This is a genomic window from Fictibacillus macauensis ZFHKF-1, from assembly GCF_000269865.1.
Taxonomy (GTDB): domain Bacteria; phylum Bacillota; class Bacilli; order Bacillales; family Fictibacillaceae; genus Fictibacillus_C; species Fictibacillus_C macauensis.
Genome location: NZ_AKKV01000025.1, coordinates 1 through 57671, shown reverse-complemented (window position 1 = coordinate 57671; position 57671 = coordinate 1). Strand labels below are relative to the sequence as shown.

At 41.4% G+C, this 57671-nt stretch carries 55 protein-coding genes (1 of these 55 running past the window's edge); 44 read left to right on the top strand and 11 right to left on the bottom strand.

Annotated features, from left to right (window positions below; genetic code table 11):
- A protein-coding gene (gene hisJ / locus A374_RS09560) for a histidinol-phosphatase HisJ (RefSeq protein WP_007201998.1) crosses the window boundary here: on the bottom strand, positions 1 to 417 show its start. The gene continues 420 nt to the left of window position 1, outside the view; only the first 417 of its 837 coding nucleotides appear in the window; it begins with the start codon at positions 415 to 417; its stop codon lies beyond the left edge, outside the window.
- Positions 418 to 663: 246 nt separating this feature from the next.
- Here hisJ and ezrA point away from each other — a divergent pair, with 246 nt between their 5' ends.
- The 6 genes from ezrA (at position 664) to A374_RS09530 (ending at position 8513) form a co-directional block, all read left to right on the top strand.
- A complete protein-coding gene (gene ezrA / locus A374_RS09555) occupies positions 664 to 2364 on the top strand; it encodes a septation ring formation regulator EzrA (RefSeq protein ID WP_007201997.1) in 1701 nt (566 codons plus the stop codon).
- Positions 2365 to 2502: 138 nt separating this feature from the next.
- Positions 2503 to 3645 carry a cysteine desulfurase family protein gene (locus tag A374_RS09550; protein WP_007201996.1) on the top strand — a complete coding sequence of 381 codons (1143 nt, stop codon included), beginning with the start codon at positions 2503 to 2505 and terminating at the stop codon, positions 3643 to 3645.
- 4 nt (positions 3646 to 3649) lie between these two features.
- On the top strand, positions 3650 to 4858 hold the full coding sequence (gene thiI / locus A374_RS09545; protein ID WP_007201995.1) for a tRNA uracil 4-sulfurtransferase ThiI: 1209 nt from the start codon (positions 3650 to 3652) through the stop codon (positions 4856 to 4858).
- 108 nt (positions 4859 to 4966) lie between these two features.
- Positions 4967 to 5161 carry an alpha/beta-type small acid-soluble spore protein gene (locus A374_RS09540; protein ID WP_007201994.1) on the top strand — a complete coding sequence of 65 codons (195 nt, stop codon included), beginning with the start codon at positions 4967 to 4969 and terminating at the stop codon, positions 5159 to 5161.
- Between the two features lie 107 nt (positions 5162 to 5268).
- Positions 5269 to 6852 (top strand): acyl-CoA synthetase MbcS, encoded by a 1584-nt coding sequence (gene mbcS, locus A374_RS09535; RefSeq protein WP_007201993.1) that lies wholly within the window; start codon positions 5269 to 5271, stop codon positions 6850 to 6852.
- Between the two features lie 59 nt (positions 6853 to 6911).
- On the top strand, positions 6912 to 8513 hold the full coding sequence (locus A374_RS09530) for an amidohydrolase (protein ID WP_007201992.1): 1602 nt from the start codon (positions 6912 to 6914) through the stop codon (positions 8511 to 8513).
- 563 nt (positions 8514 to 9076) lie between these two features.
- Here A374_RS09530 and A374_RS09520 read toward each other — a convergent pair.
- The gene (locus A374_RS09520; RefSeq protein WP_007201990.1) at positions 9077 to 9880 is read right to left on the bottom strand and encodes an NAD kinase; all 804 of its coding nucleotides are present in this window, start codon (positions 9878 to 9880) and stop codon (positions 9077 to 9079) included.
- A 153-nt stretch (positions 9881 to 10033) separates the two neighbouring features.
- Between A374_RS09520 and A374_RS09515 the strand changes: the two genes are divergently transcribed.
- Together A374_RS09515 and ytfJ are read left to right on the top strand one after the other, a co-directional pair.
- Positions 10034 to 10729 (top strand): DUF2953 domain-containing protein, encoded by a 696-nt coding sequence (locus A374_RS09515; protein WP_007201989.1) that lies wholly within the window; start codon positions 10034 to 10036, stop codon positions 10727 to 10729.
- On the top strand, positions 10710 to 11168 hold the full coding sequence (gene ytfJ / locus A374_RS09510) for a GerW family sporulation protein (RefSeq protein ID WP_007201988.1): 459 nt from the start codon (positions 10710 to 10712) through the stop codon (positions 11166 to 11168). Before A374_RS09515 ends, ytfJ begins: the two co-directional genes overlap by 20 nt.
- Before the next feature lie 55 nt (positions 11169 to 11223).
- Here the strand turns inward: ytfJ and helD are convergent, their stop codons facing one another.
- Entirely contained in the window at positions 11224 to 13551 is a 2328-nt protein-coding gene (gene helD, locus A374_RS09505) for an RNA polymerase recycling motor HelD (RefSeq protein ID WP_007201987.1), read from the bottom strand.
- A 310-nt stretch (positions 13552 to 13861) separates the two neighbouring features.
- On the opposite strand from helD, the gene tpx reads away from it, so the two are divergent.
- The 4 genes from tpx (at position 13862) to A374_RS09485 (ending at position 17917) form a co-directional block, all read left to right on the top strand.
- On the top strand, positions 13862 to 14359 hold the full coding sequence (gene tpx, locus A374_RS09500) for a thiol peroxidase (protein ID WP_007201986.1): 498 nt from the start codon (positions 13862 to 13864) through the stop codon (positions 14357 to 14359).
- A 112-nt stretch (positions 14360 to 14471) separates the two neighbouring features.
- The gene (locus A374_RS09495; RefSeq protein WP_007201985.1) at positions 14472 to 15467 is read left to right on the top strand and encodes a class I SAM-dependent methyltransferase; all 996 of its coding nucleotides are present in this window, start codon (positions 14472 to 14474) and stop codon (positions 15465 to 15467) included.
- A gap of 191 nt (positions 15468 to 15658) precedes the next feature.
- Entirely contained in the window at positions 15659 to 16846 is a 1188-nt protein-coding gene (locus tag A374_RS09490) for an acetate kinase (protein ID WP_007201984.1), read from the top strand.
- 237 nt (positions 16847 to 17083) lie between these two features.
- The gene (locus tag A374_RS09485; RefSeq protein ID WP_040340496.1) at positions 17084 to 17917 is read left to right on the top strand and encodes an EcsC family protein; all 834 of its coding nucleotides are present in this window, start codon (positions 17084 to 17086) and stop codon (positions 17915 to 17917) included.
- A 32-nt stretch (positions 17918 to 17949) separates the two neighbouring features.
- Here A374_RS09485 and A374_RS09480 read toward each other — a convergent pair whose 3' ends face one another.
- Entirely contained in the window at positions 17950 to 18261 is a 312-nt protein-coding gene (locus A374_RS09480; RefSeq protein ID WP_007201982.1) for a hypothetical protein, read from the bottom strand.
- A 156-nt stretch (positions 18262 to 18417) separates the two neighbouring features.
- On the opposite strand from A374_RS09480, the gene A374_RS20595 reads away from it, so the two are divergent.
- Positions 18418 to 18570, top strand: coding sequence for a hypothetical protein (locus A374_RS20595; RefSeq protein WP_156793190.1), 153 nt, complete (start codon positions 18418 to 18420; stop codon positions 18568 to 18570).
- A gap of 119 nt (positions 18571 to 18689) precedes the next feature.
- Positions 18690 to 19451, top strand: coding sequence for an SDR family oxidoreductase (locus A374_RS09475; RefSeq protein WP_007201981.1), 762 nt, complete (start codon positions 18690 to 18692; stop codon positions 19449 to 19451).
- 294 nt (positions 19452 to 19745) lie between these two features.
- On the opposite strand, the gene A374_RS09470 is transcribed toward A374_RS09475, so the two are convergent.
- On the bottom strand, positions 19746 to 20843 hold the full coding sequence (locus A374_RS09470) for a M24 family metallopeptidase (protein ID WP_007201980.1): 1098 nt from the start codon (positions 20841 to 20843) through the stop codon (positions 19746 to 19748).
- 193 nt (positions 20844 to 21036) lie between these two features.
- On the opposite strand from A374_RS09470, the gene A374_RS09465 reads away from it, so the two are divergent.
- From A374_RS09465 to A374_RS09455, 3 genes are all read left to right on the top strand, one after another.
- Positions 21037 to 21714: a metal-dependent hydrolase gene (locus A374_RS09465; protein WP_007201979.1), complete on the top strand. Its 678-nt coding sequence runs from the start codon at positions 21037 to 21039 to the stop codon at positions 21712 to 21714.
- Between the two features lie 55 nt (positions 21715 to 21769).
- Positions 21770 to 22024, top strand: coding sequence for a hypothetical protein (locus tag A374_RS09460; RefSeq protein WP_007201978.1), 255 nt, complete (start codon positions 21770 to 21772; stop codon positions 22022 to 22024).
- An 86-nt stretch (positions 22025 to 22110) separates the two neighbouring features.
- Positions 22111 to 23424, top strand: a complete 1314-nt coding sequence (locus A374_RS09455) for a CBS domain-containing protein (RefSeq protein ID WP_007201977.1) — start codon at positions 22111 to 22113, stop codon at positions 23422 to 23424.
- Between the two features lie 33 nt (positions 23425 to 23457).
- On the opposite strand, the gene A374_RS09450 is transcribed toward A374_RS09455, so the two are convergent.
- Positions 23458 to 23772, bottom strand: coding sequence for a YtpI family protein (locus tag A374_RS09450; protein WP_007201976.1), 315 nt, complete (start codon positions 23770 to 23772; stop codon positions 23458 to 23460).
- 92 nt (positions 23773 to 23864) lie between these two features.
- Here A374_RS09450 and A374_RS09445 point away from each other — a divergent pair, with 92 nt between their 5' ends.
- Positions 23865 to 24821: a DHH family phosphoesterase gene (locus tag A374_RS09445; RefSeq protein WP_007201975.1), complete on the top strand. Its 957-nt coding sequence runs from the start codon at positions 23865 to 23867 to the stop codon at positions 24819 to 24821.
- An 84-nt stretch (positions 24822 to 24905) separates the two neighbouring features.
- On the opposite strand, the gene A374_RS09440 is transcribed toward A374_RS09445, so the two are convergent.
- The 3 genes from A374_RS09440 to A374_RS09430 form a co-directional block, all read right to left on the bottom strand.
- On the bottom strand, positions 24906 to 25088 hold the full coding sequence (locus A374_RS09440) for a YtzJ family protein (RefSeq protein ID WP_007201974.1): 183 nt from the start codon (positions 25086 to 25088) through the stop codon (positions 24906 to 24908).
- A gap of 123 nt (positions 25089 to 25211) precedes the next feature.
- Positions 25212 to 25715, bottom strand: coding sequence for a sporulation membrane protein YtrI (gene ytrI, locus A374_RS09435; protein ID WP_007201973.1), 504 nt, complete (start codon positions 25713 to 25715; stop codon positions 25212 to 25214).
- A 1-nt stretch (position 25716) separates the two neighbouring features.
- Entirely contained in the window at positions 25717 to 26046 is a 330-nt protein-coding gene (locus tag A374_RS09430; RefSeq protein ID WP_007201972.1) for a YtrH family sporulation protein, read from the bottom strand.
- A gap of 131 nt (positions 26047 to 26177) precedes the next feature.
- Here A374_RS09430 and A374_RS09425 point away from each other — a divergent pair, with 131 nt between their 5' ends.
- The 8 genes from A374_RS09425 (at position 26178) to A374_RS09390 (ending at position 36855) form a co-directional block, all read left to right on the top strand.
- On the top strand, positions 26178 to 29564 hold the full coding sequence (locus tag A374_RS09425; RefSeq protein WP_007201971.1) for a DNA polymerase III subunit alpha: 3387 nt from the start codon (positions 26178 to 26180) through the stop codon (positions 29562 to 29564).
- A gap of 214 nt (positions 29565 to 29778) precedes the next feature.
- Positions 29779 to 31017 carry an NADP-dependent malic enzyme gene (ystJ, locus tag A374_RS09420; RefSeq protein WP_007201970.1) on the top strand — a complete coding sequence of 413 codons (1239 nt, stop codon included), beginning with the start codon at positions 29779 to 29781 and terminating at the stop codon, positions 31015 to 31017.
- Between the two features lie 23 nt (positions 31018 to 31040).
- Positions 31041 to 31667 (top strand): FadR/GntR family transcriptional regulator, encoded by a 627-nt coding sequence (locus A374_RS09415; protein ID WP_007201969.1) that lies wholly within the window; start codon positions 31041 to 31043, stop codon positions 31665 to 31667.
- A gap of 33 nt (positions 31668 to 31700) precedes the next feature.
- A complete protein-coding gene (accD, locus tag A374_RS09410) occupies positions 31701 to 32555 on the top strand; it encodes an acetyl-CoA carboxylase, carboxyltransferase subunit beta (RefSeq protein WP_007201968.1) in 855 nt (284 codons plus the stop codon).
- A 2-nt stretch (positions 32556 to 32557) separates the two neighbouring features.
- Entirely contained in the window at positions 32558 to 33535 is a 978-nt protein-coding gene (gene accA / locus A374_RS09405) for an acetyl-CoA carboxylase carboxyl transferase subunit alpha (RefSeq protein WP_007201967.1), read from the top strand.
- Positions 33536 to 33652: 117 nt separating this feature from the next.
- The gene (pfkA, locus tag A374_RS09400) at positions 33653 to 34612 is read left to right on the top strand and encodes a 6-phosphofructokinase (RefSeq protein WP_007201966.1); all 960 of its coding nucleotides are present in this window, start codon (positions 33653 to 33655) and stop codon (positions 34610 to 34612) included.
- Positions 34613 to 34643: 31 nt separating this feature from the next.
- Complete coding sequence (gene pyk / locus A374_RS09395) at positions 34644 to 36395, top strand: pyruvate kinase (RefSeq protein ID WP_007201965.1); 1752 nt, start codon at positions 34644 to 34646, stop codon at positions 36393 to 36395.
- Between the two features lie 64 nt (positions 36396 to 36459).
- Entirely contained in the window at positions 36460 to 36855 is a 396-nt protein-coding gene (locus tag A374_RS09390) for an FxsA family protein (protein ID WP_007201964.1), read from the top strand.
- Between the two features lie 59 nt (positions 36856 to 36914).
- Here the strand turns inward: A374_RS09390 and ytvI are convergent, their stop codons facing one another.
- Complete coding sequence (ytvI, locus tag A374_RS09385; protein WP_007201963.1) at positions 36915 to 38009, bottom strand: sporulation integral membrane protein YtvI; 1095 nt, start codon at positions 38007 to 38009, stop codon at positions 36915 to 36917.
- A gap of 48 nt (positions 38010 to 38057) precedes the next feature.
- Between ytvI and A374_RS09380 the strand changes: the two genes are divergently transcribed.
- The 5 genes from A374_RS09380 to A374_RS09360 all read left to right on the top strand — a co-directional run bounded on the left by A374_RS09380 (position 38058) and on the right by A374_RS09360 (position 42789).
- Positions 38058 to 38516 carry a DUF441 domain-containing protein gene (locus A374_RS09380; RefSeq protein WP_007201962.1) on the top strand — a complete coding sequence of 153 codons (459 nt, stop codon included), beginning with the start codon at positions 38058 to 38060 and terminating at the stop codon, positions 38514 to 38516.
- Between the two features lie 188 nt (positions 38517 to 38704).
- Entirely contained in the window at positions 38705 to 39820 is a 1116-nt protein-coding gene (gene citZ, locus A374_RS09375) for a citrate synthase (RefSeq protein ID WP_007201961.1), read from the top strand.
- Between the two features lie 102 nt (positions 39821 to 39922).
- Positions 39923 to 41191, top strand: coding sequence for an NADP-dependent isocitrate dehydrogenase (icd, locus tag A374_RS09370; protein ID WP_007201960.1), 1269 nt, complete (start codon positions 39923 to 39925; stop codon positions 41189 to 41191).
- Between the two features lie 86 nt (positions 41192 to 41277).
- Complete coding sequence (mdh, locus tag A374_RS09365; RefSeq protein ID WP_007201959.1) at positions 41278 to 42213, top strand: malate dehydrogenase; 936 nt, start codon at positions 41278 to 41280, stop codon at positions 42211 to 42213.
- A 102-nt stretch (positions 42214 to 42315) separates the two neighbouring features.
- Positions 42316 to 42789, top strand: coding sequence for a MaoC/PaaZ C-terminal domain-containing protein (locus tag A374_RS09360; protein ID WP_040340505.1), 474 nt, complete (start codon positions 42316 to 42318; stop codon positions 42787 to 42789).
- A gap of 32 nt (positions 42790 to 42821) precedes the next feature.
- On the opposite strand, the gene A374_RS09355 is transcribed toward A374_RS09360, so the two are convergent.
- Entirely contained in the window at positions 42822 to 43022 is a 201-nt protein-coding gene (locus A374_RS09355; protein WP_007201957.1) for a DUF5316 family protein, read from the bottom strand.
- 192 nt (positions 43023 to 43214) lie between these two features.
- Between A374_RS09355 and A374_RS09350 the strand changes: the two genes are divergently transcribed.
- From A374_RS09350 to A374_RS09290, 13 genes are all read left to right on the top strand, one after another.
- Positions 43215 to 43922, top strand: coding sequence for a response regulator transcription factor (locus A374_RS09350; RefSeq protein WP_007201956.1), 708 nt, complete (start codon positions 43215 to 43217; stop codon positions 43920 to 43922).
- On the top strand, positions 43922 to 45649 hold the full coding sequence (pnpS, locus tag A374_RS09345) for a two-component system histidine kinase PnpS (protein WP_007201955.1): 1728 nt from the start codon (positions 43922 to 43924) through the stop codon (positions 45647 to 45649). Before A374_RS09350 ends, pnpS begins: the two co-directional genes overlap by 1 nt.
- 195 nt (positions 45650 to 45844) lie before the next feature.
- The gene (gene polA / locus A374_RS09340) at positions 45845 to 48478 is read left to right on the top strand and encodes a DNA polymerase I (RefSeq protein ID WP_007201954.1); all 2634 of its coding nucleotides are present in this window, start codon (positions 45845 to 45847) and stop codon (positions 48476 to 48478) included.
- A gap of 25 nt (positions 48479 to 48503) precedes the next feature.
- Entirely contained in the window at positions 48504 to 49322 is an 819-nt protein-coding gene (gene mutM, locus A374_RS09335) for a DNA-formamidopyrimidine glycosylase (RefSeq protein WP_007201953.1), read from the top strand.
- 64 nt (positions 49323 to 49386) lie between these two features.
- A complete protein-coding gene (gene ytaF, locus A374_RS09330; RefSeq protein WP_007201952.1) occupies positions 49387 to 50019 on the top strand; it encodes a sporulation membrane protein YtaF in 633 nt (210 codons plus the stop codon).
- Between the two features lie 10 nt (positions 50020 to 50029).
- Complete coding sequence (gene coaE / locus A374_RS09325; protein ID WP_040340494.1) at positions 50030 to 50629, top strand: dephospho-CoA kinase; 600 nt, start codon at positions 50030 to 50032, stop codon at positions 50627 to 50629.
- Between the two features lie 129 nt (positions 50630 to 50758).
- Complete coding sequence (locus A374_RS09320; RefSeq protein WP_007201950.1) at positions 50759 to 51793, top strand: glyceraldehyde-3-phosphate dehydrogenase; 1035 nt, start codon at positions 50759 to 50761, stop codon at positions 51791 to 51793.
- A 292-nt stretch (positions 51794 to 52085) separates the two neighbouring features.
- Positions 52086 to 52472 (top strand): adenosylmethionine decarboxylase, encoded by a 387-nt coding sequence (gene speD, locus A374_RS09315; protein WP_007201949.1) that lies wholly within the window; start codon positions 52086 to 52088, stop codon positions 52470 to 52472.
- A gap of 222 nt (positions 52473 to 52694) precedes the next feature.
- The gene (nrdR, locus tag A374_RS09310; RefSeq protein ID WP_007201948.1) at positions 52695 to 53156 is read left to right on the top strand and encodes a transcriptional regulator NrdR; all 462 of its coding nucleotides are present in this window, start codon (positions 52695 to 52697) and stop codon (positions 53154 to 53156) included.
- Between the two features lie 76 nt (positions 53157 to 53232).
- A complete protein-coding gene (locus tag A374_RS09305; RefSeq protein WP_007201947.1) occupies positions 53233 to 54621 on the top strand; it encodes a replication initiation and membrane attachment family protein in 1389 nt (462 codons plus the stop codon).
- A 20-nt stretch (positions 54622 to 54641) separates the two neighbouring features.
- The gene (gene dnaI, locus A374_RS09300; protein ID WP_007201946.1) at positions 54642 to 55580 is read left to right on the top strand and encodes a primosomal protein DnaI; all 939 of its coding nucleotides are present in this window, start codon (positions 54642 to 54644) and stop codon (positions 55578 to 55580) included.
- Between the two features lie 121 nt (positions 55581 to 55701).
- Complete coding sequence (locus A374_RS09295; RefSeq protein ID WP_007201945.1) at positions 55702 to 56556, top strand: GRP family sugar transporter; 855 nt, start codon at positions 55702 to 55704, stop codon at positions 56554 to 56556.
- A 20-nt stretch (positions 56557 to 56576) separates the two neighbouring features.
- Entirely contained in the window at positions 56577 to 57365 is a 789-nt protein-coding gene (locus A374_RS09290; protein ID WP_007201944.1) for a glucose-1-dehydrogenase, read from the top strand.
- Positions 57366 to 57671 lie beyond the last annotated feature (306 nt).

The window sequence follows — 57671 nt, the reverse complement described above, 5'->3', positions numbered from 1 at the left end:
CTGAAATTCTTCAGCACTATAATCGAGGCAATAGTAGGCTTGGTGTAGCGCAAGGAAATGTACGGATAAGATGGAATCGTCGAGTTTAGGACCGACCTCATTTAAGAACGCAGTCGTTTCAGACTCCCATCCATCGATATAATCTACTTCTAAGCCAATGGAAATTTGCAGAGCAGATTGATAATAGGTTTTCACTTTGGCAACCTCCTCTAAGTAAAGAGGAAGGAATTCTCTTTTCATAGCAGAATCTTGACTAGGAGCAGGATCGACAAAACCTTCAGGAAGGGGGGCGTGCTCTGTAAAGGAAATACCAGTATAGCCAAGCTTCAAAGCTCGTTCTACATAATCCACAAGGCGATCCGTTGAACCGTGTGGGCAAAAGGCAGTATGGACGTGACCGTCATAAGTAGGTTTCATGATCTTCCTCCTTTATATGGAATGGTGCACATTGATAAATTTGGAAAATAAATTGCGCTTTTTTCATTTTTTTTAGTCAAAAATCTTGTTTACATGTTATCATTAAAACAGTAAATGTCGATAGTAATACGGACGCTAAAAAGGTTGTTTTTACGGAGAAAAATGTAGGTTAAAGGCAAACAGACAAGCTTTTGTAAAACATAGAAAAAAATGCGATATAGCAGAAAGGAAGAAAGGGTGCTTCCTATGATATACATAATGATTGCCGCAGTGGCTGTTATAATGATTGCAGTAGTGATGGGCTCACTATCTCGAAAGAAAATTTATAAGCAGATTGATCGGATGGAATCGTGGAAAAATGAAATTATGAATCGCCCGCTTACAGAGGAAATCTCAAAAGTAAAAGGGCTCACGATGATGGGAGAAACAGAAGAGAAGTTTGAATCATGGCGAAACGATTGGGATGACATCGTAACAAGCAAACTTCCTGATATCGAAGAGGCGCTATATGATGCTGAAGAATGCGCTGATAAGTATAAGTTCAAGAAAGCATCTAAAATGTTAGGACACATCGAAAAGCGTATGCAAGGCATTGAAGAGCAAATCAAAGCTATTTCCTCTGAGATTGATGAACTTATTACGAGTGAAGAATTAAATAGAGAAGATATTATTGAAGCAAAAGAACAGTTTGCCGAAGCGAAGAAATATTTCCTTTCTCATTCACGCTCGCTCGGTAAAACGGCGAGTATTTTTCAAGAAACGTTTGATGCAATTAGTGAAAGCTTTTCAACGTTTGACGAAATGACCTCACATGGCAATCACCTCGAAGCCCGTTCGATTCTCGTAGAAGGCATTAACCAACTAAAAGTGGCTCGAGCAAAAATGGAAGCTGTACCAGAGCTTCTCGTCACATTATTATCTGACATTCCACAAAGCGTCAAAGATGTTCATGATGGTTTTCTAGATATGGAAACACAAGGTTATGTTCTCGATCATATCGGCATTGAACAAGAAGTAGAGCAAATGGAAGAAGCGATTGCTTATTTAATGGATCAGCTGTACAAGCTTGAGACAGAAGACGTCCAAAAAGGCGTAGAAGAACTAACTGCCGGCATTGATCAGCTCTATGATTTGTTAGAAAACGAAGTCGTTTCGAAGCAATATGTGTTAAAAGAACGAGAAGAGATTTTTAGAGCGCTTGCCTCTCTACAACTTGATATGGAAGAGATGAAAGCCGAAGCTTCAAAAATTTCACAAAGCTATCAGCTCGATCATACGGATATAGAAGTATATAAAAAGCTTGAAAAAGTGTTTGCAAAGCTTCAATCTCGCTACTCGCTCATTGATCAATCCATTGAGGAAAAGAAAGAATCGTACTCGGTGATTCGAGAAATGATGGAGGAAATGGGTGTTCAAGTAGAAGATATGAAGAAGTCGAACACTAACTATAAAGAAAAATTAGTTAGCATGCGCAAGGATGAGTTACAAACGATTGAGAAGCTTAAGGGACTGCGCAAACAATTACTAGAAGCGCGAAGAATGGTTCAAAAAAGTAACTTACCAGGCTTGCCGGAGCATTATTTAACAACCATTGAACGTGCAGAAGCCGCCATTATCGACGTATCGAAACGATTGGATGAAAAACCGTTAGAAATGTCAAAAGTACTTGCTTCATTAGAAGGTGCGGTTGCGGTCGTAGATGAAAGTTATCATGAAACGATTCATATTATTGAAACGTCCACGTTAGCTGAAAAAGTCATTCAATTTGGTAATCGTTTTAGACGTTCAAGTGAAGATATTTCCGTTCGTCTCATTGAGGCGGAAGTTGCGTTTCGAAATTATCAATACGAAGAAGCGTTAACGATCGCAGGGGAAGCTATTGAGCAAGTGCAACCAGGCGCTTTGAAAGAAATGGAAATGGAAGTAAAACAAAATGTTTTAAGTTAAACGAACGGTCCTGTTGCTGGGGCCGTTTATTTTTTTACTCTATAAAATGGCTTCCTACAAAATCCCTTTTTCTCTATTGCGCAATTATGGTATTATAAACTGATGTGTAGAAGGTACACCATGAGGTGGGGGACATAGATGATTTATTTTGATAATAGTGCAACGACCAAACCATATAAAGACGTACTCGATGCGTTCGTAACAGTCTCACAAGCGTACTTTGCGAACCCTTCATCGATTCATTCTAAAGGTGGAGAATCAGAACGTTTGTTGCAACAAGCACGCAAGACGGTTAGTCAGTTATTACACGTTAAGCCACAAGAAATTATCTTTACTTCCGGTGGAACAGAGGGGAACAATACCGCAATTAAGGGTGTTGCTATGCAATATGCCACGCGCGGTAAGCATCTTATTACAAGTGCTGTCGAACATGCCTCTTCATTTGAAACATTTCACGCACTTGAGACACTAGGATTTGATGTTACCTATTTACCTGTTGATGAAGAAGGACGCATTTCTGTTGATGAACTGAAAGCTGCGATTAGAGAAGATACGATTCTCGTTTCCCTTATTTCTGTAAATAATGAAACGGGTACGATTGGGCCAATTGAAGAAGTTGGAAAGCTATTACAAGAATACAAAAAGATTTATTTTCATGTTGATCACGTTCAAGGAATTGGTAAAGTGCCGCTTTCCTTTACGAAAGCAGGCGTCGATCTTTGTACGATTTCTGGCCATAAGGTGCATGGATTAAAAGGAACGGGTATCCTATATAAGCGAGAAAGTGTTTTGTTATCGCCCCTTTTAACGGGTGGAGAGCAAGAAGGAAGTGTACGCGCTGGCACGGAGAATGTGGCTGGAATTGTATCACTTGCTAAGGCACTGCGCATGACATTTGAGTATATGGATGCTGGTGTTCGTAATATGGAAAAAATTACAAGTTACATGCGTGATGAGTTAGAAAAGTTGCCTAGTGTTGTCATTAACACACCAAAGACACAATGTGCACCACACATCTTAAATTTTTCAGTTGAAGATGTGAAGCCTGAAGTGCTTATACATGCATTAGATCAAAAAGAGATTTACGTTTCAACGCGTTCAGCTTGTGCATCGAAGCAAACGGGTGCCAGCCGCGTTCTTCTGGCAATGGGCATGAAAGAAAAACGAGCAAGTTCCGCTATTCGCCTTTCGCTTTCGTATGAAAATACGATGGAAGAAGCAGAGATTGTGCTTCGAGAATTAAAAAAAGCAGTGACAGAGCTGCAAGAAATCATGAGGTAATCATATGCAATATAATCATATCGTTATTCGTTTTGGTGAATTATCACTGAAAGGTAAAAACAGAAGACATTTTGAAAGCCAGCTTCGCGAAACGGTCCGCAAAAAATTAGCGCCTTTTAAACAAGCAGTTGTTGTCAAATCGTATGATCGCATTCTTGTTGAAATCAATGGGGAAGATCATATGCTAATGATTCAAAAACTGCAAGAAGTATTTGGGATTCACGCCATTAGTTTAGCGATCCATACCGAAAATGATCTTTCCGCTATATTAGAAGGTGCGCTAGCAGCTTTTACAGAAGCACGCGGTACAGCAAAGACCTTTAAAGTTGCAGCGAAGCGAAGTAATAAGAGCTTCCCTGTCGGTACGATGGAGCTCAATCGCGAAGTCGGAGGTCATATTTTACGCGCAACAGAAGACATCACGGTTGATGTGCATAAACCAGATGTAGAAGTAAAAGTAGAAGTAAAAGACAACGGTACATTCATTAGCTGTTCAACGTTCCCAGGAGCAGGCGGCTTACCGATCGGTGTTGGTGGAAAAGCCATTCTCATGCTTTCCGGTGGCATTGATAGCCCGGTTGCTGGTTATTTAACGATGAAGCGCGGTGTTCGTCTTGAGGCTGTTCATTTTCATAGCCCGCCGTTTACGAGTGAACGTGCTCGTCAAAAAGCAGAAGATTTAATGCAAGAGCTGACACGCTTTGGCGGAAAATTAAAGCTGCATATCGTTTCTTTTACGAAAATTCAACAGATTATTAAAGAAAAAATACCTGCTAGCTATAGCATGACGATTATGCGTCGTATGATGTTGCGCATTACGGAACGCATTGCTGAAGAACGCAATGCTATGGCAATCGCGAACGGTGAAAACTTAGGTCAAGTAGCAAGCCAAACGATGTATAGCATGAATACCATTAATGAAGTAACAAACTTACCGATCATTCGTCCTGTTGTAACGATGGATAAATTAGAAATTATTGATATTTCTCAAAAAATCGGTACGTATGATATTTCCATTCGTCCGTATGAAGATTGCTGTACAATTTTTGTGCCAGCTGCTCCTAAAACAAAGCCACGTCGTGATAAGGCTCAGTTATTTGAGCAAAAAATCGAAAATATGGAAGAGCTTATCGAAGAAGCTGTGGCCACGATTGAAACGGTCCTTTTTGAAGAAGCAACAAATAAAGACGATGAGTTTACAAACCTTTTCTAACCTGCAGATGTTTTCTACTGCAGGTTTTTTTCTGCCACAGCAATTAATATTTACCACGGTTTGAACGACGCTCTTCATCACATTCTATACGTACAGGAGGTGAAGACAATGAGCCAATCAAACAAGTTAGTCGTACCTGGTGTAGAACAAGCGATTGATCAATTGAAATATGAAATCGCAATGGAGCTAGGAGTAAACCTTAGCCCAGAGAACAGTTCACGTTCAAATGGATCAGTTGGTGGAGAAATTACGAAACGACTCGTAGCAATGAGTCAGCAACAGCTTGGCGGTCACAAGGAATAATAATTTCATATCTATTGCTTAAGGAGTGGGCGCTGTCCACTCCTTTAATGTACAAATTTTCTAAAAATATAGTATAATTAAGGAGGATTGGTAAAAATAAGGGAGGAATGACATTGAAGAACGTAGCACCTCTAGAGGCACCACCATTTTATAATGTAACAACTGAAATGGAACAATTTAGTGAGAATACACAACGAATTGCGCTTATGTGGAGAAATGAACAAGGTGATACCGAAGACATTACATATCATGCGCTGTTTCAGCGCTGTAACCAAACCGCGTTAGCTTTACGAAAGCTGGGTCTACAAAAAGGGGATAAAGCGCTCATTATGATGCCCCGAAAAATTGAAACGTATGTGATCTACTTAGCCTGTTTAAAGGCAGGGATTGTCGTCATTCCCTCTTCTGAAATGTTACGTCCGAAAGATATTAGCTATCGCATCGTTCACAGTGAAGCAAAAGCCATTATTTGTGATGAGGCTTTTACGGAAGGTGTGGAAGCCATCAATGAAGAACTTCCGACACTATCGTATAAACTTTTGTCGAGTGGAACGCTTAAAAACTGGCAATCATTAAGGAATTTAGCAAGTCAAGAAGATACGGAATATGTGGGAGAAGCGACCAAAAGCGATGATATGGCTTTTCTTTCGTATACATCCGGAACAACAGGACTGCCAAAAGCGGCTGTTCATACGCATGGTTGGGCATATGCACATTTACGAACAGCTGCAAAAGGTTGGCTTAACATAACGGAAGAAGATATTGTGTGGGCAACGGCAGGACCTGGTTGGCAAAAGTGGATCTGGACGCCATTTCTTTCAGTCTTAGGATGTGGAGCCACAGGATTCGTGTATCATGGTAAATTTGATCCTCACGTGTATTTAACGCTCCTACAGCAACAAGACATTTCCGTCTTATGTTGCACACCGACGGAATACCGCATTATGGCAAAAGTAGATAATCTGAATGCGTATGCTTTACCGAAGCTACGTAGTGCTGTTTCTGCTGGGGAGCCATTAAATCGAGAAGTAATTGCTACCTTTCAGCGCTATTTTGATGTGACCGTGCGTGACGGGTATGGACAAACTGAAAACACGTTGCTTGTCGGTATGATGGATGGTATGCCGCTACGCCCGGGATCAATGGGTAAACCAACACCAGGAAATATCGTTGAAATCATTGATGAGCATGGGGCAATCGCTGCCGTTGGAGAAGTGGGCGATATTGCCGTTCATAAAGATTCTCCAGCTCTTTTCAAACATTATTACAAGGATCCTGAACGTACGAGTCGTGCTTTTCGTGGAGATTATTATGTTACAGGCGATCAAGCGAAAAAAGACGAAGAGGGTTACTTTTGGTTCGAAGGTCGTGGCGATGATATTATCATTAGTTCCGGTTATACAATCGGTCCTTTTGAAGTCGAGGATGCCTTAATTAAGCATCAGAGTGTTAAAGAATGTGCAGTCGTTGCAAGCCCAGATGAGGTGCGTGGCCATATTGTTAAAGCGTACGTTATTTTACAGGATGATGTAACGCCATCAGAAGACTTAGTAAAAGCTCTACAGAATCATGTGAAGACGTTAACGGCACCGTATAAATATCCGCGCCAAATTCAATTTGTAGAAAATTTACCGAAAACAACATCAGGGAAAATTCGACGGATTGAACTTCGACAACAAGAAGGGATCTAATACAAAAAAAGAGTGGGCTTGCCCTCTCTTTTTCCATTTTTTTTTGGAGGAGTGTTTGCATGGGGACTTTATATAGCAACGGAACAATTTATACGATGGAGGCTACTGGTTCAATTGTGGAAGCGGTCTATGTGTCAGAGGGGAAAATCGTTGCTACTGGTAGCAAGAAGGAGCTAGTGTCCACTTTTCAGGAGGAACTAACAGAAGAAGTAGATCTTTGTGGTCATACGATGTTTCCGGGTTTCGTAGACAGTCATATGCATTTAATTGGGTTTGGTGAAACGTTAATATCCCGTGATTTATCGGCTTTTACTTCCCAAGAGAGCATGCTTCACTATTTGAAAAGAGAAGTAAGTGCTGCTCCTGAGGGGACATGGATTATTGGTGAAGGGTGGAATGAAAATCAGTTTCCAGATGCGGCTATTCCAACGCTTCAGGCGTTGGATGCGCTGTCCACAAAACATCCGATTTTTTTATCGCGGATCTGTCGACACTCCTTTATTGTGAATTCGCAAGCCCTGCAGCTAGCGGGTATTACGAAGGAAACACCGCAGCCAGAAGGAGGAGTGATTGTTCGGAATGAACGTGGTGAAGCGACAGGACTGTTATTAGATGGTGCTGGAGATCTTGTCAAGCGCGTCATTCCAAAGCCATCGCCTGCCTATTTGGATCATGCTTTGCATGCTGGCATTAGCAAGCTCATCTCCTATGGATTAACAGGGTGCCATACAGAGGATTTATCTTACTATGGTGGTTTTGAACGAACGTATGCAGCGTTTGAACGTTTTTTTCTCACAGCTAACATTCCTTTTAACATTCATTTATTGATTCATCATCGCGTAGTGGATGATTATTGTCAGAGTAAGAAAGCGTCGTCTCCGTATTTAGAAGGAGGGGCGATGAAAATTTTTAGTGATGGTGCCTTTGGCGGACGGACAGCGTTATTAGAGCAGCCGTATGAAGATGATCCTACAACGTCTGGGGTAGCTATTCATACAGAGGAAGAATTAAGCATGCTTGTTCAGAAGGCTCGAAAAAGAGGGATGGCTGTTGCCATTCATACCATTGGCGATCGCTCTCTTTCTTATGTGCTTAAAGCACTCAGGGAACATCCACCAACGTCTTCGCTGCGAGATCGTGTCATTCATGCGGGGCTCGTGTCTGATCAACTGCTACAAGAAATGCAACAACTACCTTTAATTATTGATGTACAACCTAGCTTTGTTACATCAGATTTTCCGTGGTTAGCGAAACGGCTTGGTCCAGAGCGAACGCCGTATGCCTTTGCTTTTAAAACGCTATTAGCTCATGGGCTTCATTGTGCGGGAGGATCTGATGCACCCATCGAGAGCGCAAACCCACTTGAAGGCATTTATGCGGCGATTACACGGAAGCGTCCATATGATCAACATGGGGGTTATGAACCTCAAGAATGTTTAACGCCGTTTGAAGCTGTGTCCTTGTATACATCAGGAAGTGCCTATAGCATTGGTCATGAAAAGGATCGAGGTTATATTAAAGCAGGCTATGACGCTGATTTTACGGTGTTTGATCGTGATTTGTTACAGTGTCATGTGGACGAGATTGTCAAAGCTAACGTTATGTATACGATTGTTAATAACACAATCGTATATAAGCGAGAGCAGGCACTTTTGCGGTAAAGGCAAGGACTTGGGACACAATACTTCCTCTGTTTTGTGGCGCAAGCGGGATAATTGACTTGGTTGCGTGCGAGTCGTTCCGCTGCGCGCAAAGCAGAATTTTTTGTGCGCTTCACTCTTTTCGCCATCATTGAAGAGCTTTTACGCTATTTTTCTCTTTTTTGAGCGCGTTTACGAGATTATTTCTTTAGTTTCTCTCTTTTTCATTCCTTACCTACGTTACTGGAGGCAATTTACCTGGTCTGCGCGCGAATCGGAGGCTCGTGCGCGCGAATGGACCTGGTCTGCGCGCGAATCGAAGGCTCGTGCGCGCGAACGGAGCTGGTCTGCGCGCAAATCGAAGGCTCTTGCGCGCGAATCGAAGGCTCGTGTGTGCGCGAACGGAGCTGGTCTGCGTGCGATTACAGAAGAGCTTGCATGGGTGTATTCGATGGATGGTTATATACGCAAGACAATCTAAAATCAAACGAACGAGCGACATGAAGAAAATGGCTTGATCACCGTAACGGATGATGAAGCCATTTTTTATGTGTTAAAGCTGTTTATGTCCCAGCCCCTTTATATTAGAGAAAGCTTCGTTTCACTTTATGCCAAAATGAATTATTTTTTAATTTAACGGTTTTAATGACTACATCGCTTAATTGAAAAGAAATGACTTCTGAATGTTTGCTACTTAACGCTTCATTATCCATGCCGATAATCGGAAATTGGCTATTTTCTTGTTGAATTTTAAACGTTAATTTGCGTTGATCGCTTAATAAAAATGAAGAACCGAGCGTTCGATAATGATTGTTATTTAACGAAGCTAACTCGCTCACTTGATAACAACGAAGCATTGGATCGACGATGCTACCGTTTAGAGATTTTGTATAAGCGGTACTGCCAGTAGGTGTAGATACGATCATGCCGTCGCCTCGAAAGGTTTCAAAATATAAATCATCAATAAAGACATCCATCGCAAACGTTTTAATAACAGAAGAGCGAATGCTGCATTCATTTAAACAGTGAAAGGTTGTGTCTTCTTCATCAATTGTAACTTTTAACGTTGGGTATTTTCGAACTTCAATATTTTCACTTTTCATCGCATGAAGAAGCCCTTCATGATCTTCAATCGTAAAGTCGCAATAAAAGCCTAGCTCTCCCGTGCTCATTCCAACATATAACGCATCATTGCGAAAGCCTGTTTTGCGTACCGCTTGCAAAAAGGCTCCATCGCCACCAATCGCCACGATGACGTTGGCGCTCTGCGCGTCGTCTACAATCGTAAAACCGTGCTGTTTAGCGAGGGAAATAAGGGGTGTGATTTTCTGGAGAACTTCCTCTGTTTGACGGTAAAAGAAATATAAGTTCTTTCGTTCGTTGTTCATAAGGGGTCTCTCCCTCCTTCTCATCGTATTGTAATCATCCATCCTAGTATTTCACTTCGGCTTTTGTCTTACTAATTCCTTTTTTGGACGGTATATTATAGGTTTGAAGATCGTACACGTCGTCCATACTGGTAGGAGAAAGGACGGAGGGGTATGTTTATTTTTGCTATTGTTGTTGGTTGTGTTGTGCTTTTGCTTTGCGTTTTATATTTCTCAAGCATTCACCTTTCGTTCGTGTATGCGCATAAAAAAGATGATGATTTTTTACGTGTGAAACTCGTGTTATGGAAGTGGCTTCATTATACGTATACATTACCAGTCGTTAAAGTTAAGCCGACTGAACAAAAGATTGAAGTGAAAAAGAAAACAAAAAGCAATGCCGGAACTTCAGCGAAAGAAGAGGATATTACGCCTCGAAGTATTAAACGAAGCTTGCGAGACTTTAAAAAGTTTCTTTTTCATGTTCAAGGCTTTTATAAAATTTTCCGAAGATTTTTACAAAAAGTGAACGTCTCAGATGTAGAGTGGCAATCACGATTTGGGCTAGGAGATGCCTGTCATACGGCAACAGCCGTCGGGGTGCTTTGGAGCGTTAAAAGCAATAGTCTTGGCGTATTATCACGGTTTGTTCAATTGAAAAATGTAAAAAATGTCATGATTACGCCGGTTTATCAAGGGATGTATACTGAAACGAGAATTAGCTGTATGGTTTCCTTTAAAATCGGGCATGCTATGACCGTCATGTTTCAGATTCTTAAACATTGGAGACGCATGCGCTCTGATGAAAAGAAAAAAATGAAAAATTACACTAGTTCAGGAGGAACATCCCATGTCCGAGCATCCGATTGAAGGCTTAATGAAAAATGCGATGGAAAATTTAAAACATATGATCGACGTGAATACAATTATTGGCGATCCGGTCGAAACACCAGATGGCAGTGTCATCCTTACGGTCTCAAAAGTAGGGTTTGGCTTTGCGGCAGGTGGAAGTGAATTTGGAGGCGGTGCTTCTGATGATGCTTCACAACATACGAACCAACATGCGGTTGAGCTTCCATTTGGAGGCGGAAGTGGTGGAGGCGTCTCCATTACACCGATCGCGTTCTTAATTGTTGGTTCTTCAGGAATTAAAACCATACATTTAGACAATAGCACGCATTTATACGAGCGTTTGCTTGATTTAGCACCAGCCGTTGTGGAAAAAATCCAACAAATGATGAACAATCGCCACCGTGATGGACGGAACACACATGAGCGTCATCGTACAGACGATAACCCATTTAACTAACCAGGCGAAACGAAAAAAGCTGTTCGATCCTAAAAAGGAACGAACAGCTTTTTTGTTATTGAAGAAATCCACTGCGCTGCGCAGATTGTAAAAAGGGACTTGGCTCACCAACACTATACAACTGAAGAACATGCATAGCGCGCGTACAAGCCGTGTAAAATAGGCGGCGCACCTGTTCATGAGCGTAATTTGAGTAAGAGGCATTATAAATAATAACAGCATCAAATTCAATTCCTTTTGCTAAATAAGCAGGAATGATGACGATCCCTTGCTCATAGTGTGTTGAATGTGTTTGTAGGAGCTTTCGCCCTGTCAAAGTAGTTAAAGCATCGTACGCCTCAGCACTTTCTTTCGCAGATTGGCAAATAATTGCGATACTAGTATAGCCTTGTTGTTGTAGTTTCCTAACGGAAGCGGTAATACGTGTGTGCAATTCTGCTGTGTCTTTCACTTGCTCAAAGTGAGGACGCTGACCATGGCGATTAAATGGAATAATTTTTTTGCCATGCGGAATAAGTTGGGATGTGAACTCGATGATTTCTTTAGTAGACCGATAGCTGCGGGTTAAATGAATACGAAAAGTCTCGTCTGGTCCATAGATGCTACGTAGCATGTGAAAGTCATCTGCTTCGCTAGCATGTGCAAAGATGGCTTGGTTAAAGTCACCCAAAACGGTCATTTTTGCTTTAGGAAACAAGCGCTTAATATATTCAAATTGAAAGGGAGAATAATCTTGTGCCTCATCTATAATAATGTGTTTAATCGACCGATTGGCCTCGAATCCTTGAATCATTTCTTTTAACAATAGGAACGGTGTTGTATCTTCATACAAGAGTTTTCCCTGATGTAGCATGTTAAGCGTTGCTTGGCAAATCTCTCCCCACTTCGGAACATCTTCTGTTAGCCACTGTTTACCTTCGGATGAATCATTAAAAAACTGTGCGTAAAGTGCTTTGAAATCGATAAACTGAAAACGGAGAATGTGTTGACGTAACGGTTTAAATTTTTGCTGAACAATCAGTTGAGTGAGCGCTTCAGGGTCCATTTCATAATCGCTAATAGCCTCTCTGTGAAATCCTTGTTTTTTTGCTAAATAAGCATGTGCTTTATGGTATGTTTCGTTTGAAAGAAGCTCTATTTCCTCTGCTGCCCATGGTAAGTGTCGTTGTGCGATCTCCGCTTTCTTCACAAGTCTTGTGAGCCAATTTGTTACATCTTCCAGACGGTTCGAGAAAGTTGTGCCATCACTACGATAGAATGTATCAGCGATTTGTTGAGCCGTTACAATGGATTCTCCTCTAAACGAAATGTCTTTAAAGATCATGCCAGATTGTAGAAGTGAATCGATATAACGGTGAATCGCATGGAAAAAATGGGGCGAGGCTTTGAATTGTATGCTAGCAATTCGCGTTTGAAGTGACGAGCTATTTGATGCTGTTAAACAATATTCTAATTGCTCGTATGGATCTTCAATGGAAACATCATGACGTAGTCGATGGTGTAAATAGTCTTGAAAGGTCACTTGTTGCATGTTTTCTTCACCGAGCTCTGGTAAGACATTAGACACGTAATCGTTAAAAATTGAATTCGGAGAAAATAAAACAATTTGATTCGCACTTAGTGTGTCACGATACTTATAAAGCAAATACGCAATTCTTTGCAGCGCAGCTGACGTTTTACCGCTACCAGCTGCACCGTGAACGAGCAGTAATTTTTTAGAATCATGGCGAATGATTTCATTTTGCTCTTGTTGAATCGTCGCTACAATACTTTGCATATAAGGATTGTTACCCTGACCAAGAACTTGTTTTAAGATTTCATCACCGATGGTTAAACTCGTATCAAACATAGACTGAAGTTGACCATTAGCAATCAGGTATTGCCACTTTTTCTTCAATACGCCGTGAATATTGCCTTCAGGTGTTCCATAATGTGCTCTTCCTGGTTGATGATCGTAATAGATACTAGAAATGGGAGCTCGCCAATCATAAATTAAGAAATCTTCATGATTAGCATCACTTAGTGTAGAAATACCAATATAAATTGCTTCTGGAGTAGATGCTCCATCTTCTATGAAATCGATGCGGCCGAAATAAGGTGCGTCCTTCATTCGTTTTAGCGTGGAAAGGCGATTTGAAGCGTGGCGATGCGTGCTTTGTGTTACAGATAAGGCCATTGCCTCTTGTCTTAATCCAATCATTGTTTCAAGATAATCATCAAACGTATCTGTATTCACTTTAATTTCATCCCAAAAATGTTTACGAATCTGAATAATTTCTTTTTTTCGTGTGAATGTTTCGCCTTCTAAACGGTTAATTTCTTCTGTGAGTGTTTGTAATACTGCATCTATCTTTTTTTGTTCTTGCCTTACATCATCATTCATCGCATACACTCCTTTAAAAAGTGAGTAATAAGGGGATTGACAAATGCGTATGTTTTAGCCTATAATTATAATACGGATTATTATAATATTTTCCCCTAAAAAATACGCATGACCTCTTAATAATACGCTAAGATTGAAGTTTATTCAATCTTTTTTTTATATCATAAACCTCGACGGCCCCTTGTTGTTCCCCTTTGATCCTACTACACATTTCTCTATCATTTTTTAAAATGATTTCTCTTATGTTTGCACATTTTGTTGCTTAGCTTTATTATGAATTTGTACATATGAATTATAAGGAGGATGTTTCATGGGAGTAACATTTAAAGGACAACCCGTTACATTAGCGGGACAACAAGTAAAAGTTGGCGATGTTGCAAAAGATTTTAAAGTACTGGCAAACAACATGTCAGAAGTGACATTAGCTGATTCAAAAGGATCTGTACGTTTAATTTCGGTTGTGCCATCTGTAGATACAGGTGTTTGTGATGCGCAAACACGTCGTTTTAATGAAGAAGCAGCGAAATTAGATAACGTAAAGGTATTAACGGTTTCTGTTGACCTTCCATTTGCGCAAGCGCGTTGGTGTGGAGCTGCAGGTGTTGATAATGTACAAACGTTATCGGATCACCGCGACTTATCTTTTGGTACTGCGTTTGGCGTAGCAATTAATGAGCTTCGTTTATTAGCTCGTGCTGTATTCGTAGTCGATAGCTCGGATGTGGTTACGTATGTTGAGTATGTGAACGAAGTAACAGATCACCCGAATTATGAAGCGGCGATTGAAGCAGTAAAAGCAGCGAAGTAATGTGTGAAGGAAGCGAACTCCGGAAAGATTCTTTCCGGGGTTTTTTCCGGTCATTAAGCCCATGAAACATTAATCATATAGCGTGTAATTTTGTTTTAAGGAGGAAGGCAAGATGAGTAGTTTTGAAAAAATGGAGACTTTTTTTACAGCATTAGATGAAACGGCAGAACGAATTAAAAAAGAAGAGGATCTCCCTTACTTAGATGCATTAGCACAGACGGGAGAGCATTTGTTTCACGGTGATTTTCCAGAGGGAATTTCGCAACTAACACGCGCTTTCTTAGAGAAAGAATATAGCAAAGTGAACCTAGAGACGACAGCGCCTGAAGAAGTGCGCAAAGCGTTTCAATTAGCTGTACTTAAAGGAATGAAAGAAGCTGTTCAGCCTCATCATGCGATGACACCAGATGCTGTTGGTCTGTTTGTATCGTATTTAGTGCAAAAGGTAACTGAAGGCAAAAAACAGTTTGCGATGTTAGATTTGGCTGTTGGTTCTGGTAACTTACTGACGACCATCCTTAATCAATTAACTCAAGACGTCCAAGGATTTGGGATTGAAGTCGATGAAACGCTGCTTCGCTTAGCGTGGGTGAGTGCAAATTTACAAAAACATGGTGTTGAATTTTATCATCAAGATAGCATTAAGCCGCTCTATGTTGATCCTGTCGACCTAATCGTTACAGATTTACCGGTTGGTTATTATCCGGATGATGAGACAGCAAAAGATTTTACCGTCCATAGTAAAGAAGGGCATACGTATGCCCATCATTTATTGATGGAGCAAAGTTTGCATTATTTAAAGCCATCTGGCTATGGGATTTACCTCGTTCCTAATAGCTTATTTACGAGCGAACAAGCACCGTTGCTTCAACAAATGTTAAAAGAACAAGCTGTAATTATTGGAATGCTTCAACTGCCTCATTCATTATTTAAGCAAGAAAGTCATGCGAAAAGTATTTTAATGATTCAAAAACAAGGAGAAACAACGAAAAAACCGAAGCAAGCGTTGCTCGTTGATTTGCCATCTTTTTCAAATAAAGAAGCTATTTCCCGCATCATGACCCAGATGAATGAATGGTTTAAGGAAGAGCTCAATCGTTCATACTAATTCATAAGAAATGCACCTTGCATGGAAACGAATTCATTTCTGAATATAATGAATATAAGTAGAAAACGCTTTACTAACTTGAAATATTAAAGTAACGGTGTTTAAATGGTTAAGGATATTATGAATTTAACGATGGATAAGAAGTGTAACACTACACTTCTTTTTCATTGCGGTTAAGGAGCAAATACATTATGGCTAAAATTATTGCGATTAACGCAGGTAGTTCTTCTTTGAAGTTCCAACTATTGGAAATGCCTGAAGAGACTGTGTTAACAAAAGGCGTTGTCGAACGTATTGGGTTAAATGATAGCATCTTTACCATTGAGGTAAATGATGAAAAAATAAAAGAAGTAACAGATATTCCAGATCACGGGATTGCTGTTAAAATGCTTCTTGAAAAATTAACATCACATGACGTTATTTCTTCGTATGATGAAATTGAAGGAATCGGTCATCGCGTTGTGCATGGTGGAGAAAAGTTTAGTGACTCAGCTTTAATTACAGAAGACGTTCTTAAAGATATTGAGGAATTATCGTTTTTAGCGCCGCTTCACAATCCAGCAAACGTCGTTGGTATTCGTGCGTTCCAAGAAATTCTTCCGAACGTGCCAGCGGTTGCGGTATTTGATACAGCTTTCCACCAATCCATGCCAGAACAATCATTTTTATATAGCTTACCGTACGAATATTATGAAGACTATGGCATTCGTAAGTATGGATTCCATGGTACATCTCATAAATACGTTTCCGAGCGTGCAGCTGAATTGTTAGGTCGTCCTGTTGAACAACTTCGTCTACTATCTTGTCACCTTGGTAACGGAGCAAGTATTGCAGCGATTGAAGGCGGCAAATCAATTGATACATCAATGGGCTTTACGCCTCTAGCAGGTGTGACGATGGGAACTCGTTCAGGAAATATTGACCCTGCGCTTATTCCATACATCATGCAAAAAACAGGGCAAACGTCTGAAGAAGTATTAAATGTTCTTAATAACAAAAGTGGAATGCTTGGTGTATCTGGATTCTCTTCTGATCTTCGCGATATCCAAGAAAAAGCAAACGAAGGTAACGAACGTGCTGAATTAGCGCTTGAAGTATTTGCTTCTCGTATTCATAAATACATTGGCTCTTACGCAGCGCGTATGGCGGGTGTAGATGCGATTATCTTTACTGCAGGAATTGGTGAAAACAGCGATACGGTTCGCGCTCGTGTATTACGTGGTTTGGAGTTTATGGGCGTGTATTGGGATCCAGCTCTTAACCAAGTAAGAGGAAAAGAAGCGTTCATTAGCTATCCGCATTCTCCAGTTAAAGTAATTGTCATTCCAACCAATGAAGAAGTCGTTATTGCTCGTGACACGGTGCGATTAGGCTTATAAAAAACAACAAGTAATAATTGTGGAGTACTCCATAGTTATTGCTTGTTTTTTTACATACTGCTTAAATACTGAGTGTGGAAAAAATACGAGTGGATACAACTCCCCTTAGTATAGCAAGTGGGTAGAAAAGCATATTAAAAACGGTCTTTTCTTTTTTTAGCAGGTTATTTGGTGCGAGCAACCGAAAGTATGTATAATACAAAGAAAGACAAATGGCATAAAAGGTAGGTGGTTATCTTGGCATTGAGTGCAAGAGAAGAAAAAGTATGGAGAGCTCTAGAAGCATGGGAAGAGACGTATTTTGAGTATGAAATGACAGACTTTGAAGCGACGTACGAGCGTTTTGTGCAGCAACAATTAGCGCGCATTAATCCTAGTCTTCTCCAAAAAATGAATGAAAAAATGGATGGCATCTTATTTCATGTGCATGCCTTAATTCAAAATTCAAGCTATCAAAAGGATGTGCGTGATAAGCTTTTAACGAGCGGACGAATTTTTCATGGAGATATTGAAGACATTGAAGATATGAAAAAATGTTCGATTGATCAGCTTACATATATCGCGCAACAACAAATTGCGCGTAATCGCTTGTTATCACTGGCGCAAGGTGGTTTGTCTGGAACAGGAGGCCTGCTGTTTCTTGGCTTGGACATTCCTGCAATGATTGCACTGCAAATCCGCTCGATTCAATATATCGCCATGAACTACGGCTATGATATTCATCGTCCCGCAGAAATGATGATGTCATTAAAAGTTTTTCATGCGGCAACGTTACCGAAACGTTATCAGCATGAAAGTTGGAATGAGCTCATGCAAGAAATTGCAAATCAAGAATATGATCCATTCTTTTATGAAGGAGAAGAGGTTATTGCGGATGTGGCGTGGTTAGCAATGCCTTTAAAGCAAGGTGTCAAGGCGGTCGTGTTATCGCTATTGAAGAAAAAAGCCGTGCAAGGTATACCGCTGCTTGGCGTTGTATTTGGAGCGGGCATTAACTATCAAAAGGCAAGAGAAGTCACAGAGTTTGCTCATAAATTTTATCAAAAACGCTATTTAGTTGAAAAAATGTAAAACAGACGCCCGAGCGAGTATTCGTTCGGGCGTTACGTATGGGCTTTGTTTGTTACATGTTCTGCTGTGCGATACCAAAGCCATAAATCATTAATAACCGAAGCGTGAGAGGCAATTTCCCAATTTAATTCACAAGATCGTTCGAAATCTTCTTCTAGGCTAAGTTGATCCTGCTTCGTATTGATTGTCTGTTCAATAGCTAAAATACGATCGGGAATCGTACCGCGAATGTTTTCCCATTGCGATAATATCGCGGCTTGTTCATGTGAGGAATAAAGCTCCCACGACTGATGTAAGTCTGGCGTATGGATGCCTAGTCGTTCATCGTATGTAAAATATTTCATACACCGCACTCCTTTAGTCGTTTTCTTTATCATACAGGAAAAAAGGGGTTTTTGAAATGCGCTCTTAAGAGTGGGCTATAGTGGTAAAAGATGGACTGCTAAAACAGAAGTCGCTCGTTCACACTAAGGGAAACTAGGGAGAGGAGACGATTTTCTATGGAAAAAGAGCGTTCATCGTTTAAAGATTTTGATGAAAATGAGCGAATTATTGCAGAGCAAATTACGCAATCGTATCAAAGCGGAGTGGTTGACTATGTAGATCAACAAGCGCAAGACACGAAAACAGAAGATGAAGAATCACTGCAGTAAGGCAAACGCGAGCGGCCACGGCCGCTCATTTTTTACGACCAATCGCCTTAAAATAGACTTCTAACTGAAGAAATGGTTACAATAGGAGTACAAAAGAAGGTAAGTAGAGGAGGAGAATCTTGAAACATGCTATTGTAACGGCCGGTTCAAAAGGATTAGGGAAGCAAGTAACGCTCGCGCTATTGAATAAAGGCTATTGTGTGTCGGTAAATTACCGAAGTGATGAGGAATCTGTTCTTCATCTACAACAGGAATGGAAGAGTCATCGTGATCGTTTGCACTTTGTTCAAGGTGATATTACAAAGAAAGAAGACATTCAGCGTATTTGTAAAGAAGCGGTTGCTCGGTTCGGAGCCATTCACTTTTTAATAAACAATGCAGGACCGTACGTGTTTGAAAGGAAGAAGTTAGCAGACTATGAAGACCATGAATGGTATGAAATGATTGAAGGCAATCTAAGTGCGGTTTATCACTTTTTAAAAATTGTCATTCCGATTATGCGCAAACAGCACTTTGGTCGCATCATAACGTATGGTTTTCAAGATGCAGAGTATACACCAGGTTGGGTGTATCGTTCCGCATTTAGTGCAGCGAAAGTGGGTCTTGTATCTCTAACAAAAACAATTGCTCTAGAAGAAGCAGAGCATGGTATTACTGCTAATATGGTATGCCCAGGGAATATTGTTGGTGATATGAAAGAAGCAAGCATCGAGGAAGCACGGCGGTTGCAAGACGCCGATACGCCAATCGGCCGATCGGGAACGGGTGAAGATATTGCCCGAATCATTGCTTTTTTGTGTGAAGAGCAATCGGATATGATTACAGGAAGTGTTATTTCAGCAACAGGTGGCTTAGATGTTATTAATCGGCATCGTAAATAACGGTCATGTGCATACATAAACAGGTTGTTATTATGAATCATCCCATGTTCTAGTGGATGATTTTTTTTGTTGTGTTAGGAAGTAAAGAAGACATCAGCCGCAACCTATATAAAGGAGGATTTGGGACACAATACTCCTCTGTTTTTGTGGCGCCTTCGGAGGCTCCTGCGCGCTACTTCAGTTTTCGGTGCGTAAGACAATCTAAAATGAAACGAACGAGTGACATGCAAAAATGGCTTTATCACCAAAATTGATGATAAAGCCATTTTGAATGAGTTAAGGCTGTTTTGCGTGTTATTTAATAATCGTTAATTCTTTTGTGAATTTCGTTAAACATTCGTGGCCATTTTCGGTAATGTATACATCATCTTCAATGCGAACACCGCCAACTTCAGGTACATAAATGCCAGGTTCAATCGTATAGACCATACCCGCTTTTAATGCCTCTTGGTTTGTGGCATTCAGGGATGGATGCTCATGAACATCTAACCCAAGGCCGTGACCGATGCGGTGAGGGAAGTAATCGCCGTAGCCTGCATTCTCAATCACACGTCGTGCAGCTAGATCGATGTCGCCAATGCGGCTACCTGGCTTACTAGCGTCTAATGAAGCTTGTTGTGCAGCACGCACCGTTTCATAAATTTCGCGTTGTTTGTCTGAAACGTGTTGATAAGCTACCGTACGTGTGATATCTGAGCAATAGCCGTCAACGACAACACCTAAGTCAAATAAAACAAAATCGCCTGGTTGAATTTCATTTAAGCCCGGTTTGCCGTGCGGTAACGCTGAATTTGCACCAGTTAAAATCGTCGTTGCAAACGACATTTCAGAAGCGCCACGTTTTTTTACTGCTTGCTCGACGGCTGCTACGAGTTCTAGCTCAGAGACGCCTTTTGCAATCGTTTGAACACCAACTTCAACGCCATAATCCGCCAATGCAGCTGCTTTTCTTAAAATAGCAAGCTCTTCTGGTGTTTTTAACACCCGCATCTCATTTAACTGATGTTCAGCTGAAACGAGTGTGGCATTAGGGAAAAGAGCGAGCAATTGCATGCCACGCGCGTAGGAAAGATGTTCTTTTTCTACTGCAATGGAAAGTGTGGCATCACGAAACGATTCTGGTAAACGTTGCGCAATAAGATCCCAAGGGTGGTCAGTATCTGAAAAAGGGAGAATTTCGCCTTCCCAGCCAGCTGTTCTTGCTTGATGAACTTCCATTCCAGGACAGACAAGAATCGGATCTTGTTCAGCAAAAACAAAAACACCTAATAGACGTTCGTGTGGAAAACAACGAAAGCCTGTTAAGTAATAAACATTTGCTGTTGAAGTAATAAAGGCACCTTCAATGCGCTGCTCTTTTAGCCAGTTTTGTAGTTCTGTAAGTTGTTTCATAAGCCATTTCTCCTTTTTATCACCATAAAGTAAAAGTGTTCTTTCCTATAAAATGTATCATTATGCGTCATAGCTGTAAACGAACGACACTTAACAAAATAGGTTTAAAGAAGTCAAAAAGAGGCTATGTGATAGAAAAAAAGGTATACTTTTAGAGTGAGTACATAATCAGCAAATGAGGAGATGGTAATCTATGAAAATTACGTTCCATGGACAATCTGCAGTTGAAGTTCAAACGAAAACCCATTCTATTTGGATTGATCCTTTTATTTCTGGAAATGGTCAAGCCGTCATTGATGTTTCGGATGTAAAGCCAGACGTTATTTTACTAACGCATGGCCATAGCGATCATGCTGGAGATGCCGAGCAAATTGCACGTGCAAATGATAGTTTAATTATTGCGCCATTTGAATTAGCGAATTATTTTGCTGCGAAAGGATTAAATGTACATCCAATGCATATCGGTGGTGGTCATCAATTTGACTGGGGTCATGTGAAGCTGACGCAAGCTTTTCATGGTTCAAGCATTACGGAAGAGGATGGCACGGTTATTTATACCGGTATGCCAGCAGGTTTACTTCTAACAGTGGAAGATAAAACGATCTATCATGCGGGTGATACCGCATTGTTTTCCGATATGAAGCTCATTGGTGAGCGAAATAACGTCGATGTAGCGTTCTTACCGATTGGTGATAATTTTACAATGGGTCCAGACGATGCGGCGCTTGCGGCAGAATGGATTGGTGCGAACATTACGATTCCGATGCACTATAACACGTTCCCGCTCATTGAACAGGATGGTCATAAGTTTGTTGCCTCTTTAAAAGGAGAAGGTAAAGTGCTTGAACCTGGACAATCTATAGAACGATAAACGATGATTCTGCCTCCTTGTTCCCTTGCATAGCATGAAACAAGGGGGTTTTTATATGAAAAGCTTTGAAACGCTACGTTTACTGCTAACAGTTGCCTTACTTGTGTACGGAGTACCACGGCTACCGTGGAACATTTATGAAGTAGGTTCATTGCTTTTTTCGGTACTATGGACGCTGTTCTTAGCCATTACTCTTGTAGCACAGTTGCAAAAAAACTGGTTAGAATTAAAAGAGATACAAAATAAGGAAAAGTGTGATTTGTTCAGTAATGAGAAGGAACGAAAGCCGTTTTTGTTGAAGAATTATTGACCTTCCTTTTTAAAAAATGAAAAACCTGTTATAATGAATAGTAATAGAACAGTTAAAACAGGAGCCAAAGGGAACGGTGATGAAAGATGGCGACGAAGCATGAGCAATTAATAGATTATATTGAATCATTAGAAATTGGATCGAAAATATCCGTTCGGCAAATTGCAAAAGCGCTCTCGGTAAGTGAAGGCACAGCTTATCGAGCGATTAAAGAGGCAGAAAACCAAGGAATCGTGAGCACCATTGAGCGTGTTGGGACGATTCGCATTGAAAAGAAACGAAAAGACAATATTGAAAAGCTTACCTTTGCTGAAGTAGTGAACATTGTTGATGGTCAAGTACTCGGTGGTAAAGAAGGGTTACATAAAACGTTAAATAAGTTTGTAATAGGTGCGATGAAAATCGAGGCGATGATGCGCTATGTCGATCCTGGTAGTTTACTTATTGTCGGCAATCGGGAAAATGCACATGAATTAGCATTAAATTCAGGAGCGGCTGTTTTAATTACCGGCGGATTTGAAGCTACGGAAGAAGTGAAAAAGCTAGCCGATGCGCTGCAGCTTCCGGTTATTTCTTCAAGCTATGATTCTTTTACCGTAGCGACGATGATTAACCGCGCTATTTACGATCAGTTAATAAAAAAAGAAATAGTTTTAGCAGCAGATATTTTAATACCTGCAGAAGAGACAAGCATTCTTTATACTAGTGATCAGCTTGAAAAATGGTATACACTCAATGAGCAGACGGGGCATAGTCGGTACCCAGTCGTTGATCAAGCCATGAAAATTGTTGGCGTTGTAACGTCTAAAGACGTGATTGGTTTAGAGCGCCAAACACCGATTGATAAGGTAATGACAAAAGCACCCATCACTGTGAATCCAAAAACGTCTGTCGCCTCTTGTGCGCATATGATGATTTGGGAAGGCATTGAACTATTGCCGGTTATTAGTTCCACCCAAAAGTTGCTTGGAATCTTAACGAGACAAGACGTTTTAAAGTCATTGCAAATGATTCAAAAACAACCACAAATGGGGGAAACCTTTGATGATTTAATTACCGCTTCCATTCGAGAAGCGAAGGATGGACAACAACGAGCCTATGAATTTGAAGTGACGCCTCAAATGACAAATTATTTAGGAACCATTTCTTACGGTGTTATGTCTACACTCGTAATTGAAGGGGCTACGCGGGCGCTTCGTAAAAGCAAAAAAGGGGATATCGTAGTTGAAAATTTAACCTTTTATTTTATTAAACCCGTACAAATGGAAAGTACGATTCAAATTGTTCCACGCGTGCTAGAAGTGAGTAGAAAGTTTGGAAAAGTAGACGTGGAGCTTTATCACGAAGGAGCCGTCGTTGGGAAAGCGTTACTCACGGCTCAACTGCTAGGTCGCTCCTAACAACGAACAAGACCGGGACATGTCCCGGCCTTGTTATGCTTTATGCAGTGATTTGTGTTGTTCGGCTTCTTCAATAGCAAAGGGAAGATAATACTTGTACCGCTTGTAGCCGGCAATGATGAGGAAGAGCCCGTACACACAAAAGATGATGGCAACCCAGAGCTGAGGCTTTGTATTGACCATCGTAAAAATATTTAAGCCAAACGCTGTTAAGAATAGTCCAAGAGCTAGCTTTGCTTTAGAAGAGAGCCAATTTTTTTCATAAATCGCTCGTGAACGCACTTCTTTTACTTTATAAAAAAGGTAAAATGAAAAGGAAACAACAATGAAGATTACGAAAATCGGCATATTCCTCTGACCCCCATGAAAGTAATCATCTTCCATTGTAATCGCTTTAGGTTGGAATTGCCATAACCTTTCAACAAAAAGGAGATTTACTAGTGAATAAACTCATTTTTGAAAGTATAAAAACACATGACACGATTATTATCCATCGTCATGTTCGCCCAGATCCCGATGCGCTCGGTTCGCAAGGGGGCTTAGGTGCGCTATTAAAAGCAAGCTTTCCAGAAAAAAAGGTGTACCTTGTAGGAGAAGAAGACCCTGCATTAACGTTTCTTGTAACGATGGATGAGATTGCAGAGACGTCTTACGAGGATGCGCTCGTTATTGTATGTGATTCGGCAAATACAGCACGGATTAGTGACCGCCGCTATAAGCTAGGCAAGCAGTTAATTAAAATTGATCATCATCCGAATGAAGAGCCCTATGGCGATGTTGTTTGGGTTGATACGTCCGTTAGTTCAACGAGTGAAATGATCGTACAATGGTTTCTTGCTCACGAGGATGAGGGGCTTGTGATGACTGCTGAGGCTGCTTCATTATTATATGCGGGTATTATCGGAGATACGGGTCGTTTTCTGTACTCTAATACATCGCCGGACACGCTTAGAGCGGCTGCCTTTTTAATGGAAAAAGGTGCTGTTCCACAAGATTTATTTGATGAATTGTATAAAGTGAAAGAAAATACAGCGCGCCTAAATGGCTATGTGATGCAAAATTTTAAAATTACGAATGGCCATACAGGCTCCATTCATTTATCAAAAACTGTGCTTGACCGCTATGGTGTAGAAGTAAGTGAGGCAGCTGTTCTCGTTAATTCTTTCGCACACGTAGAAGGAATGCTAGCTTGGGTCTTTTTTATTGATGAGCCGGGACATATTCGAACACGCATTCGTTCAAAAGGACCTGCTATTAATCAATTAGCGATGAGATATAATGGGGGAGGTCATCCTCGTGCATCAGGAGCGACAGTACATTCGCTAGAAGAAGGAGAAAGATTGGTGGATGAATTAACGGCGCTTTGTGAGGAATACGTACAAAAACACCAAAAATAACGCTTTGTTACACTAAAAATCCGAGCGATTGTCCTGAAATGACGGCATAATCGTTCGGTTTTTTTAGTATGTGCCGGTTAACGACTATACTTTTTCGGGGATAAACCAAGAACCAACTTCTGTAACATCTTCGTGAACGGGGATGTTAAGGCGCAACAATTCTTTTTTGATGAGTTCAGCAACTTCGCGCGTTTCGGCAAAAGCAGAAAAGCCTTCTTGGATTTTTTTTACTTGTGCTTGAGCAATTTCTTTTCGATTAATAATCATCTTCATAACCCCCATCATCCACTCTTTTTTCTTTATTTTACGAAAAATTGTATAAAAATGCTATTGGATTGTTAGAATTGTCACAAAACAGTAAAAACAGCCCATAGAAAAATAGGGCTGTGCTTAGCTCTCTGGAACAATTTTCACATGAACTTCCAAAGATGTGTATAAAAATAGATGATCAATGCGCACGCGATAGCTTTCACCATCGAGTTCATAAATTTTATTTTCAATCGCTTTATAGATTAGCGCTCTTGTTTTATGAATGGTATCTAAATCTTCACCGAGCAGATTTTCCAATTGATCTTGGACATCTTCACTAATATGATAAATCTTCAATTGCGACAGAGAGAGTGAAGCGCTTTTGGTTGCAAATACTTTAATGCGCTGAAGGCGCAGCTTCTTTTCATTCTCGGCATTGTTCTTTTCGTACGTGCTTTTCCACTGTGAAATTTGCTCTTTAAGATCATTAATACTTCGCGCTTGCGTATCAATCTTGCGTACATAGTGCTCGACAGTCCAACCGTATTGCAGTAAAAAAAACAACCAGCCGACGAGAAAGCCGAGAAATATTCCTGCTAGAAAGCGTTGATACTCTTTGCGAGAAAAAAACGGTGGAATTCGCATATTAATTCAAATTCTCCTGAGTAAGCCATTGAAGAAGAACCATAGCTGCGTTGGCGCCGGCCATTGCAATAAAAATAATAATAATTTGCTTAATGATTTCATGGGTGGCACCCGTTAAGAAGCTGCGTTCAAAATTGGTAATCGTGTCAAATGTGCCGCCCATTGCCGCCACGATTGCCCATATTTTTAGTTTGCGTGCTAAATCAACCGTTTCCATGAGGGGAGCTTTACCGACAAGAAAGGCTGCTAAACCCCCGATAATAGCGCCGCCGAGAATGACGCCAAAAGCAATGAAAAACGTAATGATAGTAGCAGCTAATGTTTCTCTCATAGGCACCTCCTCCTTACTTCATGTGTATCATCTTGTCCGTAAAAATATGCTAGTTACTTTAGCGGGCGTTTTCTAAAGCGCATAAGGTATACTATAATAAGTAGAAAATGAACGGAAAGAAGTGGTCTTTTTTGGCTTTTGTACCTTTACACATTCATACAGAATATAGCCTTCTCGAAAGCTTTTGCCGCATTAAGCCACTTGTCCAACAAGCAAAAGCAGCCGGCATGAAGGCGTTAGCGATTACAGACAAAGCAAATATGTACGGTGTCATCCCGTTTTATCGCGCTTGCCAACAAGAAGGTATTCAGCCGATTATTGGCTTAGAGGTAAGCTTTCTTTTGCAGCCGCTCTTATCGCCGCGAGATCAGCCTGTTCTTGGAACGCTCTTATTGTATGCGCGAAACGAAACAGGCTATCGGAACCTTTTAAAAATCAGTTCAACCATTATGAGTCATGAGACGACGCCATGGTTACAAAAAGATACGCTTTTACGCTATTGTGAGGGTTTGCTTGCTATTTCTGCGGGAGTAGAAGGAGAAGTTCAGCAACTCTTACTTCGACAGGAAGTACATACTGCGTTAGAAACCGTTCGCTATTATAAAGAAATATTTTCCTCTTATTTTTATTTAGGCATCGAGGACCACGGTCACGCGAAGGAAGGAATGTTAAATGAGACGCTTGTTTCGTTTAGTAAGGAAGCCGATGTTGCTTTATGTGTGACGCATGAAACGTACTTTTTACATGAAGAGGAAGCAGCTGCGTATGACGTATTGCTGGCGATTAAAGAGGGCACGAAAATCGACGATGATCAGCGCCGTGTTCTTCCTTCTGATCGCTTCTATTTTGCGAGCGAAGAAGAGGTAACCGAAACGTTTGCTGCCTTTCCAGAGGCGCTTGCTCAAACCGAGCAGATTGCAGCGCTTTGTCATGTGACGTTAACCTTTGATGAGCAGCTTATTCCACGTTATCCGTTACCAGAGCATACGGAGACGTCGCACTACTTACGTCACTTGTGTGAAGAAGGAGCGCTTGCGCGTTATGGTGAGCTGACAGAAAGAGTGAGAAAGCGCCTTACGTATGAGCTTGATATTATTACGAATATGAAGTTTGCTGATTACTTTCTCATCGTTTGGGACTTTATGCGTTTTGCTCATGAACAAGGAATCCTAACGGGGCCAGGGCGGGGCTCGGCGGCCGGTTCATTGGTTGCTTATTTGCTAGAAATTACAGATGTAGATCCGTTAGCACACGACTTGTTATTTGAGCGCTTTTTAAACCCTGAACGTGTTTCGATGCCTGATATTGATATTGACTTTCCAGATATTCATAGAGATGAAGTGTTGCAATATGTAAAAAGAAAATATGGGCAAGAACAAGTAGCGCAAATTATTACATTTGGTACATTGGCAGCTAAAGCTGCATTACGAGATACTGCACGCGCGCTCAACGTTGAATCTACACTCGTTGATCAACTATCCAAGCAAATTCCATCCCAACCAGGCATGACGTTACAGCGGGCGCTGCAAGAGTCATATGGGTTAAAAAATTTACTAGAAAGCAGTAACGAAGCGGCGACGCTATTTCAGACAGCCCTTGTGCTAGAAGGATTGCCACGCCACGCGTCTACGCATGCTGCGGGTGTAATTATTAGCGCGGGGCCTTTAACCGAGCATACGCCTTTACAGCGCGGTCACGATGGCATTTATTTAACGCAATATAGTATGGAATGGCTTGAAGCACTCGGCTTGCTTAAGATGGATTTTCTCGGACTGCGCAATTTAACGTTGCTTGAAAACATTACTGAGCGCATACGAGAAGGAACGGGAGAGCAGATTGTGCTTGCTTCGATTCCTTTTCATGACGAGAAAACCTTCGCGCTACTCGGGCGAGGAGAGACGTCAGGTATTTTCCAATTAGAGTCTGACGGCATGAGACGCGTACTGCAACAATTAAAGCCAACGGAATTTGAAGATATCGTGGCGGTTAATGCGCTGTATCGTCCAGGTCCAATGCAAAATATTTCTAGTTATATTGAAGGGAAACATGGGACGAAGCCTGTTCACTATTTGCATGAAGCACTTCAACCGATTCTTCAATCTACGTATGGCGTGATCGTCTATCAAGAACAAATTATGAAAATTGCTTCTGAAATTGCCGGTTTTTCTCTTGGTGAAGCCGATTTGCTACGACGAGCTGTTAGTAAAAAGAAGCGCGATGTCCTGGATCAGGAGCGCAAGCATTTCGTAGCAGGGTGTCTTGCCAAAGGATATGAGGAACACATTGCTCACGAGCTTTACGATTTAATTGTTCGCTTTGCCGATTACGGTTTTAATCGAAGTCATGCTGTTTCGTATAGCATCATCTCTTACCAGTTGGCTTATTTAAAAGCGAATTATCCGCTTTATTTCATGGCGGCATTGTTATCGAGTGTAGCGGGTAATCCTGATAAAGTGGCACAATATGTAAGAGAATGTAAAGACCAAGGCATATCTGTGCTTCCTCCATCAATTACAAAAAGTGAAGCTGCCTTTACGGTGGAAGATAGCGGGATACGTTTCGGACTATTTACCGTTAAAAACGCAGGAAATCAGGCCATTCAACAATTGCTTGAAGCACGAGCGCTTCACCCCTTTTCTGATTTATTTGATGTATGTAGCGCGTTAGGTGGGCGTCAGCTGCATCGACGAATGCTAGAGTCACTCATTTTTGCTGGAGCTTGTGATGAATGGGGACGAGATCGTGCTAGCTTGCTTGCTTCATTGGATGAGGCATTATCCTATGGAGAACGGATGCATGATTCCAAGGAAGAAGGGCAATTTGGTCTCTTTCGTGAAGGAGAATCTCTTACAAAGCCGAACTATGTAGATGTACCTCCTTTTGAAGAAGCAGAGCGGTTAAAGTTTGAGCGTGAAGTGCTTGGCTTTTATTTAAGCGGCCATCCGGTGGAAAAGTATCGTCCCTCGATGAAGCGTTATGGGTTAGCGCCAATTTCACATGTAAAGGAAAGCGCACAACGTACGCTTGTCCGCATAGGTATTTTGATAACGAATGCGCGTGTGATTAAGACGAAAAAAGGGGAGCAAATGGCGTTTTTAACTGGTAGTGACGAAAGTGGAGAGATGGAATTCGTTGTGTTTCCGCAAGCATTTAAGGCGCACTATCGTCTTCTCCAAAAAGGAGCGTTGCTCATTGTAGAGGGGCGTGTAGAGCACAAGAATGAAGGCAAGCAAGTGATTTTAGAAAAGGCAACCAGTTTGCTAGATGCAGCTAGCCGTCCGGAGCCGAAAAAGGAAACGTTGTATTTAAAAATCGACGAGGATTCGATTTCAGCACATAAATTGCAACACGTAAAGGAATTATTAGAACATAGTGAAGGTTCTACGCCTGTTATTCTTTATTATGAACGCCAAAATAAGACTGTGAAAATTGGTCATTCCATCGCTGCAACGACGAAACTCCTTTCGGCAATTACCGCGCTTTTAGGAGACGGGAACGTTGTTTTAAAGGGCAATTAATGACTTTACAGCAAGATGTCATCTGTTATAATAAGTAGGTCACTGGTGGTCTGGCCACTAGTAGGTTAATTGTCGTTGGAATTCTTGCACTAAGAGAGAATGCCGCTCACATATGGAAAGGCATACTACTCATAGTTGCTCGCTACATGGACAAAGCATCACCAGACCTTTCAAGATTGCATGACTTGACATAATAAACTCAGGAGATGAAACGATGTCTATATTAAGAGAAGAAGCTTTGCATATGCATCGAGTGAACAAAGGGAAATTAGAGTCTACACCTAAAGTTCCTGTTCGTAACGCCAAAGATTTAAGCCTAGCTTATTCCCCGGGAGTAGCAGAGCCTTGTAAAGATATTTACGATGATCCCGCAAAGGTCTATGAATATACGATGAAGGGCAATACTGTTGCTGTGGTATCTGATGGAACGGCCGTATTAGGTCTTGGAAATATCGGTCCCGAAGCGGCGCTTCCTGTTATGGAAGGAAAAGCAGTTCTATTTAAGAGCTTCGCAGGCGTAGATGCGTTTCCAATTTGTTTAAATACGACAGATGTAGATAAAATCGTGGAAACGGTGAAGCTGCTTGAGCCTACATTTGGTGGAGTGAACCTAGAAGATATTGCTGCACCCAATTGTTTTCTTGTAGAAGAACGCTTGAAAAAAGAAACCAATATTCCTATTTTTCATGACGATCAACATGGAACGGCCATTGTAACAGTAGCGGGTCTAGTTAATGCCTTGAAACTTACAAACCGTACGATGTCAGAAATTAAAGTCGTGGTTAACGGAGCGGGAGCTGCTGGGATTGCGATTATTAAGCTTCTTGATCGCTTTGGTGTAAAAGATATCGTGATGTGTGATACAAAAGGGGCAATTTACGAAGGTCGTCCGTTTGGTATGAACATCGTTAAAAGCGAAGTAGCGAAGTTTACAAATCGCCAAAAGAAAGAAGGAACGCTGAAGGAAGTTATTGCTGGCACAGACGTCTTTGTTGGTGTGTCTGTAGAAGGTGCTCTAACGAGTGAGATGGTAGCGTCTATGAATGAGCAACCAATCATTTTCGCAATGGCGAACCCAAACCCAGAAATTATGCCACAAGAGGCACGTGATGCAGGGGCGATGGTCGTTGGTACAGGTCGTTCTGATTTTCCTAACCAAGTCAATAATGTGTTAGCTTTCCCAGGAATTTTCCGTGGTGCACTTGATGTTCGTGCTACACACATTAACGAAGAGATGAAGATTGCAGCGGTTCATGCCATTGCTAATCTTGTAGCCGATAGTGAGTTAAACCCAGATTACGTTATTCCAGCACCGTTTGATCCACGCGTGGCACCTGCTGTAGCAGCTGCTGTAGCTAAGACAGCGATGGAGACAGGCGTTGCTCGTTTAAAAGTAGATCCTGAGGAAATTGCTGAAAAGACACGTCGTCTCTCTTGGATTGATAAAGAATAGGTTGTCAGAAGGGGGCAAAGACATTGTCAATTGCTTCTGAAAAAGTTTATGTAGAGATTTTACGTAAGTTAAAGACGATTATTCAAGAAGGCGGTTTGCAAGCAGGAGACAAGCTTCCGTCGGAACGAGTGCTAGCACATCTCGTACAAGCAGGTCGTTCTTCTGTACGAGAGGCATTGCGCTCTCTAGAGCTGCTCGGCTTAATTGAAACGAAGCGAGGCGAGGGGACGTTTATTCGTCCGCCTTCTCAGCATCGACTCGTTGAAGTGCTCGCATCCTTCGTTTTACATGACGACGCAACTGTTAAAGACTTGTTGCAAACACGGGCAATGGTCATTAAAGAATGCTTATCTCTTGGCGCATACCGTATGACAAGAGAGGATGAGCAAGCGTTAACCAACTTGCTCACTTCAATGAAAGCAACAGAAGATACTGTGCTGCGATCAACCCTTTCTTTACAATTTCAAGAAAGTGTTATTGGAATGTGCGGAAATCAACTTCTCTATCGACTTTGGGTCGAGTTAACAAGCTATGAAGCTTCTTTACCAATAGGTTCAGCGTTCCTTGATTATGATGAGTGCATGCAGTTATTGCAGCATTTGAAGAACAAGGATAGCGATGAAGCATGGAGAATTTTTTCTCGTACATAGCAGCAAATTAGTACAACAAAGGGTGGTGTTATTTTGTTAAAAGATTTTTTCGCTAAAAAGAAGAAATATGCCACAATACCAACTGAAAAAATGAAACAAGAAGTGCCAGAAGGTCTGATGTCGAAATGTCCAGACTGTAAGCACATTATGTATACGAAAGAATTAAAGAAAAATCTTCTTGTATGTCAATCCTGTGGCTACCATTATCCGATGCCTTCTCATGAACGCATTGAAAGCTTGATTGATGAAGGTACTTTTCAAGAACTTGATCGTGAATTAATTTCCGAAAACCCGCTAGGCTTTCCAGGGTATTTAGAGAAACTTGACAGCGATCGTAAAAAAACGAATATGAATGAAGCTGTTTTGACGGGTGAAGGTAAGATTAATGGTTATCCAGTCGTTGTGGCAGTCATGGATTCTAGGTTCCGTATGGGTAGTATGGGATCGGTCGTTGGTGAGAAAATTACGCGTGCGATTGAGAAAGCGATCGAGAAGAAGACGCCGTTTATTATTTTTACAGCATCGGGTGGTGCGCGTATGCAAGAAGCGATCTTAAGCCTAATGCAAATGGCAAAAACGAGCGTTGCGCTCCGTCGCTTGAGTGATTGTGGGCAGCTTTTTATCTCTATTATGACGCACCCAACAACAGGTGGGGTTTCGGCGAGTTTTGCGTCCGTAGGGGATTATAACTTTGCTGAACCAAAAGCATTAATCGGCTTTGCCGGTCGTCGCGTTATTGAACAAACCATTCGTGAAGATCTTCCAGAAGACTTCCAAACAGCAGAATTTTTGCTAAAACACGGTCAACTTGATAAAGTTATTCATCGAGAGGACATGAAAGATACGTTAACAACCGTACTGAAAATCCATTTAGGAGGGAGAGAATAGTCATGGCAGGAGAGCTAGAATTTGAACGCCCAATGGTAGAACTAGAAAATAAGATTGCTGAATTGAAAGCGTTCATGGAAGAAAAGAGCATCGATCTAACCGATGAGATTACAAGGCTTGAGGATCGTCTCGCGTCGTTGCAAAATGATACGTATGAAAACATGAGCCCGTGGGATCGCGTCCTTGTTGCTCGTCATCCTGAGCGTCCGACGACCCTTGATTATGTCTCTCACTTGTTTACGGATTTTATTGAATTGCATGGTGATCGCCTTTACGGCGATGATGAAGCGATCGTAGCAGGTATTGGCTTGTTTCATGATCAGCCGGTTACCGTTATTGGTCATCAACGCGGTAAAGACACGAAAGAAAACATCCGCCGTAATTTCGGAATGCCACATCCAGAAGGCTATCGTAAAGCGCTTCGGTTAATGAAGCAGGCTGAGAAGTTTTCCCGTCCAGTTGTTTGCTTAATTGATACGAAGGGTGCCTTCCCAGGAAAGTCTGCTGAGGAACGTGGCCAAAGTGAAGCGATTGCTCGTAACCTCGTAGAAATGGCTGGTCTTACTGTACCTATTATTTGTATTATCATCGGCGAAGGCGCTAGTGGTGGGGCCTTAGCCATTGGTGTTGGTAACCACGTTCATATGCTTGAAAATGCTTGGTATTCGGTCATTTCTCCAGAAGGAGCAGCCTCGATTTTGTGGAAAGATGCAACACAAGCAAAAGTGGCAGCCGAATCAATGAAAATTACAGCTCCAGACTTAAAGGAGCTAGGTGTCATTGATGAAATTATTCCAGAAGTGAAAGGTGGCGCTCATCACGATGTGAAAGAGCAAGCCATTCGCATTGATTTTGTGTTGAAACGATCATTGGAAGAACTTTCAAAATTAAGTGAAGCAGAGCTGGTGCAACAACGTTACGAAAAATACAAAAAAATGGGACAATTCACGGTTGAAAACGGTTCCATTGTGATGAAATAAGAAATGTGCTTTCTCCTATGTGGGAGAGCGCATTTTTTGTCTTTTGTTGTCTATTGTGCTCGACTTTTGAACATGATATTTTAATAAGATGAGAATACTGGAGAGGTGGAAGGAAACATGAAACGAATTGGAGTCCTTACAAGTGGAGGAGACGCGCCAGGGATGAACGCTGCCATTCGTGCTGTCGTACGTAAAGGAATTTATCATGATTTAGAAGTTTATGGAATCTACAACGGTTATGCTGGACTTATTGAGGGTAATATTACTAAACTAGAGCTTGGTTCTGTTGGCGATATCATTCATAGAGGCGGTACAATGCTTCGTACGGCGCGCTGTGAAGAATTCAAAACACCTGAAGGACAAGCGAAGGGCATCGAGCAATTAAAAAAGTTTGGCATTGAAGGTCTTGTAGTCATCGGTGGCGATGGTTCGTTTCAAGGAGCATTGAGACTGACAGAGCAAGGCTTCCCAACCATTGGTTTACCGGGCACGATAGATAACGATATTCCAGGTACAGATTTTACAATCGGTTTTGATACAGCTCTTAATACGATTATTGAAGCTATTGATAAAATTCGTGATACAGCAACAAGTCATGACCGTACGTATGTGATTGAGGTTATGGGTCGAGATGCTGGTGATCTTGCCCTTTGGGCAGGGTTAGCAGATGGCGCAGAATCCATCTTAATTCCAGAAGAAACGCATGAAATGGAACAAATCATTGAGCGTTTAAATCACGGTCTTGAGCGCGGTAAGAAACATAGTATCATTATCGTCGCTGAAGGGGTTTGTAGCGGGCTTGAAATTGGAAAGCAAATTCAAGAAAAAACAAAACTAGATACACGTGTAACTGTACTTGGCCACATTCAACGTGGAGGTTCGCCATCAGCCTTTGACCGCGTGCTTGCGAGCCGCTTAGGCGCAAGAGCTGTAGAGCTTTTGCTAGAAGGGAAAGCAGGCCGTACTGTTGGTGTGCAAAATAGCAAACTCGTGGATCACGATATTCAAGATATTTTAACAAGTAAACATACACTTGATTTGAATATGTATCGTCTATCTCAAGAACTATCGATCTAAAGAAAAATGAACAGAAACACAGGAGGCAATTATGCGTAAAACAAAAATCGTTTGTACAATTGGACCAGCAAGTGAAAGTATTGAAAAGCTTACACAATTAATGGAAGCGGGCATGAACGTCGCTCGTCTTAACTTCTCACACGGAGATTTCGAAGAGCACGGAGCGCGTATTAAAAATATTCGCATCGCAGCTGAAAAGCTTGGTAAAACCGTAGCCATTCTTTTGGATACGAAAGGACCTGAAATTCGTACTCAAACGTTAGAAGGCGGCGTCGCTGAACTAGTAGCGGGACAAGAACTTGTTATTTCCATGGAGGAAGTAATCGGAAATGAAAAGAAAATTTCTGTTACATATCCTGGACTTGTAGATGATGTTCGCGTTGGCTCAAAAATCTTGCTTGATGATGGCTTAATTGAGCTTGAAGTAATGAATGTTGGACAAAAAGAATTAACAACAAAAGTATTAAATAGCGGAACGTTGAAAAACAAAAAAGGTGTTAACGTGCCAAACGTGAGCGTGAAGCTTCCAGGTATTACAGATAAAGATGCAAAGGATATCGAATTTGGTATTGAACAAGGCATTGACTTTATCGCAGCTTCTTTCGTTCGTCGTGCGACAGACGTGTTAGAAATTCGTGAAATTCTAGAAAAACACCAAGCACAAAGCATTCAAATCATCCCGAAAATTGAAAACCAAGAAGGTGTGGAAAACATCGATGAAATTCTTGCGGTTTCTGACGGTTTAATGGTTGCGCGTGGAGATCTTGGCGTGGAAATTCCAGCTGAAGAAGTACCACTCGTTCAAAAAATGTTGATTAAAAAGTGTAATGAGCTTGGCAAACCAGTTATTACAGCAACACAAATGTTAGATTCTATGCAACGTAACCCACGTCCTACACGTGCAGAAGCAAGTGACGTAGCCAATGCCATCTTTGATGGAACGGACGCAATTATGCTCTCAGGAGAAACAGCGGCAGGAACGTATCCAGTTGAAGCGGTACAAACGATGCATAAAATTGCAAGCCGTGCAGAAGCAGGTCTTGATTATCGTAGTATTCTTTCACAGCGCAGCAAAGAAAGCAAAACAACAATTACAGATGCTATTTCTCAATCGGTTTCCTTTACAGCATTAAACCTTGAATCTGATGCAATCTTAACGGCGACAGAGCGTGGTTTCACAGCACGTATGATTTCTAAATATCGTCCGAAAGCACCGCTTATTGCTGTTACAAGCCATGAAGATGTCATGCGTAAATTAGCGCTTGTCTGGGGTGTGTATCCGGTTCGTGGCAAGAAAGCAGAAACAACGGATGAAATGTTCCAAGTAGCGATTGAATCTTCACTAGCTAGCGGTCTTGTTCACCATGGCAGCGTGGTCGTGATTACAGCGGGCGTACCTGTAGGGAAAACAGGATCTACCAACTTGCTAAAAGTTCATGTAATCGGTGATGTACTTGCAAAAGGGCAAGGAATTGGTCAACAATCTGCTTCAGGCCGAGTGGTTGTTGCAAGAAATGCAGCTGAAGCAGAAGCGGTAACAGCGGGAGATATTCTAGTAACGATTGGAACAGATCGTGAGATGATGCCTGCAATTGAACGTGCTGGCGCAATTATTACTGAAGAAGGTGGCTTAACTAGCCATGCAGCGGTCGTAGGTGTTAGCCTTGGTAAACCAGTTATTGTTGGCTTGCAAAACGCAACAACACTGTTAACGACAGGTCAAGAAATTACCGTAGATGCATCAACAGGTGATATCTATGATGGGCATAAAAACGTTTTATAATTTATAATACGAAGAGAAGGAGAAATCCTTCTCTTTTTTTTAAAGTGAAGTGGAGGGCGATAGGTTGAGAGCGCTAGTGCTTTTTTTTCTAATCGTGTCAGTAGGTGAAATCGCAATCGCTGTATGGATTGGTCATTTGCTTGGCGCGCTGCCGACGATTGCCATCATCGTCATTACAAGTTTTTTTGGTGCCTGGCTTGCAAAGCGCCAAGGATTACACGTAGTGAAAAATGTGAAACAACAGCTCCAATATGGTCAGGTGCCAAGTCAATCGTTACTGGATGGACTTTGTATCGTTCTAGGGGGCTTGCTTCTACTCATCCCAGGTTTTTTAACAGACGTTGTTGGGTTGCTGTTACTCTTTCCACCAACGAGAGTGCTCGCTAAAGTGTGGGTTGTAAAGTATGTAGGCCAAAAGATAAACAAAGGTGCTCATCGTGTGCACATTAAGCGTTCCTAGCATAATAGGAAAAAGAACGACGGTTAGGAGTGCTACTCTCACCTTCGTTCTTTTTTCACTTATTGCCCTTTAATAAATTGATATAGTTCTTTAAAAAAGTTCGCTTGATGAAGGGCGCGTAACAACACGAGAAAAGCTGGTCCAACAATTAAACCAATGAAACCGAACCATTGATAGCCAACAAATAAGGCAATGAGCGTTGCTAGGGGGTCTAAGCCAATGGTTGATGATAAAATTTTCGGCTCTGCTACTTGGCGTTGGATAATAATCACACCGTATAAGATGGAAAGACCAATGGTTAAAGGATAGTTGCCTGATAGAAAGGTATACGCAATCCACGGAACGAACGCTACACCTGTTCCTAAGTACGGCAACAAATCCACTACCCCTATGAGAAGTGCAATCGTAATGGCGTACTTTACACGCAGAATCAGCAATCCAATCAGCACGATGATCGCCGTAATCGAAATTAAGGTAAGCTGTGCTTTCGCAAAGCCAAAGAGCGCCTTTCGAAGTTCGATATACACCGTGCGGGCGCTTTTTGCCCATTTTTCAGAAGCCGTTTTTGAAAGGTAGCGTGAAAAGCGGTACCAATCTTTAGACATGAAAAAGGCTGCTAATAGTGAGAAAATAAAAGTGGTAACGAGCGTAGGCAACTGCACGAACAGCCCCGATAAAGCATTAATTAAAGAACTAGCTGCCTGTGAAATGGAAGAACCAAGCTTTGCGCCGAGCTCATTAATTGTTTTCATAATCGTATGTTGGTGGGAGTCATCGAGCGCGCTAAACATTTTACTAATGTCATTATAAATGGGTAAGATTTTCGTAGAAAAAAATGTTTCTAAATAATAAATAAGATCATTGCTATAGGTTGGCAGGGTATGGGCAAGATAGGATATACCTGAAAAGAATTCTCGAAGCAACAAAAGAATCATGCCTGCGACGATGGCAATTAAGAGTAATAATGCTGTACAGACAGCGGCCGATCGCGGGAAACGCCCCTTTTCTACGAGAAAATTAACAAAAGGATTAATAATCATGGCGATGATGGCGCCAAAAATAAACGGATACGTCACTTTCGATAAATAAAAACATAAAATAAACACCACACCCGCGGTAACAACAACGAGTAAAAAACGGAGTAACCGCTGCATCTTTATCTCCCCAATTCTTTAAATGTTGAAAGAAGGTTTTAAAACGCTATGCAATCATACTTATTTTTAATTGCGCTATTACTGATCGCACTTCTTGCAAAAAATCAGTCGCTAATCATTGCCATTGCCGTCTTGCTTGTCCTTAAATTCACCGGGCTTGGCGATAAATTATTTCCGATCGTATCGCAAAAAGGAATTAACTGGGGTGTAACGATTATTACCATTGCTGTACTCGTACCCATTGCAACTGGAGAGATCGGTTTGAAGCAAATGCAGGAGGCTGTCAAATCTTCATTTGCCTGGATTGCGCTGTTTTCAGGAATTTTTGTAGCACTCATTGCATCCAAAGGGTTAATTCTTTTGCAAAATGATCCTCACATCACGGCAGCGCTTGTAATTGGCACGATTCTTGCTGTCGCGCTCTTTAATGGCGTGGCTGTCGGACCGCTTATTGCGGCTGGAATTGCTTATGTTGCCATGAAAATTGTCGAATATTTTAACAGTTAAAGAAGTAAAAAGGGCTTTTCCATTCACAAAGCTCTTTTTTTTGTTTATAATTAACTTGTATGTACTACTTCCTTTAAATAGTCTGCATTTCTTTTATTTAGAAATGTAAGCTCTTACTTATAAGGATTACTTGGTTTTGTGCTTTTCTATTAAAAGGAGAAAGAGAATTAGGAAAGGGAGAGATAACCATGACAGCAACAAGAGGATTAGAAGGGGTTGTCGCTACGACCTCATCTGTAAGCTCCATCATCGACGATGTATTGACTTATAGAGGGTATAGCATTGACGACTTAGCAGATTTCGCAACATTTGAGGAAGTCGTTTATTTGCTTTGGAACGAAAAGCTTCCAAATGAACAAGAATTAGCACAGCTTAAAAAAGAGCTAGCAGCAGCATCCGCTGTTTCTGATGATTTACTTAACCATTTGAAATCGCTTCCTTTGAAAAATGTGCATCCAATGGCAATTTTACGCACAGCTGTATCAATGCTTGGCATGTATGATGCGGAAGCGGAGGATATGACGAAAGAAGGCAATATGCGTAAAGCAATTCGCCTACAAGCGCAAATGTCGACGGTTGTAACAGCGTTTGCACGCATTCGTGATGGCAAAGATCCTGTTGCACCACGCACCGATTTATCCTTTGCAGCGAACTTCTTGTACATGTTAACGGGAGAAGAGCCGAAGGAAGTAGCAGTTGAAGCGTTTAATAAGGCACTTGTTCTTCATGCTGACCATGAATTGAATGCGTCTACATTTACAGCACGTGTAGCTGTTGCGACACTTTCTGATATGTATTCTGGTGTTACCGCTGCAATTAGCGCACTTAAAGGACCACTTCACGGTGGTGCAAATGAGCAAGTTATGAAAATGTTGAGTGAAATTAAAGAAGAAGATCAAGTGGAGAGCTACTTACAAAAAGCACTTGAGCAAAAACAAAAAATTATGGGCTTCGGTCACCGCGTCTACAAAAACGGCGATCCTCGTGCAAAACATTTGCGTGAAATGTCTAAACAACTAACAAAAATGACGGGAGAAGAAAAGTGGTACAACATGTCTGTGAAGCTTGCTGAACTTCTTGGAAAAGAAAAAGGCTTGCTACCAAACGTTGACTTCTATTCTGCAAGCGTATACCATAGCCTTGACATCCCACATGATATCTTCACACCAATCTTTGCGGTAAGCCGTGTATCTGGTTGGATTGCGCACATTTTAGAGCAATATGATAACAACCGACTCATCCGTCCACGTGCGGATTACACAGGACCTGCTATGCAGAAGTACATTCCTGTAACAGAACGTTAATCCTTTAAAGGAAAACAAAAGAGAAGAGAGATCTCTCTTCTCTTTTAAGAGGTTATCTAGTAGGATAAGAGAGAAACAGATTTTGATAGGAGGACAAGCAACATGTCAAATGGAGAGCGTATTACAGTAGATAATGGCGTACTAAATGTACCAAATCAACCGGTGATTCCTTATATCGAAGGAGACGGAACAGGTCCTGATATTTGGGCAGCAGCTTCTCGCGTTTTAGAAGCAGCCGTAGATAAAGCCTATAACGGTGAAAAGAAAATCGTTTGGAAAGAAGTATTAGCAGGGGAGAAAGCGTTTAACCAAACAGGTGAATGGCTTCCAGCTGAAACACTAGACGTTATTCGCGAGTACATCATCGCAATTAAAGGACCACTAACAACACCAATCGGTGGCGGAATTCGTTCATTGAACGTAGCACTTCGTCAAGAGCTTGATTTGTTTACGTGCCTACGTCCCGTTCGTTACTTCCAAGGTGTACCTTCACCTGTAAAACGTCCTGAAGATACAGATATGGTTATTTTCCGTGAAAACACAGAAGATATCTATGCTGGTATTGAATATAAGAGCGGATCTGACGAAGTGAAGAAATTGATTTCTTTCCTTCAAACAGAAATGGGCGTTAACAAAATTCGTTTCCCTGAAACTTCAGGAATTGGTATTAAACCAGTTTCATCTGAAGGAACAAAACGTCTTGTGCGTGCAGCGCTTCAATATGCTATTAACGAAGGACGTAAGAGCCTAACGCTTGTACACAAAGGAAACATCATGAAGTTTACAGAAGGTGCTTTCAAAAACTGGGGTTACGAGCTTGCTGAGCAAGAGTTCGGTGAACACGTATTTACGTGGGCGCAATATGACCGTATTGCTGAAGCAGACGGTAAAGAAGCAGCAAACAAAGCACAAGCAGACGCAGAAGCTGCTGGCAAAATTATCGTAAAAGATTCAATCGCTGATATCTTCTTACAACAAATTTTGACGCGTCCAGCTGAGTTTGATGTTGTTGCAACAATGAATCTAAACGGTGACTACATTTCTGATGCCCTAGCTGCACAAGTTGGTGGAATTGGAATCGCTCCTGGAGCAAACATTAACTACGAAACAGGACATGCGATTTTCGAAGCAACACACGGTACAGCTCCGAAATATGCGGGTCTTGATAAAGTAAACCCATCTTCAGTCATCCTTTCTGGTGTATTAATGCTTGAACACCTTGGATGGCATGAAGCAGCGAAACTTGTAACGGATTCCATGGAATCAGCAATTGCTGAGAAAGTGGTTACGTATGATTTCGCTCGTCTAATGGATGGCGCTACTGAAGTAAAATGCTCTGAGTTTGCAGACGCACTTATTAGCAAAATGTAAGGATTGGGTCCCGCGCGTCGGGACCTTTTCTTTACACCTTATCTCAATCTTTTAAATTAGCTAGCTTACTAGGAGGTTCGTATCTTATGAATTCACGTAAAAAAATTGCTGTTATTGGTGCAGGTTTTACAGGAGCAACAACGGCTTTTATTGCTGCTCAAAAAGAGTTAGGCGATGTTGTGCTCGTCGATATCCCGCAAGCGGAAAATCCAACTAAAGGAAAAGCGCTCGATATGTTAGAAGCGAGTCCTGTTCAAGGATTTGATGCCAACATTACTGGAACATCGAACTATGAAGATACGAAAGACTCTGATGTGGTTGTCATTACGGCGGGCATTGCGCGTAAGCCTGGCATGAGCCGCGATGATCTTGTGAATACGAATGCGAAAGTCATGAAAAGCGTAACGAAGGAAATTGTAAAATATTCTCCGAACGCCGTTATTATCGTTCTCACAAATCCGGTTGATGCAATGACATACACCGTATTAAAAGAATCAGGGTTTCCGAAAAGCCGTGTCATTGGACAATCGGGTATTCTAGATACGGCACGCTTCCGCACATTCGTTGCACAAGAACTTAACGTTTCTGTAAAAGATGTGACGGGATTTGTTCTAGGTGGTCATGGCGATGATATGGTGCCACTCGTTCGTTACTCCTATGCTGGTGGTATTCCGCTACAAAGCTTACTTCCACAAGACCGTCTTGATGCGATTGTGGCGCGAACGCGTACAGGTGGCGGGGAAATCGTTAACTTGTTAGGTAACGGTAGTGCGTACTATGCACCAGCCGCTGCTCTCGTGGAAATGGCGGAAGCTGTCTTAAAAGATCAACGTCGTATTCTTCCGGCAATTGCTTATTTAGAAGGAGAATATGGGTATGAGGGGATTTGCCTTGGTATTCCAACGGTCGTTGGTGGAAATGGTTTAGAACAAATTATTGAACTAGACTTAACGCCAGAAGAAAAAGCGGCACTTGACCAATCTGCTCAATCAGTGAAAAGTGTGATGAGTGTATTAGCGTAAACGTATAGCCTTATAGAATAAACTCGCTTGATCGGCGAGTTTATTCTATAAGAAAAATGTAAGCGTTTACGTAAATTGCGGGATGAGAGGATGACTGTGATGCTGTTAGGGAAAAAACGCAAGCTCGGACGAATGATTTCAGAACTTCAAGTGGGTGAGCGCTTAGAATTAACGCAAGCGATTGAAGATCAAGATTTGCTGTTATATCTCGGAATGACAAATGATAACAATCCGTTGTTTATTCAACATGACTATGCAGCAATGACACCATTTAAAAAACCAATTGTGCCCCAAATTCTATTAACAGGAATAATTACAGCTGCGGTTTCGAAATATTTGCCTGGACCAGGAAGTAGCATCGAAAAGCAAAGTTTAACCTTTCCACGTCCTGTCTATCACTATAGCAAAGTAACGCTGCACTTTGAATTGAGTGAGGTAAACGTTGAAGCGCATCACGTGAAAATCATTGTTACTGCCCATAACGAAAAAAAAGAAGTCGTTGTGGATGGCGAACTTGTAGTCTGCCCACCTTTTCCACCCAAATCAATTACATCAAAAGTATTAGAAAATTTCTAACAAGCCGGCCTCGTGCCGGTTTTTTTAATGCTTTACCATAGAAAGTAGGCAATCACGAGGCAAAGTAAGCCAAGTAAGCCACACCAAAGCGCCACGCGTATTCTAAAGCTTCGATGTTCTCCTGTTTCTGAATGAAACGTACTTCTTTGTTGGTCGCCACTTGTCCATGCACCAATAAAAACGCCTGATATAATAATACCGACAATCCCTAGTATTAAAAAAAGTGTAAACAAAAGAAGCCCTCCTTTTTTCTATATATACCATGATAGTTCGCTATCGTGCCTTTCATTCCTGTCATAAAGAGAGCGGACAATGAGAAAACGTCATGAATTCTTTACATAAACTTAAACTTTGACCTTTTGTGATAATGGCTGAAACATAGTATGATACATGTATAGAAACATGAAGAAAAAGGGTGGGAAAACATGAGCCGCAAAATCATGGTTATTGAGGATGAGCTATCAATTTCTACGTTACTGCAATTTAATTTAGAACAAGCTGGCTTTACGGTGACAACCGCGATGGATGGGTTAACAGGACTTAATCTAGCAGTTGCTGAGCCTCCAGATTTAATTGTTTTAGATTTAATGTTACCAGAAATGGATGGCCTTGAAGTATGTAAGCAATTGCGTCAAAAACAAATTTTCGTACCAATTCTTATGTTAACTGCAAAAGATGATGAGTTTGATAAAGTTCTTGGTTTAGAGTTGGGCGCAGATGATTATATGACGAAGCCCTTTTCACCACGAGAAGTCGTGGCACGCGTGAAAGCGATCTTAAGAAGAAGTCAGCAGCTAAGCATGGAGCAAAACGCCGCTGATGTAATTGAAAAGCTAACCATTGGTGAAGTGGAAGTTTTTCCAGATAACTATGAAGCGTATTTTAAAGGACAAGCACTGGAGTTAACACCAAAAGAATTTGAGCTGCTGCTGTATTTATCACGAAATAAAAATCGCGTCTTAACGCGTGAGCAGCTCCTTTCTGCCGTCTGGAACTATGATTTTGTAGGCGATACACGCATCGTTGATGTGCATATTAGCCACTTGCGAGAAAAAATCGAGGAAAACACCCGAAAGCCGATGTATATAAAAACCATTCGGGGTACGGGTTATAAGCTGGAGGTTCCGCAGTAATGCCGGATTTTAAAAACCGGGTATTAACGTTTTTCCTCATTGCCATCATGTTCGTTTTTATTTTGCTTTCGCTTATGGTAGGTAGCTTAGTGCATTCCACGGTGAAAGAAAAGCGACTTCAACACTATAAAAGCGAGTTAATGTTGCTTTCGCTTGCTGCACAAGATCAAAATCAGCACGTATTAGAAGCACAAATGAAGCAAGTAGCGGGTAATATAGAAGGGAAAGTCCGCTATTATGCGAAAGATGGCAAGCTTCTGCTGCAATATGGGAAACGTAAGGAAAGCGAGCAAGCGCCATTAAAGATTGCGTCCATTAAACACGACAGTTTGACAATGACGAAAGAAGGAGCCAATAACTTATACACGCTACCCATTGAGCAAAATCAGTCTGTTGGCTTTATGCAGCTTGTCATTCCAGAGAAAGTCGCCAATCAAAGTGAACGGTGGATTTGGTTGCTTCTCTCGTTTGGATTTTTAGTCACACTGGTCATTGTGCTCATCGTCTCCATACGGGTGTTGAATCGGATCATTAAACCTGTAGAAGAAGCAACAACTACGGCAAAGGAACTGGCACGCGGTAACTTTAAAGCGCGCACGTACGAGTATAAAGGCGATGTTGGAGAGTTGAATTACTCATTAAATGTGTTAGCACGCAATCTTGCGAAAATGACAAAGTCGTATGCTTCAGAACAGGATCGTTTAAAAACACTCATTGAAAATATGGGCAGCGGCGTTATTCTTATTGATAAAAACGGAAGCATTACGATTGTAAATCGCGCCTTTAAAGAACTATTTAAAGAGCATACAGAGTCATGGGCAGGTCATTTGTTTCACGAAGTGTTTCCGCATAAAGAGATCATTGATCTTGTAGAAGATACGTTCTTAATGGAAACGAATATTCGTAAGCAAGTCGTTTTACCCATTCATATTGAACGAAAGCATTTTGATGTGAGCAGTGCACCTGTCTTAAATAATCTTGGCAAGCTCCGCGGCATCGTACTTGTTTTTCATGATATTACGGAATTAAAAAAATTAGAGCAAATTCGTAAAGACTTTGTTGCGAACGTCTCACACGAGTTGAAAACGCCTGTTACTTCATTAAAAGGATTTGCTGAAACCTTATTAGATGGAGCGGCAGATCAACCTGATATTCGTGATAAATTTTTAACAATCATGTGGAAGGAAAGTGAACGGCTGCAGCTCTTGATTCAAGATTTGTTAGATTTGTCAAAAGCGGAGCAAGGCTACGCGCTTGAGCTTCAGGAAGTTTCACTTGCTACGATTGTAGAGGAAGTGCTTTTAATTTTAGAACCGAAGGCAGAAGAAAAAGGCATTGCGCTTAAGTTTGCAGTAGAAGGTGCTACGACAGTAGAAGGGGATGGACAGCGCCTCAAGCAAGTATTTATCAATTTAATTAACAATGCGCTAAATTACACTCCTGCTGGAGGCCGTGTTCTCATTCGGCTGAAGGAAAGTGCCGAGAAGGTTACTTTTTCAGTATCTGATACGGGGATTGGAATTAAAAAAGAAGAAATTTCCCGGATTTTTGAACGGTTTTATCGTGTGGATAAAGGGCGTAGCCGTAACTCTGGGGGAACGGGGCTAGGCTTAGCCATTGTCAAGCATTTAGTGGAAGCGCATCATGGGCGCATTCACGTAAAAAGTAAGGTTGGTGAAGGCTCGACCTTTACGCTTGTGTTTCGGAAGAAGTTTACAAATAATTAACATCGCTAACGGATTTCCTTCATAAAGCCCTTGTATACTAAAAGTATCCTTTTTCAATTGTTACCCCCTTTCACAGAGAATCCTTATGGGTTCTCTCTTTTTTTGTATAGAGAACGTTGGTTCTTATGTTATTTTCTTTTGGGGAACAGCGGTGGTACAATAAGAGGAAGAAACCTAATGTGGAGGTCTGTTAAGTTGGGTCATAAATTAGTATTAATTGATGGAAATAGTATTGCGTATCGGGCGTTCTTTGCATTGCCGCTTTTAAACAATGATAAAGGTGTCTACACAAATGCCGTGTATGGCTTTACAACGATGCTACTAAAGATTTTAGAAGAAGAGAAGCCAGATCACGTGTTAGTAGCATTCGATGCTGGCAAAACAACGTTTCGTCATGCGACGTTTACAGAATATAAAGGCGGACGTCAGAAAACACCACCTGAGCTTTCTGAACAATTTCCGCTTATTCGGCAATTGTTAGATGCGTTTGGTATTAAACGCTATGAGCTTCCTAATTATGAAGCGGACGATATTATCGGCACGTTATCAGGACAAGCGCACGATGAAAAGTGGAAAGTGACCGTTATTACAGGTGACAAAGATATGTTGCAACTCGTCACGGATGATGTGACTGTTGCGTTAACGAAAAAAGGAATAACCGATATCGACCGCTTTGATCCAGCGCTGATTGAGGAGCGCTATAGCTTAACGCCACAGCAAATCATTGATATGAAGGGGCTGATGGGAGATGCTTCTGATAACATCCCTGGCGTACCTGGAGTTGGTGAAAAAACAGCCATTAAACTGATCAAGCAATTTGGCAGTTTAGAAGCGGTACTTGAGCATATTCAAGATGTGTCGGGTGCTAAATTAAAAGAAAAGCTAACTGAGAACCGTGAGCAAGCGCTTATGAGCAAGCAACTCGCAACGATTGAATGTCAAGCACCGCTCGAATTGTCATTACAAGATACAAGCTATAGCGGGTATGACGGCGAGCGACTTTTCCCCTTTTTTAAAGAGCTTGGCTTTCACTCGCTTATTGAGAGATTAGGTGGAGAAGCGGTTGCAGAGGTGAAAGTAGAGCAAGAAGCGCTGTCCTTTGAAGAAGTAGAGGACATTACGGAAGACGTCTTAGCTTCCCCCGCTGCGCTCATCGTTGAAACGATGCCAGAAACGTATCATGGAGCAGAAACGCTTGGTATTGCTATCGTTAATGAAACAGGGAATTATTACATTTCACGTGATCTTGCTTTTTCTTCTGCCTTGTTTAAAGAATGGATCGAAAACGAAGACAAAGAAAAATTCGTTTTTGATGGCAAACGTGTCTATGTGGCGTTGCAGCAGGCGGGACTTTCCTTACATGGTGTTTCTTTTGATGTGATGATTGCTTCCTATTTATTAAATCCGTCCGAATCAAGTGATGAGCTTGCTAGCATTGCTATTCGCCATCACTTATCGCCACCTGATCATGAAGATGCTGTGTATGGAAAAGGAGCAAAGCGCAAAGCACCTGATGTGCAAGCATTAATGGAGCATACCGTTCGTAAAGCAAAAGCCATTTATGCCTTACAAGCACCATTGCTAAAAGGTTTAAAGGAAAATGAACAATATGATTTATTTGCTTCCCTAGAGCTACCGCTTTCACTCGTATTAGCAAAAATGGAAACGCTCGGTGTGAAAATCGATTTGGAGCGTTTGCGACAAATGGGGAAAGAACTAACAGCTACTCTGATTACATTAGAGGCAGATATTCATGCGTTAGCTGGTGTTGCTTTTAACATTAATTCGCCGAAACAGCTTGGAGAAGTTTTATTTGAAAAACTAGGCTTACCCGTGCAGAAGAAAACAAAGACAGGTTATAGTACATCTGTTGACGTGCTTGAAAAGCTTGAGAATAAACATGAGATTATCGAGAAAATATTACTCTATCGCCAACTTGGAAAATTAAGCTCAACCTATATTGAAGGATTGTTAAAAGTCGTTCATCCTGAGTCGAAGAAAATTCATACGCGCTTTAACCAAGCGTTAACACAAACGGGTCGTTTAAGCTCCACAGAGCCGAATTTGCAAAATATCCCGATTCGCTTAGAGCTTGGACGTAAAATTCGTGAGGCTTTTATTCCTTCTAAAGAAGGTTGGAAAATTCTCGCGGCGGATTATTCGCAAATTGAACTTCGTGTCTTAGCGCACATTTCTCAGGACGAGAACTTAATGGAAGCCTTTAAAAAAGAAATGGATGTTCATACGAAAACAGCGATGGATGTCTTTCACGTAGAGCAAGAGGAAGTAACGTCTCAAATGCGTCGTCATGCGAAAGCTGTTAACTTTGGAATTGTGTATGGAATTAGTGATTACGGTTTATCGCAAAGTTTAAATATTACGCGTAAAGAAGCAAGTGACTTCATTCATCAATACTTACAAACGTTCCCTGGCGTTGAAGAATATATGAAGCGCATTGTAAGTGAAGCGAAACATCAAGGCTATGTATCGACCTTGCTTCATCGTCGTCGCTATTTACCAGAGATTACGAGTCGAAACTTTAACTTGCGCAGCTTTGCTGAACGCACAGCGATGAATACGCCGATTCAAGGAACAGCAGCCGATATTATTAAAAAGGCGATGGTTGAAATGGATGAAGCGTTACAACGTGAAGGTATGCAAGCAAAGATGTTACTGCAAGTACACGATGAATTAATTTTTGAAGTGCCAGAAGAAGAAGTGAAGAAGCTTCAAGAAGTGGTACAGCGTGTGATGGAACAAGCATTAGCGCTTGACGTTCCACTAAAGGTGGATATGAATAGCGGCAATACATGGTATGATGCGAAATAAAAAGAAGTAAAAGGAGTTGCCTCCTATGCCAGAGCTACCAGAAGTTGAAAATGTCAAAAATACATTAAACAAACTTGTGGCCAATAAAACGATCCAAAACGTAACCGTTCGTTGGCCCAACATTGTAAAATATGAAATCGATGCTTTTAAAGAGCGATTGAGCGGTCAAACCATTCTAGAAACAACGCGGCGCGGTAAGTTTTTAAAGCTTGTGTTGTCAGAAGATGTGATTGTGTCTCATTTGCGCATGGAAGGAAAGTATAGCTTACATGATAACGAGGAGCCGCTGAATAAGCATGCGCACGTCATTTTCTCGTTTACAGATGGAACAGAGCTTCGCTATCATGATGTGCGGAAATTTGGTACGATGCACCTGTATCGCCAAGGTGAAGAAGAAACGGCGCCTCCTCTCAACAATGTGGGGTTTGAACCGTTTGATCCAGCACTCACGCCGACAGTTATGCAAGCACTGTTTAAAAAAACAACACGTAACATTAAAGCCGTACTGCTCGATCAATCATTAATTGCTGGACTTGGAAATATTTATGTGGATGAGGTTCTGTTTGCGTCCGGCATTCACCCAGAAACAAAGGCACAAGCGTTAACGCTTGCGCAGTTAGGTGTTCTTCATGAAAAAATCGTGGCCATTCTCGGTGAATCAGTAAAAAAAGGTGGCAGCACGATTCGCTCGTATACGAATAGTGAAGGAAAGCAAGGTAGCTTTCAGCTTGAGCTGTTTGTGTATGGAAAAAAAGGTCAGCCTTGTTTGACGTGTGGTCGTGAAATCGAACGCACCGTTATTGCAGGGCGTGGCACGCATTTTTGTACAAACTGTCAAAAATAACACAATGAACGCTTCTTTCATACACTGCAACAGCAGCTGTAGCGAAAGGAGCGTTTGTTTCATTATGATGTCAATTTCTATTCTGATCCTTGCTTTTGCCGTTAGCTTAGATAGCTTTGGAACAGGTTTAACGTATGGTATGAAGCAAATAACGATACCATTATCCTCTATTTTAATTATTTCACTATGCTCTGCGATTGTTTTTTATACATCGATGGGCTTTGGTACCGTGCTTCAACATGTACTTTCTCCTCATGCTGGAAAGATCGTAGGAGGATGTTTATTAATCGGTCTTGGTGGTTATTTTTTATATCAAGCCTTTCAATCGAAGGCGCCGGAAACTGTACGGAAAGAAAAGACTATTGTAAAATTAGAAATAAAATCCTTAGGCATTATGATTCAAATACTTAAAAAGCCAGCAATGGCAGATGTGGACCGTTCGGGATCCATTAATAGTGTCGAAGCCATCTTACTAGGCGTTGCTTTGTCTTTGGATGCTTTTGGTGCCGGGATCGGAGCAGCACTTCTCCACTTACCGCCGCTTGCAACAGCGCTGGCAGTTGCTATGATGAGCTCTTTGTTTGTCGTCATTGGCATGAAAGTAGGGTATGCAGCTGCTAAGCTAGCTTGGATGAAAAACGTCAGCTACTTACCGGGCATCGTTTTAATACTAATGGGACTATTGAAGTTGCAATGAAAGGAACGATATTCAGATGATCATTGGTTTAACAGGAGGGATCGCGAGCGGGAAAAGTACCGTTTCTCGTTATTTAAAAGAATGGAACATTCCGGTTTGTGATGCAGATATAGCGGCTCGACAAGTCGTTGAAAAAGGAACCGACGCGCTTCGGCAAATTGTCGCTGTATTTGGTGATGAGGTGCTTACTTCTACAGGGGAACTTGATCGGAAAAAGCTAGGGTCGATTATTTTTAACTGTGCAGAAAAGCGTCAACAATTAAATGCCATTGTGCATCCAGCTGTTCGTGCCCAATTAAAAAAAGAGGCGGAAAGCTATTTAGCGCAAGGTTATCCTCATGTCGTGATGGATATTCCTTTGCTTTTTGAAAGCAAGCTTACGCATATGGTAGATGTGACGCTCCTCATTTATGTTGCAGAAGATGTTCAATTAGCGCGTTTAATAGAGCGCGATCATTCAACGAAAGAAGAAGCGACAGCGCGCATTGCGTCTCAACTGCCGCTTGCGCAAAAGAAAAAATGGGCAGATGCTGTTGTTGATAATAACGGATCGGAAGAAGAATTATGGGAAAATGTTCGCCAACAATTGATAAAATGGGACGTTTTATAGCCTGCTGTCATGAACAGTAGGTTTTTTTTGCCTATTTTTATAAAATACCGTTCTTTTTTTGTTTCAATATGCTATACTAATTCTAGAAAGAGATAAAAAAAGTATAACCTATTTTGGAGGGAACAAACCATGAAAGCAAAAGTAGCGATTAATGGACTTGGGCGCATCGGACGAATGGTATTTCGTAAAATGATGGAGGACAACGAGTTTGAAGTAGTAGCGATCAACGCAAGCTATTCTCCAGAAACGTTAGCGCACATGATTAAATATGATTCTATTCACGGTGTCTTTAAAGGTGAAGTTATACCGCATGAAGGGTATTTAATGGTCAACAATCAAAAGGTACTTCTTTTAAATTCTCGCGATCCGAAAGCGCTTCCTTGGAAGGGTCTTGGGGTTGATATCGTTATAGAAGCAACCGGTAAGTTTAAATGTAAAGAAACAGCAGGATATCATTTAGAAGCGGGTGCTAAGAAAGTTATTATTACTGCTCCGGGTAAAAATGAAGACATTACGATTGTTATGGGTGTAAATGATAGCGATTACAATCCGAGTGAACATCATATTATTTCAAATGCGTCTTGTACGACTAACTGTCTAGCGCCTGTCGTAAAAGTGCTTGATGATCATTTTGGCATTGAGTCTGGTATGATGACGACGATTCATGCGTATACAAACGATCAAAAGAACATTGATAACCCACATAAAGACCTGCGCCGTGCACGTGCGTGTGGTCAGTCTATTATACCTACATCTACAGGTGCTGCTAAAGCCATCTCTAAAGTGCTTCCGCATCTTACGGGCAAGCTAAATGGTATGTCACTTCGTGTGCCTACACCTAACGTGTCTTTGGTTGATTTAGTCGTTGACGTAAAAACGCCAGTGACAGAAGAACATGTAAATGAAGTACTAATGAGAGCGGCAGAAGGCCCATTAAAAGGCATTCTTGGCTATAATGAGCTACCACTCGTTTCAATTGACTATAACGGCAATGAAAATTCGTCCATTATTGATGGATTGTCAACGATGGTAATAGAAGAGAAAAAGGTAAAAGTACTTGCTTGGTATGATAACGAGTGGGGTTACTCTTGTCGTGTCGTTGATTTAGCTAGCATGGTTGCTTCTGGCCTTTCGCAAACAGCAGAACAAAAAATTCCTTCCTAAGGTTACTTTTTCATCTCATAACGTGTAAAAAGCAGCTTCCCTTGAGCGGAGCTGCTTTTTTTGCTACGTGCTTTACAGCATGAAAGCACTTTTACTTCTTTTTATGTTAAATTAATGAAAAAAATTCTAGATTATGTTGAAATGTATAAATAAAACAAGTATACTATGATTCGGACGCTGGATTCTACTTAAAGGGTTAGGACCTCTCTGGACTAACTTTCCCCCGTGGTAGGAGCTCAGTACCGCATGCTTGAAAGGGCATGACATTTTTTAAAGGGGGACTATGCTAAATATGGATACAATGGGAAGACACGTAATTGCCGAACTGTGGGGTTGTAACAGCGAAAAGCTCAATGATTTAAAATACATCGAGGAAACATTTGTTGATGCTGCTCTAAAGTCAGGTGCTGAGGTTCGTGAAGTTGCTTTTCATAAATTTGCGCCGCATGGCGTAAGTGGGGTCGTTATTATTTCGGAGTCACATTTAACGATTCACAGTTTTCCAGAGCATGGTTATGCAAGTATCGACGTATACACTTGTGGAGATCGCATTGATCCCAATGTAGCTGCCGATTATATTTCACAGGCTTTAGAAGCAGATAGCCGTGAAAATTTGGAGGTTCCGCGTGGTATGGGACCAATTATGGCGGCTAAAAGCAAGGCAGTCGCAAACCAATAGCAAACAAGGTACAAAGAAGAGATGTGGAAGCATCTCTTTTTTTAGTGCCATTACGGTGAAAAAGAATTGACGAATGCGCTATTGCTTTGAGAAAATAAAGAAGTATGACCGTAATAGAGGTAGGATATGTGAATAGAGAATAATTACATCTTGTCACGTGCCACTCTTTTGTCTAAGATAATAATAACGAGCAGTTTATTTAGTTGATGGAGTTGATTTGCAGTGCGTTGTCCGTCATGCCAGTTTAACGGTACAAAGGTACTTGATTCTCGTCCTGTTCATTCAGGGCGCTCGATTCGTCGCAGACGGGAATGTGAATCTTGTACGTATCGCTTTACGACATTTGAAACAGTCGAGGAAATTCCGCTTATTGTGGTTAAAAAAGATGGGATTCGTGAAGAGTTTAGTCGCGAAAAGATTTTACGTGGTCTCATTAAGGCGTGTGAAAAACGTCCCGTTCCTCTTGAAGTATTAGAAAATATTGTTGATCATATTGAAAAAGATTTACGAAATCAAGGATCTCCTGAAATCAACAGTCAAGAAGTAGGAGAGAAAGTAATGGACTATTTAGCAGATACAGATGAAGTAGCGTATGTCCGCTTCGCTTCTGTGTATCGCCAGTTTAAAGATATCAATGTTTTTATTCAGGAATTGAAAGAACTAATTAAAAAAGATGAGCGTTAATCTTGCGTAAGACAGCTTTTCGTTTTACGCTTTTTTTTATCAGAAATATAGGACACACGTTTGAAAGGTGAGGAACATGAGTGGACACTGGAAAGAAATTCTCCCGGTGGATACGTATGAAGCTCAATGTAGCGGTTATTTGGATCATCTAGACCGTAAAGTATTGACCTTGCTGTACCAACCGTTAATAGGAGCCTTTGCCTACAGTTTATATATGACGTTTTGGTGTGATGCAGAGATGGGCAATGCCAAGAGGCACTCGCATCAACGATTGATGAACGTTACTCAGTTTTCATTAAAAGATATCATTGCTGCTCGCAAGCGGCTAGAGGCGATAGGATTGCTGAAGTCGTTTAAGCAGGAAAATGAAACAGAGCGAAATTACTTGTATCAGTTACAAACACCGTTATCGCCTTCTGCTTTTTTTAATGATGGCGTATTAAATATTTATTTATACAATCGTCTTGGCAAAACAAAGTATTTGGAAATGAAAGAAAGCTTTCAAGCGGATGATCAGGATGTTTCACTTTTTCAGGAAACGACAGCTTCCTTTAGTGATGTCTTTATTTCACTGCATCCGTCAGAAATGACGGCAGGTGTATATTCAGAAATTCATGAAGGTCAGCAACATGTGATGGATCGGACAAGCGGGGGACAGCTAGACTTCTCCAATGCAGCATTTGATTTTGATCTTTTACAAACGACGCTATCGAGTTTTATTATTCCAGAAGACGTACTTACACCGAAAGTTAAGGAAGCAATTAAAAAGCTTGCGTATATTTATCGGATGGGGCCGCTTGAAATGAGTCGCCAAATTCAAAATGCCTATCATTCACACGGTGAATTAACAGAAGAGCACTTACGAAAAGAAGTTCAAAAGTGGTATCGAATTGAAAATAACAATGGGCTACCTCATATGGCACTAAAAACGCAACCACATCATTTGAAAACGGTGCAAGAAGAGCCTCAAACAGATGAGGAAAAGATGATTCGTTTTTTCGAGGAAGTATCGCCTTATCAATTGCTTGAAATTCAATCAGGTGCACGACCGGCAGAGGCGGATGTATCCATTATTGCGTATTTATTAATGGATCAAAAGCTCCAGCCAGGTGTTGTTAATGTATTGCTCGATTATGTTATGAAGACGAGTGATATGAAGCTCATTCGCTCGTTTGTTGAAAAAATTGCTAGCCACTGGGCACGCAAAAAAGTTCAAACGGTGCCAGAAGCGATGACGCTTGCTCGCATGGAGCAAAAAAAGTATCGTGAGTGGCAAGAGCGTAAATCAACACAAGGACGAAGAGCGTCACGTGGCCAAACGAAACAAGCAAGATTGCCGGATTGGTTAAAAGATACAAATGAAAGCCAAGAAAAGAAGGATCGCACAACGCAAGACAGCACGCCAAGTCAGGAAGTTGAAGCAAAGAATCAACAATGGCTAGAAGATCTTTTGAAAGAATTTTAGCATCTTAAGGAGGAGAAACTATGGATTCGATTGAAGATGCCGTTAAAACGATGCCAGGCTTTAATCAATTTCAAAAAGAATACGACCGAATCAAGCGAGAAGTGCTACAAGACCCACTTGTCCGCTCTTTTTTAAGTCGTTATCCTACCTTGAGTGACGCTAGTATTGAAAAAGGATTAACGAAGCTGTATGAATACAGTAAAGAGCAAAAGCAATGTAGTCAATGCCCTGGTTTGCAAGCGTGTCCCAACCTGATGGCAGGCTACCAGCCTCATCTTGAAGTGGAGAAAAATCAATTAAGTATTTATTACGAAAAGTGTTCCCTTAAAAAGCAGGATGAGCATCAAAAATCATTGTCTGCTCGGATGCAAAGCTATTTTATTCCGAAAGATATTTTGGAAGCTTCTTTTACGAACTTAACAAGCATTGATGAAGATCGGAAAGAAGCAATTGGAGCAGGGATGGCTTTTGTCAAGAAGCTCAGCGCCAAAGAAGAAGCCAAAGGTCTTTACTTTTATGGGAAATTTGGCGTTGGAAAAACGTACCTTCTCGGTGCCATTGCGAATGCCCTTGCTGAACGTGGTATCTCGTCCTTGCTCATTCATACGCCCGAATTTCTTCGGGAGATGAAGAGTAGCTTGTCAGACGGGACATTCAACGAGAAAATGGAATTGCTGAAAACCGTGCCTGTTCTCATGTTAGATGATCTTGGAGCAGAAAACATGACCAATTGGGTAAGAGATGAGATAATAGGTGTCATCCTTCAATATAGAATGATGGAAAGGCTGCCTACTCTGTACTCTTCCAATTACGATTTTGAATTTCTTGAAGAACACTTTTCCTACTCGCAAAAGGGTGGATTGGAAGAAGCGAAAGCAAAGAGGATCATGGAACGGATTCGTCATCTTGCCACACCGATTTTTATTGGTGGTGACAAGAATTTTCGAGCGAATCAATAAGAAGTGGACGTCTCCCCATCATTTACTGGTGGGGTTTTTTGTTTTTTTTGTTTAGCTTCATGAAACATCGGGAAGATGCAAATACTATGTGTGTTGCAGCAAGAATAGAAAGGAAATGGATATGGGTATTATTTTAGCAGTACTTACAGCGGTGTGTTGGGGAAGTATCGTCCTTGTCAGCCAAAAGCTTGGAGGGAACTCTTATAGCCAAACACTTGGTATGACGATTGGGGCACTTGTATTCTCCATCGTAACCTATTTTATCGTACATCCTCATATCAATTCTCTCGTTTTCATCGTCGGAATTGTTTCAGGGATGTTCTGGGTTGTCGGACAACGTTTCCAATTTGCGAGTGTAGATCATTTAGGGGTTTCAAAAATTGTCCCTCTATCTACTGGTATGCAACTCTTTGGAACGTCACTTTTCGGGGTGCTTGTTTTTCATGAATGGAAAACATCCACAGAAATTATTGTGGGTATTATTGCAATCGTAATTATTATTCTAGGTGCCGTCTTTACGTCTGTTAAAGATCAAGCGAATGATGAGAGCGGTTCGGAACAAACGAGTAAAGGATTTTTAATTTTAATCTTATCAACAGCTGGCTATGTTGGCTATGTTGTCATCGTTCGATGGTTTAATGTCGGCGGCTGGGAAGCCATCCTACCTCAAGCTCTCGGTATGTTTATCGGAGGTTTACTCTTAACCTTTAGCGGGAAACCATTTAATAAATTTGCTATAAGAAATATTTTAACTGGTTTACTGTGGAGCACAGGTAATATCGCGCTTCTCCTTTCTTTACCGAAAATTGGGGTCGCGACAAGCTTTTCTCTCTCACAAACCGGTATTATTATTTCCACACTTGGCGGAATATTCATTTTGAAAGAGAAGAAATCTAAGAAACAAGTCGGTTTTATCATTGCTGGCTGTTTGTTCATCATTATTGGTGGCGTAATGCTTGGATTTACGAAAAGCTAAAACAGAGGTGACATAATACGATGTATCAAGATTTACAAGGAAAAACGGTTATTATTACAGGCGGAAATACAGGCATCGGTAAGGCATGTGCTGAGCGGTTTGCAAAAGAAGGATGCAACGTTGTTGTCAACTACTTTGAGAATAATGCGCTTGGCATTGAAGAATTACTTGGGCAACTGAAAGATCTTGGAGGACAAGCCATTGCTGTTCAAGGAGATGTTACGAAGGAAGCAGATATAAAGGCGCTATTAAAAGAAACGCTTGAGGCATTTGGATCGTTAGATATTTTTCTTAACAATGCCGGTTTGGAAAATGAAGTACCTTCTCATGAGCTTTCCCTTGATGATTGGAATAAAGTCATCTCAACGAACTTAACAGGTCAGTTTTTAGGCTGTCGGGAAGCTATTTCTTATTTTCTAGAGCATAATGTTCAAGGAAACATCATTAACATGTCAAGCGTACATGAGATCATTCCGTGGCCGCATTTCGTACATTACGCTGCCAGTAAGGGCGGGGTGAAAATGATGACACAAACGCTCGCAATGGAATATGCACCAAAGAAAATTCGCGTGAATGCGATTGCGCCTGGTGCCATCAATACGCCCATTAATGCTGAAAAATTTGCCGATCCAGAGCAACGTGCTTCCGTAGAAGAAATGATACCAATGGGATACATCGCTGAACCAGAAGAGATTGCCTCTCTCGCCGTTTGGCTTGCTTCACAAGAGGCGAAATATGTGACAGGGCATACATTGTTTGCTGATGGTGGCATGTCGCTTTATCCATCCTTTCAAGCCGGTCGCGGCTAAGGATGATAGAAAAGAGGCTGGGACATAAACAGCCTTACCACATAAAAAAATGGCTTAATCATCCGTTTCGATGATTAAGCCATTTTTTTTGTCGCTTAGATTGTCGTGCGTATATAAGTAGCCAGCCATCGAATGCCTCAAAAATTGGAGAAGAGAGCAAGCTCATTTGTAAACGCGCGCAGACCAGATCCGTTCGCGCGCAGAGCAGGTCCGTTCGCGCGCAGGAGCCCCGATTCGCGCGCAGACAAGCTCCGTTCGCGCGCAGGAGCCCTCGATTCGCGCGCAGACCAGTTAAATTGCTTCCGA

What these genes read in the sequence shown, in the direction of transcription:
- ezrA (WP_007201997.1), top strand. Translation starts at nt 664, where the DNA reads ATGATATACATAATGATTGCCGCAGTGGCTGTTATAATGATTGCAGTA.
- A374_RS09550 (WP_007201996.1), top strand. Translation starts at nt 2,503, where the DNA reads ATGATTTATTTTGATAATAGTGCAACGACCAAACCATATAAAGACGTA.
- thiI (WP_007201995.1), top strand. Translation starts at nt 3,650, where the DNA reads ATGCAATATAATCATATCGTTATTCGTTTTGGTGAATTATCACTGAAA.
- A374_RS09540 (WP_007201994.1), top strand. Translation starts at nt 4,967, where the DNA reads ATGAGCCAATCAAACAAGTTAGTCGTACCTGGTGTAGAACAAGCGATT.
- mbcS (WP_007201993.1), top strand. Translation starts at nt 5,269, where the DNA reads ATGACATTGAAGAACGTAGCACCTCTAGAGGCACCACCATTTTATAAT.
- A374_RS09530 (WP_007201992.1), top strand. Translation starts at nt 6,912, where the DNA reads ATGGGGACTTTATATAGCAACGGAACAATTTATACGATGGAGGCTACT.
- A374_RS09520 (WP_007201990.1), bottom strand. Translation starts at nt 9,880, where the DNA reads ATGAACAACGAACGAAAGAACTTATATTTCTTTTACCGTCAAACAGAG.
- A374_RS09515 (WP_007201989.1), top strand. Translation starts at nt 10,034, where the DNA reads ATGTTTATTTTTGCTATTGTTGTTGGTTGTGTTGTGCTTTTGCTTTGC.
- ytfJ (WP_007201988.1), top strand. Translation starts at nt 10,710, where the DNA reads ATGTCCGAGCATCCGATTGAAGGCTTAATGAAAAATGCGATGGAAAAT.
- helD (WP_007201987.1), bottom strand. Translation starts at nt 13,551, where the DNA reads ATGAATGATGATGTAAGGCAAGAACAAAAAAAGATAGATGCAGTATTA.
- tpx (WP_007201986.1), top strand. Translation starts at nt 13,862, where the DNA reads ATGGGAGTAACATTTAAAGGACAACCCGTTACATTAGCGGGACAACAA.
- A374_RS09495 (WP_007201985.1), top strand. Translation starts at nt 14,472, where the DNA reads ATGAGTAGTTTTGAAAAAATGGAGACTTTTTTTACAGCATTAGATGAA.
- A374_RS09490 (WP_007201984.1), top strand. Translation starts at nt 15,659, where the DNA reads ATGGCTAAAATTATTGCGATTAACGCAGGTAGTTCTTCTTTGAAGTTC.
- A374_RS09480 (WP_007201982.1), bottom strand. Translation starts at nt 18,261, where the DNA reads ATGAAATATTTTACATACGATGAACGACTAGGCATCCATACGCCAGAC.
- A374_RS20595 (WP_156793190.1), top strand. Translation starts at nt 18,418, where the DNA reads ATGGAAAAAGAGCGTTCATCGTTTAAAGATTTTGATGAAAATGAGCGA.
- A374_RS09470 (WP_007201980.1), bottom strand. Translation starts at nt 20,843, where the DNA reads ATGAAACAACTTACAGAACTACAAAACTGGCTAAAAGAGCAGCGCATT.
- A374_RS09465 (WP_007201979.1), top strand. Translation starts at nt 21,037, where the DNA reads ATGAAAATTACGTTCCATGGACAATCTGCAGTTGAAGTTCAAACGAAA.
- A374_RS09460 (WP_007201978.1), top strand. Translation starts at nt 21,770, where the DNA reads ATGAAAAGCTTTGAAACGCTACGTTTACTGCTAACAGTTGCCTTACTT.
- A374_RS09455 (WP_007201977.1), top strand. Translation starts at nt 22,111, where the DNA reads ATGGCGACGAAGCATGAGCAATTAATAGATTATATTGAATCATTAGAA.
- A374_RS09450 (WP_007201976.1), bottom strand. Translation starts at nt 23,772, where the DNA reads ATGCCGATTTTCGTAATCTTCATTGTTGTTTCCTTTTCATTTTACCTT.
- A374_RS09440 (WP_007201974.1), bottom strand. Translation starts at nt 25,088, where the DNA reads ATGATTATTAATCGAAAAGAAATTGCTCAAGCACAAGTAAAAAAAATC.
- ytrI (WP_007201973.1), bottom strand. Translation starts at nt 25,715, where the DNA reads ATGCGAATTCCACCGTTTTTTTCTCGCAAAGAGTATCAACGCTTTCTA.
- A374_RS09430 (WP_007201972.1), bottom strand. Translation starts at nt 26,046, where the DNA reads ATGAGAGAAACATTAGCTGCTACTATCATTACGTTTTTCATTGCTTTT.
- ystJ (WP_007201970.1), top strand. Translation starts at nt 29,779, where the DNA reads ATGTCTATATTAAGAGAAGAAGCTTTGCATATGCATCGAGTGAACAAA.
- accA (WP_007201967.1), top strand. Translation starts at nt 32,558, where the DNA reads ATGGCAGGAGAGCTAGAATTTGAACGCCCAATGGTAGAACTAGAAAAT.
- pfkA (WP_007201966.1), top strand. Translation starts at nt 33,653, where the DNA reads ATGAAACGAATTGGAGTCCTTACAAGTGGAGGAGACGCGCCAGGGATG.
- pyk (WP_007201965.1), top strand. Translation starts at nt 34,644, where the DNA reads ATGCGTAAAACAAAAATCGTTTGTACAATTGGACCAGCAAGTGAAAGT.
- ytvI (WP_007201963.1), bottom strand. Translation starts at nt 38,009, where the DNA reads ATGCAGCGGTTACTCCGTTTTTTACTCGTTGTTGTTACCGCGGGTGTG.
- A374_RS09380 (WP_007201962.1), top strand. Translation starts at nt 38,058, where the DNA reads ATGCAATCATACTTATTTTTAATTGCGCTATTACTGATCGCACTTCTT.
- citZ (WP_007201961.1), top strand. Translation starts at nt 38,705, where the DNA reads ATGACAGCAACAAGAGGATTAGAAGGGGTTGTCGCTACGACCTCATCT.
- icd (WP_007201960.1), top strand. Translation starts at nt 39,923, where the DNA reads ATGTCAAATGGAGAGCGTATTACAGTAGATAATGGCGTACTAAATGTA.
- mdh (WP_007201959.1), top strand. Translation starts at nt 41,278, where the DNA reads ATGAATTCACGTAAAAAAATTGCTGTTATTGGTGCAGGTTTTACAGGA.
- A374_RS09350 (WP_007201956.1), top strand. Translation starts at nt 43,215, where the DNA reads ATGAGCCGCAAAATCATGGTTATTGAGGATGAGCTATCAATTTCTACG.
- pnpS (WP_007201955.1), top strand. Translation starts at nt 43,922, where the DNA reads ATGCCGGATTTTAAAAACCGGGTATTAACGTTTTTCCTCATTGCCATC.
- mutM (WP_007201953.1), top strand. Translation starts at nt 48,504, where the DNA reads ATGCCAGAGCTACCAGAAGTTGAAAATGTCAAAAATACATTAAACAAA.
- ytaF (WP_007201952.1), top strand. Translation starts at nt 49,387, where the DNA reads ATGATGTCAATTTCTATTCTGATCCTTGCTTTTGCCGTTAGCTTAGAT.
- A374_RS09320 (WP_007201950.1), top strand. Translation starts at nt 50,759, where the DNA reads ATGAAAGCAAAAGTAGCGATTAATGGACTTGGGCGCATCGGACGAATG.
- speD (WP_007201949.1), top strand. Translation starts at nt 52,086, where the DNA reads ATGGATACAATGGGAAGACACGTAATTGCCGAACTGTGGGGTTGTAAC.
- A374_RS09305 (WP_007201947.1), top strand. Translation starts at nt 53,233, where the DNA reads ATGAGTGGACACTGGAAAGAAATTCTCCCGGTGGATACGTATGAAGCT.
- dnaI (WP_007201946.1), top strand. Translation starts at nt 54,642, where the DNA reads ATGGATTCGATTGAAGATGCCGTTAAAACGATGCCAGGCTTTAATCAA.
- A374_RS09295 (WP_007201945.1), top strand. Translation starts at nt 55,702, where the DNA reads ATGGGTATTATTTTAGCAGTACTTACAGCGGTGTGTTGGGGAAGTATC.
- A374_RS09290 (WP_007201944.1), top strand. Translation starts at nt 56,577, where the DNA reads ATGTATCAAGATTTACAAGGAAAAACGGTTATTATTACAGGCGGAAAT.